The 57,671-nt window shown below is 55.6% G+C and carries 54 protein-coding genes and 1 pseudogene (1 of these 55 running past the window's edge); 35 read left to right on the forward strand and 20 right to left on the reverse strand.

The annotated features are described in order from the left end of the window. The 5 genes from AACY26_RS00005 to AACY26_RS00025 form a co-directional block, all read left to right on the forward strand. Positions 1 to 242, forward strand: a 242-nt coding sequence (locus tag AACY26_RS00005; protein WP_339509702.1) for a hypothetical protein, incomplete at its 5' end; no start/stop codon positions are given. Positions 243 to 750: 508 nt separating this feature from the next. Further along, positions 751 to 2,283: a TolC family protein gene (locus tag AACY26_RS00010; protein WP_339509704.1), complete on the forward strand. Its 1,533-nt coding sequence runs from the start codon at positions 751 to 753 to the stop codon at positions 2,281 to 2,283. Then, positions 2,264 to 3,037, forward strand: a complete 774-nt coding sequence (locus AACY26_RS00015) for an efflux RND transporter periplasmic adaptor subunit (protein WP_445261246.1) — start codon at positions 2,264 to 2,266, stop codon at positions 3,035 to 3,037. Before AACY26_RS00010 ends, AACY26_RS00015 begins: the two co-directional genes overlap by 20 nt. After that, complete coding sequence (locus AACY26_RS00020; protein ID WP_339509706.1) at positions 3,030 to 4,370, forward strand: efflux RND transporter periplasmic adaptor subunit; 1,341 nt, start codon at positions 3,030 to 3,032, stop codon at positions 4,368 to 4,370. Before AACY26_RS00015 ends, AACY26_RS00020 begins: the two co-directional genes overlap by 8 nt. Continuing rightward, complete coding sequence (locus AACY26_RS00025) at positions 4,370 to 6,466, forward strand: HlyD family efflux transporter periplasmic adaptor subunit (protein WP_339509708.1); 2,097 nt, start codon at positions 4,370 to 4,372, stop codon at positions 6,464 to 6,466. Before AACY26_RS00020 ends, AACY26_RS00025 begins: the two co-directional genes overlap by 1 nt. Before the next feature lie 612 nt (positions 6,467 to 7,078). Here AACY26_RS00025 and mtnC read toward each other — a convergent pair. From mtnC to aroC, 5 genes are all read right to left on the reverse strand, one after another. After that, positions 7,079 to 7,762 (reverse strand): acireductone synthase, encoded by a 684-nt coding sequence (mtnC, locus tag AACY26_RS00030; protein WP_339509710.1) that lies wholly within the window; start codon positions 7,760 to 7,762, stop codon positions 7,079 to 7,081. An 80-nt stretch (positions 7,763 to 7,842) separates the two neighbouring features. Continuing rightward, complete coding sequence (locus tag AACY26_RS00035) at positions 7,843 to 8,388, reverse strand: 1,2-dihydroxy-3-keto-5-methylthiopentene dioxygenase (protein WP_339509711.1); 546 nt, start codon at positions 8,386 to 8,388, stop codon at positions 7,843 to 7,845. 53 nt (positions 8,389 to 8,441) lie between these two features. After that, positions 8,442 to 9,056: a methylthioribulose 1-phosphate dehydratase gene (locus AACY26_RS00040; protein ID WP_339511646.1), complete on the reverse strand. Its 615-nt coding sequence runs from the start codon at positions 9,054 to 9,056 to the stop codon at positions 8,442 to 8,444. A gap of 44 nt (positions 9,057 to 9,100) precedes the next feature. Then, positions 9,101 to 10,252: an MFS transporter gene (locus AACY26_RS00045; RefSeq protein WP_339509712.1), complete on the reverse strand. Its 1,152-nt coding sequence runs from the start codon at positions 10,250 to 10,252 to the stop codon at positions 9,101 to 9,103. Between the two features lie 77 nt (positions 10,253 to 10,329). Next, positions 10,330 to 11,421, reverse strand: a complete 1,092-nt coding sequence (aroC, locus tag AACY26_RS00050) for a chorismate synthase (protein ID WP_339509714.1) — start codon at positions 11,419 to 11,421, stop codon at positions 10,330 to 10,332. Between the two features lie 279 nt (positions 11,422 to 11,700). On the opposite strand from aroC, the gene AACY26_RS00055 reads away from it, so the two are divergent. Both AACY26_RS00055 and AACY26_RS00060 read left to right on the forward strand, forming a co-directional pair. Next, on the forward strand, positions 11,701 to 12,657 hold the full coding sequence (locus tag AACY26_RS00055) for an alpha/beta hydrolase (RefSeq protein WP_339509716.1): 957 nt from the start codon (positions 11,701 to 11,703) through the stop codon (positions 12,655 to 12,657). 84 nt (positions 12,658 to 12,741) lie between these two features. Continuing rightward, a complete protein-coding gene (locus tag AACY26_RS00060; RefSeq protein ID WP_339509718.1) occupies positions 12,742 to 13,536 on the forward strand; it encodes a hypothetical protein in 795 nt (264 codons plus the stop codon). 21 nt (positions 13,537 to 13,557) lie between these two features. Here the strand turns inward: AACY26_RS00060 and prmB are convergent, their stop codons facing one another. Then, positions 13,558 to 14,487, reverse strand: a complete 930-nt coding sequence (gene prmB, locus AACY26_RS00065) for a 50S ribosomal protein L3 N(5)-glutamine methyltransferase (RefSeq protein WP_339509720.1) — start codon at positions 14,485 to 14,487, stop codon at positions 13,558 to 13,560. A gap of 459 nt (positions 14,488 to 14,946) precedes the next feature. Here prmB and AACY26_RS00070 point away from each other — a divergent pair, with 459 nt between their 5' ends. From AACY26_RS00070 to folE, 4 genes are all read left to right on the forward strand, one after another. Next, positions 14,947 to 15,546, forward strand: coding sequence for a cysteine hydrolase family protein (locus AACY26_RS00070; RefSeq protein ID WP_339509722.1), 600 nt, complete (start codon positions 14,947 to 14,949; stop codon positions 15,544 to 15,546). Positions 15,547 to 15,659: 113 nt separating this feature from the next. Then, entirely contained in the window at positions 15,660 to 15,980 is a 321-nt protein-coding gene (locus tag AACY26_RS00075; protein WP_339509723.1) for a hypothetical protein, read from the forward strand. Between the two features lie 99 nt (positions 15,981 to 16,079). Beyond that, the gene (locus AACY26_RS00080; protein WP_010488717.1) at positions 16,080 to 16,640 is read left to right on the forward strand and encodes a Smr/MutS family protein; all 561 of its coding nucleotides are present in this window, start codon (positions 16,080 to 16,082) and stop codon (positions 16,638 to 16,640) included. Positions 16,641 to 16,786: 146 nt separating this feature from the next. After that, positions 16,787 to 17,335, forward strand: coding sequence for a GTP cyclohydrolase I FolE (gene folE, locus AACY26_RS00085; protein ID WP_010488718.1), 549 nt, complete (start codon positions 16,787 to 16,789; stop codon positions 17,333 to 17,335). Positions 17,336 to 17,395: 60 nt separating this feature from the next. Here the strand turns inward: folE and AACY26_RS00090 are convergent, their stop codons facing one another. Continuing rightward, on the reverse strand, positions 17,396 to 18,163 hold the full coding sequence (locus AACY26_RS00090; protein ID WP_339509726.1) for a GntR family transcriptional regulator: 768 nt from the start codon (positions 18,161 to 18,163) through the stop codon (positions 17,396 to 17,398). A gap of 671 nt (positions 18,164 to 18,834) precedes the next feature. Here AACY26_RS00090 and AACY26_RS00095 point away from each other — a divergent pair. Both AACY26_RS00095 and AACY26_RS00100 read left to right on the forward strand, forming a co-directional pair. Continuing rightward, positions 18,835 to 20,184 carry an NCS2 family permease gene (locus AACY26_RS00095; protein WP_339509727.1) on the forward strand — a complete coding sequence of 450 codons (1,350 nt, stop codon included), beginning with the start codon at positions 18,835 to 18,837 and terminating at the stop codon, positions 20,182 to 20,184. 113 nt (positions 20,185 to 20,297) lie between these two features. Further along, the gene (locus AACY26_RS00100; RefSeq protein WP_339509729.1) at positions 20,298 to 20,924 is read left to right on the forward strand and encodes a LysE family translocator; all 627 of its coding nucleotides are present in this window, start codon (positions 20,298 to 20,300) and stop codon (positions 20,922 to 20,924) included. Between the two features lie 61 nt (positions 20,925 to 20,985). Here AACY26_RS00100 and AACY26_RS00105 read toward each other — a convergent pair whose 3' ends face one another. Beyond that, a complete protein-coding gene (locus tag AACY26_RS00105; protein ID WP_339509731.1) occupies positions 20,986 to 22,599 on the reverse strand; it encodes an ABC-F family ATP-binding cassette domain-containing protein in 1,614 nt (537 codons plus the stop codon). A 308-nt stretch (positions 22,600 to 22,907) separates the two neighbouring features. After that, positions 22,908 to 23,261 (reverse strand): hydroxyisourate hydrolase, encoded by a 354-nt coding sequence (gene uraH, locus AACY26_RS00110; protein WP_339509733.1) that lies wholly within the window; start codon positions 23,259 to 23,261, stop codon positions 22,908 to 22,910. 412 nt (positions 23,262 to 23,673) lie between these two features. On the opposite strand from uraH, the gene puuE reads away from it, so the two are divergent. From puuE to AACY26_RS00160, 10 genes are all read left to right on the forward strand, one after another. Then, complete coding sequence (puuE, locus tag AACY26_RS00115) at positions 23,674 to 24,603, forward strand: allantoinase PuuE (RefSeq protein ID WP_339509735.1); 930 nt, start codon at positions 23,674 to 23,676, stop codon at positions 24,601 to 24,603. Beyond that, on the forward strand, positions 24,603 to 25,118 hold the full coding sequence (uraD, locus tag AACY26_RS00120) for a 2-oxo-4-hydroxy-4-carboxy-5-ureidoimidazoline decarboxylase (protein ID WP_339509737.1): 516 nt from the start codon (positions 24,603 to 24,605) through the stop codon (positions 25,116 to 25,118). The genes puuE and uraD overlap by 1 nt, the downstream gene beginning before the upstream one ends. A gap of 69 nt (positions 25,119 to 25,187) precedes the next feature. Then, positions 25,188 to 26,183, forward strand: coding sequence for an allantoicase (gene alc, locus AACY26_RS00125; protein WP_339509739.1), 996 nt, complete (start codon positions 25,188 to 25,190; stop codon positions 26,181 to 26,183). Between the two features lie 120 nt (positions 26,184 to 26,303). Then, positions 26,304 to 26,807, forward strand: a complete 504-nt coding sequence (locus tag AACY26_RS00130) for an ureidoglycolate lyase (RefSeq protein ID WP_339509741.1) — start codon at positions 26,304 to 26,306, stop codon at positions 26,805 to 26,807. Between the two features lie 49 nt (positions 26,808 to 26,856). After that, positions 26,857 to 28,179: a urate hydroxylase PuuD gene (locus AACY26_RS00135; protein ID WP_339509743.1), complete on the forward strand. Its 1,323-nt coding sequence runs from the start codon at positions 26,857 to 26,859 to the stop codon at positions 28,177 to 28,179. Positions 28,180 to 28,334: 155 nt separating this feature from the next. Then, entirely contained in the window at positions 28,335 to 29,690 is a 1,356-nt protein-coding gene (locus AACY26_RS00140) for a nucleobase:cation symporter-2 family protein (protein WP_339509745.1), read from the forward strand. A gap of 427 nt (positions 29,691 to 30,117) precedes the next feature. Next, positions 30,118 to 30,978: an outer membrane protein OmpK gene (locus tag AACY26_RS00145; RefSeq protein WP_339509747.1), complete on the forward strand. Its 861-nt coding sequence runs from the start codon at positions 30,118 to 30,120 to the stop codon at positions 30,976 to 30,978. Between the two features lie 262 nt (positions 30,979 to 31,240). Further along, positions 31,241 to 31,618, forward strand: coding sequence for a DUF3302 domain-containing protein (locus AACY26_RS00150; RefSeq protein WP_339509749.1), 378 nt, complete (start codon positions 31,241 to 31,243; stop codon positions 31,616 to 31,618). Positions 31,619 to 31,620: 2 nt separating this feature from the next. Then, positions 31,621 to 32,580: an HlyD family secretion protein gene (locus AACY26_RS00155; protein ID WP_339509751.1), complete on the forward strand. Its 960-nt coding sequence runs from the start codon at positions 31,621 to 31,623 to the stop codon at positions 32,578 to 32,580. Positions 32,581 to 32,869: 289 nt separating this feature from the next. Then, entirely contained in the window at positions 32,870 to 34,333 is a 1,464-nt protein-coding gene (locus tag AACY26_RS00160) for an NCS1 family nucleobase:cation symporter-1 (RefSeq protein WP_339509753.1), read from the forward strand. Between the two features lie 84 nt (positions 34,334 to 34,417). On the opposite strand, the gene AACY26_RS00165 is transcribed toward AACY26_RS00160, so the two are convergent. Together AACY26_RS00165 and moaA are read right to left on the reverse strand one after the other, a co-directional pair. Next, entirely contained in the window at positions 34,418 to 35,239 is an 822-nt protein-coding gene (locus AACY26_RS00165) for a transporter substrate-binding domain-containing protein (protein WP_339509755.1), read from the reverse strand. Between the two features lie 62 nt (positions 35,240 to 35,301). Further along, positions 35,302 to 36,297 carry a GTP 3',8-cyclase MoaA gene (gene moaA / locus AACY26_RS00170; protein WP_339509757.1) on the reverse strand — a complete coding sequence of 332 codons (996 nt, stop codon included), beginning with the start codon at positions 36,295 to 36,297 and terminating at the stop codon, positions 35,302 to 35,304. A gap of 205 nt (positions 36,298 to 36,502) precedes the next feature. On the opposite strand from moaA, the gene AACY26_RS00175 reads away from it, so the two are divergent. Further along, positions 36,503 to 37,147, forward strand: coding sequence for a TetR/AcrR family transcriptional regulator (locus AACY26_RS00175; RefSeq protein WP_339509759.1), 645 nt, complete (start codon positions 36,503 to 36,505; stop codon positions 37,145 to 37,147). Between the two features lie 75 nt (positions 37,148 to 37,222). Here AACY26_RS00175 and AACY26_RS00180 read toward each other — a convergent pair. Continuing rightward, positions 37,223 to 38,933, reverse strand: a pseudogene (locus AACY26_RS00180) (DEAD/DEAH box helicase). Between the two features lie 343 nt (positions 38,934 to 39,276). On the opposite strand from AACY26_RS00180, the gene AACY26_RS00185 reads away from it, so the two are divergent. Further along, positions 39,277 to 40,068, forward strand: a complete 792-nt coding sequence (locus AACY26_RS00185) for a crotonase/enoyl-CoA hydratase family protein (RefSeq protein WP_339509761.1) — start codon at positions 39,277 to 39,279, stop codon at positions 40,066 to 40,068. A gap of 95 nt (positions 40,069 to 40,163) precedes the next feature. Here AACY26_RS00185 and AACY26_RS00190 read toward each other — a convergent pair whose 3' ends face one another. Beyond that, positions 40,164 to 40,937: a spermidine synthase gene (locus tag AACY26_RS00190; protein WP_339509763.1), complete on the reverse strand. Its 774-nt coding sequence runs from the start codon at positions 40,935 to 40,937 to the stop codon at positions 40,164 to 40,166. Positions 40,938 to 41,105: 168 nt separating this feature from the next. Between AACY26_RS00190 and AACY26_RS00195 the strand changes: the two genes are divergently transcribed. The 5 genes from AACY26_RS00195 to AACY26_RS00215 all read left to right on the forward strand — a co-directional run bounded on the left by AACY26_RS00195 (position 41,106) and on the right by AACY26_RS00215 (position 46,845). After that, positions 41,106 to 42,440, forward strand: a complete 1,335-nt coding sequence (locus tag AACY26_RS00195) for a flavin-containing monooxygenase (protein ID WP_339509765.1) — start codon at positions 41,106 to 41,108, stop codon at positions 42,438 to 42,440. Positions 42,441 to 42,449: 9 nt separating this feature from the next. Continuing rightward, entirely contained in the window at positions 42,450 to 43,382 is a 933-nt protein-coding gene (locus AACY26_RS00200) for a bile acid:sodium symporter family protein (RefSeq protein WP_339509767.1), read from the forward strand. A 2-nt stretch (positions 43,383 to 43,384) separates the two neighbouring features. After that, a complete protein-coding gene (locus tag AACY26_RS00205) occupies positions 43,385 to 44,167 on the forward strand; it encodes an SDR family NAD(P)-dependent oxidoreductase (protein ID WP_339509769.1) in 783 nt (260 codons plus the stop codon). A 126-nt stretch (positions 44,168 to 44,293) separates the two neighbouring features. Then, the gene (locus tag AACY26_RS00210; protein WP_339509771.1) at positions 44,294 to 45,022 is read left to right on the forward strand and encodes a sulfite exporter TauE/SafE family protein; all 729 of its coding nucleotides are present in this window, start codon (positions 44,294 to 44,296) and stop codon (positions 45,020 to 45,022) included. Positions 45,023 to 45,048: 26 nt separating this feature from the next. Further along, positions 45,049 to 46,845, forward strand: coding sequence for an N-acyl-D-amino-acid deacylase family protein (locus AACY26_RS00215; protein ID WP_339509773.1), 1,797 nt, complete (start codon positions 45,049 to 45,051; stop codon positions 46,843 to 46,845). A 45-nt stretch (positions 46,846 to 46,890) separates the two neighbouring features. Here the strand turns inward: AACY26_RS00215 and AACY26_RS00220 are convergent, their stop codons facing one another. From AACY26_RS00220 to AACY26_RS00230, 3 genes are all read right to left on the reverse strand, one after another. Continuing rightward, positions 46,891 to 47,535, reverse strand: coding sequence for a DsbA family protein (locus AACY26_RS00220; RefSeq protein WP_339509775.1), 645 nt, complete (start codon positions 47,533 to 47,535; stop codon positions 46,891 to 46,893). Then, positions 47,532 to 47,975, reverse strand: a complete 444-nt coding sequence (locus AACY26_RS00225; RefSeq protein WP_339509777.1) for a disulfide bond formation protein B — start codon at positions 47,973 to 47,975, stop codon at positions 47,532 to 47,534. The genes AACY26_RS00220 and AACY26_RS00225 overlap by 4 nt, the downstream gene beginning before the upstream one ends. Positions 47,976 to 48,103: 128 nt before the next feature. Further along, positions 48,104 to 48,466, reverse strand: coding sequence for a hypothetical protein (locus tag AACY26_RS00230; RefSeq protein ID WP_339509779.1), 363 nt, complete (start codon positions 48,464 to 48,466; stop codon positions 48,104 to 48,106). Positions 48,467 to 48,750: 284 nt separating this feature from the next. Here AACY26_RS00230 and AACY26_RS00235 point away from each other — a divergent pair, with 284 nt between their 5' ends. Continuing rightward, positions 48,751 to 50,097, forward strand: a complete 1,347-nt coding sequence (locus tag AACY26_RS00235; RefSeq protein WP_339509781.1) for a class II 3-deoxy-7-phosphoheptulonate synthase — start codon at positions 48,751 to 48,753, stop codon at positions 50,095 to 50,097. 50 nt (positions 50,098 to 50,147) lie between these two features. Here AACY26_RS00235 and AACY26_RS00240 read toward each other — a convergent pair whose 3' ends face one another. Together AACY26_RS00240 and AACY26_RS00245 are read right to left on the reverse strand one after the other, a co-directional pair. Continuing rightward, positions 50,148 to 51,071 (reverse strand): response regulator, encoded by a 924-nt coding sequence (locus AACY26_RS00240; protein ID WP_339509783.1) that lies wholly within the window; start codon positions 51,069 to 51,071, stop codon positions 50,148 to 50,150. Positions 51,072 to 51,073: 2 nt separating this feature from the next. Beyond that, complete coding sequence (locus AACY26_RS00245; protein WP_339509785.1) at positions 51,074 to 52,378, reverse strand: ATP-binding protein; 1,305 nt, start codon at positions 52,376 to 52,378, stop codon at positions 51,074 to 51,076. Between the two features lie 318 nt (positions 52,379 to 52,696). On the opposite strand from AACY26_RS00245, the gene AACY26_RS00250 reads away from it, so the two are divergent. Genes AACY26_RS00250 through AACY26_RS00260 form a run of 3 tightly spaced genes read left to right on the forward strand, consistent with a single transcriptional unit; the run spans position 52,697 to position 55,118 of the window. After that, on the forward strand, positions 52,697 to 54,091 hold the full coding sequence (locus AACY26_RS00250) for an ethanolamine ammonia-lyase subunit EutB (protein ID WP_339509787.1): 1,395 nt from the start codon (positions 52,697 to 52,699) through the stop codon (positions 54,089 to 54,091). A 10-nt stretch (positions 54,092 to 54,101) separates the two neighbouring features. Continuing rightward, on the forward strand, positions 54,102 to 54,917 hold the full coding sequence (gene eutC / locus AACY26_RS00255) for an ethanolamine ammonia-lyase subunit EutC (protein ID WP_339509789.1): 816 nt from the start codon (positions 54,102 to 54,104) through the stop codon (positions 54,915 to 54,917). Positions 54,918 to 54,950: 33 nt separating this feature from the next. Further along, positions 54,951 to 55,118 carry a DUF2897 family protein gene (locus AACY26_RS00260; RefSeq protein WP_339509791.1) on the forward strand — a complete coding sequence of 56 codons (168 nt, stop codon included), beginning with the start codon at positions 54,951 to 54,953 and terminating at the stop codon, positions 55,116 to 55,118. On the opposite strand, the gene AACY26_RS00265 is transcribed toward AACY26_RS00260, so the two are convergent. Both AACY26_RS00265 and AACY26_RS00270 read right to left on the reverse strand, forming a co-directional pair. Beyond that, positions 55,115 to 55,939, reverse strand: a complete 825-nt coding sequence (locus tag AACY26_RS00265) for a substrate-binding periplasmic protein (protein WP_339509793.1) — start codon at positions 55,937 to 55,939, stop codon at positions 55,115 to 55,117. The genes AACY26_RS00260 and AACY26_RS00265 overlap by 4 nt on opposite strands. Positions 55,940 to 56,093: 154 nt before the next feature. Then, the gene (locus AACY26_RS00270) at positions 56,094 to 56,714 is read right to left on the reverse strand and encodes a TetR/AcrR family transcriptional regulator (protein WP_339509795.1); all 621 of its coding nucleotides are present in this window, start codon (positions 56,712 to 56,714) and stop codon (positions 56,094 to 56,096) included. A 230-nt stretch (positions 56,715 to 56,944) separates the two neighbouring features. Here AACY26_RS00270 and AACY26_RS00275 point away from each other — a divergent pair, with 230 nt between their 5' ends. Further along, on the forward strand, positions 56,945 to 57,671 hold the beginning of the coding sequence (locus tag AACY26_RS00275; protein ID WP_339509797.1) for an acyclic terpene utilization AtuA family protein. 1,058 nt of this gene lie beyond the right edge of the window; the window shows 727 of its 1,785 coding nt (coding positions 1–727); it begins with the start codon at positions 56,945 to 56,947; the stop codon falls past the right edge of the window.

Below are 57,671 nucleotides of genomic sequence, written 5' to 3' on the forward strand. Positions count from 1 at the left end.
TGTTTTTCGAAGTTCTTTTCCGAAGAAAACCGTTTCTACTCAACCACTTGCGCTTCCGATCAAACCAGCTTCTCGTCAGCGGGAGGCGCATTCTACAGCGTTCAAAACCGCTGTCAACACCTCTTTTTCTACCGCTTCCGATCACCGAGGCGATCACTCTAAAGGCTATTCAAAACACCCTTCAGAGCCCGGCGCATTCTACACAGCTTTCGCTGTTTTGCAACCCCTCTTTTTTAAGCTAACTTCTTGTTTTACAAGAGGTTTCCCGAGAGGTCTACGCCGGAAGAGGTGCGCATTATAGGCACCTCAGATTTGCCGTCAAGGGTTTATTTGAGTCTGGGCCAAAAAACTATCATCACCCAAAGAATCCAGTCGAATGCTGCTCTATATAGGTCGCCTCGCCCAACAGGCGCAGTATCCATAACGCCCAGCACTCATCCTGACAGTGCAGACCGCTCAAGCATGGGCTTGCAGTCGAAACTATTCATTTCGCATTAAATGAAAAGAAGGGCTGGACAACCCCCTGAGATTACAACTATCTATATAGGATGAGATCACCAGCAAGACAATCGACGCTGTGATCCAACAACACAATAACTACAGTTAACCCCGGGGCTTAGCCAAAAGTGCGACAGAGCACTTACGCAAGGTTATAGGCCCTTTAGTGATTTTGGGTTGTAAGTTGGCACTGCGTTATCGCCAATCGATGCTTTACTTACCGTTAATGCCCCTGACAGAGCAAGGATCGCAATGCTAAATCGCCCAGCTAAATCCCTTAGTCTTGCCATCGCAGCAACCCTGCTAACTGCGTGCAATTCCATGGAGCCTCGCCCCTACACGGTAGAGGAGCAACAACAGCGGATCCTTGAAGATCAAGCGCGAATGTACGCGGACCAAGAACCCGTCACCCACCCTATTAGCTTTTATGAAGCGGTCGCTCGGGCGCTGAAATACAACCTCGACTACCGCCTCAAGCTCATGGAAAGCGCTTTAGCGGCTGACCTGCGCGACGTGTCCAGCCACGAGATGCTGCCGCGCCTGGTCGCATCCGCCGGTTACGCCGGACGCAACAATGACTCAGGCGGCACCTCGATTGGTATTGAAGATCGCCAACAGAGTTTGCGCGCATCCACTTCAGAAGAGCGTTATCGCGATATCGACAGTCTTGGCCTGAGTTGGAGCCTGTTGGATTTCGGTGTTGCCTATTACCGTACGCAGCAAAAAACCGACCAAATCATGATGGCCGAGGAGCGCCGCCGCAAAGTGGCGCAGAACGTACTCCAAGATGTGCGCAATGCCTACTGGCGCGCCCTCGCCGCTCAGCGCCTGATGCCGGAAGTCGACCAGCTCCTGGAGCGCACCCATAGCGCACTTACCGCTGCACGCTCGGCCGAAGACCGCGGCTTGCTACCACGCCAGGAAGCGCTCGCCTATCAACGAGCACTTATCGACTCGATTGACCTATTAAGTGTGCGTCGCCAAGACCTGGAGTTCGCGCAGGCCGAGTTGTCTGCGCTGATGTCACTCCCCCCTGGCTCAAAAATGGTGCTCAGTGATGAACCCGAGCCGCAAATGCCAGAGCTCAAAGCAGACATAGGCAACCTTGAGCAAGCAGCGCTGGAAAACCGCCCCGAGATCATGGAGGAATGGTATCGAAAGCGGGTCAATGCCAATGACTTGAAAATCGCCAAGGCCCAGTTGTGGCCCAACGTCAGCGTCAACTGGAGCTACCAATACGACTCCAACAAGTACCTGTACAACAACAGTTGGTCCGAAACGGGGCTTCAGGTATCGGTCAACCTGATCCGCATGCTGCAGCTACCGGCACTGAATAACGCGGAGGAGTCGCAAACCAAAACCGATGACACGCGCCGTCTGGCCTTGTCCATGGCGATCCTCACCCAGGTGCGTGTAGGCGCCCTGCGCTATCAGCTGTCCCATGAGCAACTTGAGTTCGCCAACGAAAGCCTGCGCGTCGATCAAAGCCTACTTAGCTATGCCCGCGCCGCCAAAAGCACAGCCGTTGGCTCGGAACTGGAGGTTATTCGTGCAGAAGGTCGCTACCTGCTCTCACGTTATCAACGTGAAGCGGCCTACTCCAACACCCAGGCGGCATGGGGTCGGCTCTATAACTCGATTGGTCTGGATATCATGCCCGAAGTGGTCAAGAGCTATGACGTCAAAACCCTTGCCGATGAGCTCAAGAGAAAAATGGATCAACAGGAACAAGACAAACTACTTCCTCTGACACAAGGAAGCACCAATGCTTCAACGCCGTCGTAATACCGCCGTGATCGCAGCACTTTTAGCAGGAATCATGGCGACCTCCGTCGTCGCCGAGACACCCGTCACCGCCCAGGAACTAGCAGACCCATCGGCCATTCGCGTACTACTCGCTGCCGATCTAGAAACCACGCTATCCAGCCAAATGAATGGCACCCTTGGCGAACTCAATGTGACGCTCGGCAAGCAAGTCAAAAAAGATGCCGTGCTGGCGCAACTTAACTGCCAGGAGGCACAAGCCCGAGCCAAAGTCGCTGCCGCAGAGCTGACCATGGCCAAGCAAAACCTCTCGGCCAAGCAAAACCTGCGTAAGCTGGATGCAGTTGGCGATTTGGAGGTAGCCATTGCCTCAACTGAAGTTCAGAAGGCTGACGGTGCTCGACTTATGGCTCAGGCGCAGAGTGGTTACTGTGTGGTCAAGGCGCCATTTGGCGGCCGCGTAGCCAAGATTCATGTCAAGGCCTACCAAACCGTCAGCGCCGGTGCTCCGCTGTTTGACTTGGTCAGTGATGGCGCATTGAAGGTTCGTTTGAATGTGCCTTCAACACGTTTGCCAACATTGCGCGAAGGCATGCCACTGGAAGTGAGCATCTATGAAACAGGCAAGACCTATACCGCCCATATCACAGCAATAAATGCGCGCGTAGACGCTGTCGCACAGACGGTTGAGCTTGAAGCCAAACTCGATGCCGAACATCCAGAATTGATTGTAGGAATGAGTGGAATTGCCCGTTTCCCAGCCGCAAATGAGTGATCAACTGCCTCACCCTCAACTATTACTGAGCCTTAACGTCCTTCGCGACCGTGCGTTACAAGCCGAGACCCTCAACGCTCTGGCCTTCTCAATGGCCAATGACCTTTATCCGCTGCTGAAGTATCGGCAAGCATTGGTCATGGCTCAGCGAGGTGAAAAGCTCGAACTGCTCTGCGTCTCAGGATTGGTAAAGCCAACAGAAGACTCGCCTTATTTGATCTGGCTGGGCCGTGCCAGCCGCTGGCTCAGCGAGCAAATGCCAGACAACTCTGCACAATGGCTTGCCCGCGAGGCACTCGAACCACCGGAAGACATTGCCCAAGGCTGGGCTGAATGGTGGCCAAGTGGAATATTCTGTGTGCCTATCGTGGATGCACAAGGACAACGTCTCGGGCTTGTCTTGTTTCTACTTGAACAACCACCCCAAGAGCCTCTGATACCGCTGCTCGACGGCCTCTGGAAAACCTGGTCGTACTGCTGGGCGGCATTGACCGTACAGCACAAGCTTCTCGGCTGGCGTCCAAGCAAGCGCCAGTTGCTAATCAGTGCACTGGTGCTGTGTGCCTTGTTGCTTATCCCGGTTCGCCAAACTGTACTCGCGCCTGCGGAAATAGTGTCACGCCAGGCTCAGGTCGTAAGCTCACCAATCGACGGCGTTATCTCGCAAATGCTGGTACGGCCCAATCAGCCGGTTGAGGCCGGTACGCTGCTGTTCACCCTGGACGAAACCACGCTGCGTAATCGCGCCGATGTGCTGACCAAGGAGGTCGCGGTGGCAGATGCTGAGTTGCTGGCCGCCAGTCAACGTGCATTCGATAATATCCAAAGTAAAAGCGAACTGACGCTGCTCAATGGTCGCGCCCAGCAACGCCGGGCCGAGCTGGATGCGGTGCTTTCACAACTGCAACGCACCCAAGTGACATCGCCAACAGCCGGCGTCGCGGTATTCAGTGATCCTAACGAGTGGCTCGGTAAACCGGTTGTCACCGGCGAGCGAATCCTCCAGGTTGCGAACCCGCAAACCCCGGCAATGCGCATCCAACTGCCGGTTGCCGATGCCATTGCCCTCGAACCTGGCGCGCCGGTGACCTTGTACCTGACCGCCTATCCGCTGAGCCCGGTACAGGGAGAGGTATTGGAAACCAGCTATAAAGCCAAGCCAACTGATGAAGGCGTGGTCGCGTACCGGCTCCTGGCTAGCGTTGACGGCGAATCCAAACATGCGCGCCTTGGCCTGCATGGCACCGCCAAGCTCTACGGTGACCGCGTGATGCTCGGTTATTACCTGCTGCGCCGTCCGCTGTCTGCTGTACGGGCCTGGACGGGCTGGTAATGATCGATCCAACCGAGCTGCCTCTGCCTCCGCTGCGCGAGGATCTGCGCTTGAGCGAGGCGGCGATTACCGAAAGCGGCGAACCCAGTTGGGTAATTGAAGACACCGTGATCAACCGCTATTACCAGATTGGCTGGCTGGAGTTTGAATGCCTGCTGCGCTGGGGCCAGACGCCGAAACAGATAAGTGCGCAAATAGCCGAGCAAACCGCGCTGCAACCTGATCCTGAACAGGTTGTGGAATTCAGCCAGTTTCTGGAGCAAAACCAACTACTACGCCCAAATATGCAAGCCACCGATCGCCTCAGCCAACGCAGCGAAGGTAACAGCGGCTTGAGCTGGAAGTGGTGGTTGCATCATTACCTGTTCTTTCGGATTCCGCTGCTTAGACCGCAGAAGCATTTAAGTGCGCTCAATCACGCAATCGGCTGGTTGTTCAACCGCAAGACCGGGCTACTGATCCTCATGCTCAGCCTGATGGGCATAGTGATGGTCATGCATCAGTGGGATACATTTACCCACGATGTCGTCGAGTCATTCTCGATGGAAGGCTTGCTCGGCTTCGCCATGGCCTTGATCGTCGGTAAAACCCTTCACGAACTGGGACATGCCTTGGTCGCGACCCGCCTGGGCTTGCGTGTTGCGCACATGGGCGTGGCATTCGTGGTGCTGTGGCCGATGCTCTACACCGACACCGGCGAAAGCTGGCGCCTGCCCAGGTCGAGTCAACGCCTGGCCATCGCCAGCGCGGGAATTATCACCGAACTGTCACTGGCAGGACTGGCAACACTGGGTTGGGCACTGTGTGATCCGGGGCCGCTGCGCAATGCCTTACTTTATCTTGCCACCACTGGCTGGATTCTCTCGTTGGCGCTCAATGCCAGCCCCTTTATGCGCTTTGATGGCTACTTCATCCTCTCGGATATTCTCGACTTTCCCAACCTGCATGAGCGCTCGTCGGCCCAGGCACGGATATTCCTGCGCCGCAGCTTGCTGGGTCTGGATGAACCCTGGCCAGAGGTATTCAGCCCTGGCAAACGTCGTGCACTGATTGTCTTTGCTTTTATTACCTGGCTGTACCGACTGGTACTGTTTCTGGGGATTGCCGTTGCGGTTTACTTGCTGTTCTTCAAATTGCTGGGCATCTTCCTATTCATCGTCGAACTTTCATGGTTCATTTTTATGCCGATCTGGCGAGAGTTAAAACACTGGTGGCAAAACCGTAGCGAAGTACGCAAAGGACGACGCTATATCTTCGTGACAATACTTGCAGCCATCATCCTGCTTCTGGCGCTACCTTGGCACTCCCAGATTCATATTCATGGTGTTGCGCGTGCAGAGCAACAGGTACAGGTGTTCTCGCCCTATCCCGCCCATATCCAGCGCATTCATCCCCAAGGCCAAGTCAGCGCAGGCGACAAACTGGCCATTCTTGACCAGCCAGATATAGTCTCCAAGCTGCGCCAAAGTGAAACCAGCATGCGCAATATCGAGTCTCAACTTACCGGCCTGCAAGCCGATAGCTCGGGATTGAGACTGCAAGCGGCAACCCGCCAACGGCTGTGGGTGGAGTTTGAACAGGCTCGCTCGGCCCAATCTGAAATCGATCGACTGGTCTTGAAGGCCCCTTTCGATGGCCAATGGCTGGATATCAATCCGGACTGGAAGGCCGGCCAGTGGATCAGCAACAAGGAGCCCATTGGCGTACTGATCGCGACGGATCGCTGGCAGGCAGATGGCTATGTGCAACAGGATGAAGTGCATCGATTGAGCATTGGTGATCCCGTACGCTTTTATGCCAAAGGCCAGCCGACACCGGTATCCGGCAAGGTTATCGCCATTGGCAGTACGCGCAGCAACCAGCTCGCCAATCCCATGCTCGCCTCGCGCTTTGGCGGCCCCTTACCCACCAAGCAAGACAGCAATGACCTGACGCCAACCGAATCACTGTTTCATGTGCTGATTCAACTGGACGAAGCCCCGTTTGGTCGACATGAAACCTTGGGCGATATCCAAATTGAAGGTGCCAGACGCAGCCTGCTGGGCGAAGCCGTCACCCACCTATTTGCAGTCTTGCTACGCGAAAGTGGTTTTTGACGGCGCCAAGATCAGGCTGTCAGCTTGTGTCCTGAGCCGGACGGCAAGTCCTAACGGCTGAACAAATCGCCAATACTGGCAACAGGCATCGTTTGCTCGGCCGAGTACCTGATTAATTTGTTATCAGCGGGGGTATGCGACAAATAGCCTATCGCCAGGACCATTGCCGGTATAAGCAGGATTACCAGATAACGAGGCATAACCATCTTCCTCTCACGTAACGGCAGCTTGGCTGCGCGCAATTATTGTTGTTATTACCTGACTACAACCTTGCCGTTAATCTATCCGTAATTTTTTGCAGATTGCGCCAAAAATAAGACAATCCGCGCCATGATCGATTCCGCCTGTCACCTCTTTCAAAATGGTTACAAGGCAATCCACCATTACCCTTCAGCATAGTCGAGACAGTTCTCCCAAGAGCGCTGCAGACACAAACCAACCCGCAGACACGCGCCCACAGCGGCCCATACCCACGCATAAATGCTGGTGATGACAGTAAAACGGAGAAAATGGAAAGAATGCGAGTATTGATCAACTCGCGATAGCCAGCGACGCTGGCTAGCTGAAACAACTCACTGGCGCCAGCTGGGAGCATGGCACCAGACGAGTCGATCAGAAACGGTCGAGGTCAATCACGGCGAAGCTGGCCACGGTTTCATGGCCGAGCAACTCACCGCCTGCCCGGGCCAGGCCAATGGTTTGCATGCCCGCTTGCTGCGCGGCATCCAGCTCTTCAACGATATCCGACAGGAAAACGATCTCCTGTGCTGGCAAGCCAATCGCCCTGGTAATGTTCTGGTATGAGCTGATCTCGCGCTTGAGCCCGGAGGTGGTGTCGAAGTAGCCACTGAACAGAGGTCGTAAGTCACCCGCCTCAGAGCAGCCAAAAATCAATTGCTGGGCTTGGATCGACCCCGAAGAGTAGACGTACAAGGCATAACCGGCCTGATGCCAACGGCGTAATGCTTCAACCGCATCTGGGTACACATGCCCCTTGAGCTGGCCACTGGCATAACCCTGCGCCCACACCATGCCTTGCAAGGCTTTTAATGGCGTGGCCTTGCGATCGGCAATAATCCACTCCAGCAGAATCTCGATCACCCGCCCCGTATCAGCGTCGTCCTCTCCCGCCTCAATCCGAACCGCCTGCAGCTGCTCGGCAACCGCAGGCTCATCGGCATGCTGCAATACAAAGTCCGGCAAATGCTCAGCGGCAAAAGGGAACAACACATCGAAGACAAAGCTAACAGCGCTGGTGGTGCCTTCGATGTCGGTGAGTACTGCTTTGATCGGCATATTGTCTCCAGATAGGTCAACACCACTGGCCTGTTGACTGAAATACCCTGGTTTACTGCAACCCTTGCGCTACAAGCGCTTTAGTCGTCCAAACCCGGGAAATTAGAGGCGATGTCGTCGCCGGTAAATTGCGCCACCCAACCTTCAGGGTTGTTGAACATGCGGATTGCCACAAAGTGCGGATTCTCACCCATATCAAACCAATGGCGCGTACCTGCAGGAACTGAGATCAGGTCATTCTTTTCGCAAAGCACGGCATAGACAAAATCATCGATGTGCAAGGTAAACAACCCCCGCCCGGCCACAAAGAAACGCACCTCATCTTCAGCGTGGCGATGCTCATCGAGAAACTTGGCGCGCAGCTCAGCCTTTTGCGGATGATCGGCTGTCAGGCTGACAACATCGACGGTGACATAACCGCGCTCGGTCATCAGTTGGTCAATCTGGCTCCGGTAGGCAGCCAATACTTCATCGGAGCCTGCGCCGGCGGCAATGGGCGCGTTTGCCTGCCAGCGTTCGAAGCGCACGCCTACGCTGTCGAGCGTGCTGGCGATATCTTCAAGGTGGGTCAGCACCTTGTTCGGCAATTCAGGTGACGACTCATGATAAACACTGAGCATACTCATAAGCTGAGTTCCTTCTACGTCTTCAGGGCAAGGTTATGGAGCCCTGTGATGGACTAATTCTTTTGCAGCGCACGCACACGTAACTCGCACTCGAACAAAAATTCGAATGCCTCGATTTGGCGTAATGCATCACTCATCTGCGCGCCCCAAGTATACAAACCATGGCCACGAATCAAGTAGCCGGCACAATCGGGGTGCGCCTCAAGCCAGGGCAGGACCTTGGACGCCAAACGCTCGATATCCTGGTCATTATCAAAAATTGGCACGGTCACCACCGACTGGTGGGTAACCACGCCACTGAAGGCTTTCTGCAGTTCGTAATCTTCGAACTGCAGGCTTTCGCCCTCGGTAAGGCGGGTAAGGACTGTGGCACCAACCGAATGGGTGTGCAGCACTGCACCGATTTCCTTGCGCCACTTATATAGCTGGGTGTGTAGCAGAGTCTCTGCCGATGGCTTCTTGCCCTCTTCCAGGCTGTTGCCTTCAAGATCGGTTGCCAGCACATCATTGAATCCCAGCTCGCCCTTGTGTCGTCCTGACACAGTCAACAACGCCTTGTCATCGGCAAGCCGTGCCGAATAATTACTGCTGGTGGCCGGCGACCAACCTTTTCCATAAAGGAAACGCCCAGCATCAATAATCTGTTGGGTCAGGTGCTCACGGCTCAAATAATGATGCTCGGGTTGCTGTTGCTCTGGTTGTAGATCAAGGCTCACGGCCGATCCTCCTGCAAACGAGTGGCAATAATGAGGGCAGCAACAAGCACTGCCAGGCTGGCGAGTGAAAAGGTCCACGCCGCGCCCAATGTATTCCAACTGTAGCCTGCGTAGAGTGCGCCCAATGCGCCACCGACCCCAGCCGTAGCCGCATAAAGCGACTGGCCCTGGCCTTGGTGACGATCTGCAAAGCTACGCTGCACAAAATGTATTGCAGCAGCATGAAAGCTGCCAAAAGTCGCCGCGTGCATCAACTGGGCTAACAGCAACAGCCACAGGTGATCAGCAAAGTTACCTAACAAGAGCCAGCGCACAGCGGTGATCAGAAAGCTGGCCAGCAACACTTTGCGCAGTGAGAATCGCACCAACAGCTTGGCCATGAACATAAACAACAGGATCTCAGCGAGCACACCCAGCGCCCACATCACACCGACCACGCCACGGCTATAACCTTGGTTTTCCAAGTGCAAACTTAGAAAAGTGTAATACGGGCCGTTGCTCAGCTGCATCAAGCAAACGCAAAGGTAAAACGCCGCAATCCCAGGGCGGCGCAGTTGCGCGATAAAGCCACCGTCAACAGGTAGGTGCGGGCGATTTTGCGGCTGTGCGTTGGGCACCCAGAAGCTGCTCACAGCGATGCCGGCCATGATCAGCATCAGCGCCCAGGGATAGGCATCAAGGCTGACCCACTCAAATAGCTGGCCAAGCCCCACTACCGCGACGATAAAACCAATACTGCCCCACAAGCGGATCTGGCTGTAGCGCGCAGTATGCTCACGCAGGTGCGCCAGGGTAATGACCTCGAACTGAGGCAGCACGGCATGCCAGAAAAACGCATGCAGCCCCATTACCAGCGCCAACCAGGCATAGCTTTTATCGAACACAATGGCACTGAAACAAAGCAAGGTCGCAACCGCGCCAAAGCGCACAATGGCAAGACGTTGCCCTGAATAATCCCCCAGCCACCCCCAGATATTTGGCGCAATGCAGCGCATCAGCATGGGGATCGCCACTAGCTCACCGATGCGCGCCGGAGCAAAGCCCAGGTGATCGAAATACAAAGCCAAGAACGGTGCAGTACCGCCCAGCAGCGAGAAATAGAAGAAGTAAAACCCGGACAACCGCCAATATGGCAATGCAGCCGACATTCAACGCTTAACCCAAACGCGCAGCCGACAACCAGAAGGCGTCAGGCGCTGCGCGCTGGACGGGCAAGCAAAACGCCTCACAGTTGCAGTAGCACCGGTGTTGCGACCTGAACATCAGCGTTTTGCGCACGATGGCGCAACAGGTGATCCATCAACACCAACGCCATCATCGCCTCGGCAATCGGCGTCGCCCTGATCCCAACACAAGGGTCGTGTCGGCCTTTGGTGATCATCTCGACGGCATTGCCATTGATATCAATCGAGCGACCAGGGGTGGTAATGCTCGACGTCGGTTTCAATGCCAGGTGCGCAATGATCGGTTGGCCTGAAGATATTCCACCGAGAATACCGCCAGCATTATTGCTGAGAAATCCTTCCGGGGTCAGTTCGTCACGGTGCTCAGTGCCGCGCTGGGCAACACTGTCAAAACCGGCGCCAATCTCAACCCCTTTGACGGCATTGATGCTCATCAATGCATGGGCGAGTTCAGCGTCCAAACGGTCGAAGATTGGCTCGCCCAAGCCTGGCATCACGCCTTCGGCAATAACGGTGATCTTTGCGCCAACCGAGTCTTGGTCACGGCGCAGCTGGTCCATATAGGCTTCCAGCTCAGGCACTTTGTCTGGATCGGGACAGAAAAATGCATTTTGCTCGACGCTGTCCCAGGTTTTGAAGGGAATCTGGATCGGCCCGAGCTGGCTCATGTAGCCCCGAATAACAATGCCCTGGGTCGCCAGGAACTTCTTGGCGATGGCCCCGGCGGCAACTCGCATGGCCGTCTCGCGTGCAGAGCTGCGCCCGCCGCCACGGTAATCTCGCAGGCCATACTTGTGGTGATAGCTGTAGTCAGCGTGCGCTGGCCGGAAGACATCCTTGATTGCCGAATAGTCCTTGGACTTCTGGTCGGTATTGCGAATCAACAAACCAATGGAACAGCCGGTGGTTTTACCTTCGAACACACCTGAAAGAATCTCAACCACATCGTCTTCCTGACGCTGGGTGGTATGGCGGCTGGTGCCAGGCTTGCGCCGATCAAGATCGCGCTGCATGTCTTCAAGCGACAATTCGAGCCCTGGAGGGCAACCATCAACAATGGCGACCAGCGCCGGACCATGGCTTTCGCCTGCGCTAGTGACGGTGAACAGCTTGCCGTAGGTATTGCCGGACATGTGCAAAACGCTCCGCGATATTAAAACCATGGGTATGATCGCCACAGGGCCAACATCGTGTTCAGGCCCCAGCGCCTACCATGGCAAACAAGACATTAAGGTAGCGCGCAAGTATACCTGCGGTGGTGCGACACTTCATCCTCGAACCTTATTGAACAATGCGCGTCGAATAGCTCGGTGATGCCAAGATGCCTTCAGTGATCTCGGTTACAACACTGGCATTTCAGGCCAATGCGCTAAACCCGTTTCATTACTTCAACCCTTAAGGCAGTGCCCAACATGCTGCGAGTAGTGCTTTTGATGCTTCCCCTGTTAGCCGGTCTTGCCCAGGCAGCGCCGACGCCAATCTCCCAACGTCCAGTCAGCCTGCAAACCAGCCAGGGCGAATTATTTGGCACCTTGGTCACCCCAAAAAGCAGTGAAGCAATTCCTGTTGCTCTGCTTATCGCAGGCTCAGGCCCCACGGATCGTAACGGCAACAACCCAGGCGGCGGCAATAATGACGGCTTGCGCAAACTGGCCTACGCGCTGGCCAAGCACGGTATTGCCAGCCTGCGCTACGACAAACGTGGCGTGGCCAAAAGCCAACCCGCCACACCCGATGAGCGTGACCTTAGCGTTGAACGCTATGTGGCAGACGCCGTGGGCTGGAGCCGCCAACTGAAAGCTGACAAGCGTTTTAGCAAGCTGGTGTTGATTGGCCACAGTGAAGGCGCATTGATTGCAACTCTGGCTGCGCCCCATGCCGAAGCAGATGCGTTGATCTCAATCGCTGGCAGCGCGCGGCCCATTGATCAGGTGCTGCGCGAGCAGCTCAGCCATCGCCTGCCACCCGAAAAGCTGGCTATCAGCATGCGTATTCTCGATACGCTCAAAGCAGGCAAGACCACCGACGATGTACCCGATGACATGCAGGTACTATTCCGACCGGCCGTACAGCCTTACCTGATCAGCCTGTTCCGCCAGGACCCCGCCCGCGCATTTGCCGAGCTGAAGATACCGGCACTGATTCTCCAAGGTAATCACGATATTCAAGTCGATGTCGCCGATGCTCTGATGCTCAAAGAGGCAAATCCTCAGGCCCAACTGGCCTTGATCGAGGGAATGAACCACATAATGCGCATCGTTGCCCTCGACCTAAAAGCGCAGCTGGCCTCGTACAACAACCCGAAATTGCCCTTGGCGCGCGGCTTAACTCAGCACATTACGGACTTTATTCAGAACTTTCGTACCTGATCGCCTCCAGTTTCCCCACCAACTGCCGACAACTCCTGTGCAAGCACACCACATGCATCACACCTGCGCACAGGATCGCCATTCATGAACACACCCCCAGCGCCCGCCACTGACGAGACCACCGCAGATCAACAAGCAGAGGCGACAAAGGTCCATCCCTGGTCGGAGCTGGGCGCTGAGCACTTTCGGCTGTTGCGGCTTGCAGCGCTGCCGATCGATCGCCATACAGGGGCGCGACCGCTGCGCTTTGTGCAACTGGGTCGCGTCGAGCGTCATAGTCCACAGCTGAGCATGCTGCGCCTGACAATCACCCTTCCAGAGCAAAGTGTGCGCAAACAGATCAACACCCTGGAAGTCTGGATTGATCACCGCTCACGGGAATTGCGCTTCGGCCCAGACAAAGGCCTGCACCTTGAACCGAGTAATCGTGGATTAGGCCGCTTCCTGCTGGCCCAAGGCATTGCCTGGGCGAAACAGCATTGCGCGCACTACCTGGTCGAAGGCGGTGCATTGCACGTTAAAGATGCGCCGACCGATGACGCTCGCGCGCGCCGTGACCACTTCCTGCAGACCCAGGGCTTCAGCATTGAATACCAGGACCCGCTCCAACTCAAAGCCAACTACAGCGCGGCGCGCGTCAGCGTCTTGCACACTGACTGGCACAGCGAAAAAGTGCAGATAGTCGAAACACTTGAAGCTGCCACCATGCTGCAACGCGCCGATCAAGCCCTCAATGAACAGGAAAACAAACTGCGCAAGCTCGAAGAGCGGACCGCGCAGTACAAACGTGAAGATGGCAGCTTGCGCTTTACCATCGCCTGCCTGGTGACCTTCAGCGTATTTCAGGCAGGCTTATTGATTTGGATCGCCACCCATTAGCCAACCGGCAGCAAGCTTTGGCTAATTGAGCCGCGAGCGAAACAACGCCTGATGCTCGCGGCAAAGCTTGGCAGGCAATAAAAACACGCCATGGCCGCCTTGCTGGAAATCAAGCCACGTGAAGTCAACTTCCGGATACAGGGCTTCGACGTGAACCTGGCTGTTGCCCACTTCAACAATCAGCACGCCGTTATCGTTCAAGTGGTCCGCCGCTTCAGCCAGCATGCGTCGCACCAGATCCAGTCCGTCTTCACCACAGGCAAGCCCCAGCGCAGGCTCGTGCTGATACTCTTCGGGCATGTCAGCAAAATCTTCTGCATCGACATAGGGTGGATTCGAGACGATCAGGTCGAAACGCTGGCCCGGCAAACCGGAAAACCCATCCCCCTGCACGGTGAAAACACGGTCCTCGATACCGTGGCGCTCGATGTTCTGATTAGCGACCTCAAGCGCATCGAACGACAGATCGCCAAGCACCACTTCAGCCTCAAGAAACTCGTAAGCGCAGGCAATACCAATACAGCCAGAGCCGGTGCACAGGTCGAGAATCCGCGCAGGCTCGGCAGCCAGCCAAGGCCGAAACCGGCTGTTGATCAATTCGGCAATAGGTGAACGCGGCACCAAGACACGCTCATCAACCAGGAAAGGCAAGCCGCAGAACCAGGCTTCGCCGAGCAAGTAGGCGGTGGGAACACGGTCATCGATGCGCCGTGCCAGCAAATCTTGCAGATGGGCATGTTCGTCATCTTCTAGGCGACAATCAAGATAGCTGTCAGCGATCTCATAAGGCAGGTGCAGAGCCCCGAGCACCAGCTGACGCGCCTCATCCCAAGCGTTGTCGGAACCATGGCCATAAAACAACTCGGCGGCCTGGAAACGAGTCACAGCCCGGCGGATGTAATCACGAATGGTTTGTAGACGAGTAGATCGGGCGGCGCCAACGTCAGTCACACAGGTTCTCCTTTTAAATTGATCCGGCAGTTTAACAGCACAAGGGAAAGCACTGCGAATACACCAGATAGTGCAACGGCGACAGAAATTCAGTATAAGAATCGCCCTGTACTCACAACAGCCGGATTTGATAGCTGCGCAGCACCAAGAATTCAGTTTTTCAATACTGCCGGCCAACAGTAGAAAACGGCTGGCACTGGCAATTCTGTGGGTTGGGCACTGGCTTTTTAGGATGGCTTACTGCCATTATCCACCCCCACACAGATTCCGCAGCCTGCTTAACACCAATGCAGCAACCTCATTACGAGCCTTAAACTGCTCGATATTTCCAATGTCTGAGTCTAGGCGGATGACTGAACTTTTCACCTGTATTGCATTGCGAGTGCAGTAATGGGTTCACAGCAGCGCCAGACAGGCAGACAATGAATAGCGTCGTCAGAGTCAACAAGGAGCCTTTGAATGTCACACCCCAAAACGCTACTGCAGTTAACTGGCCGTAGCCATGCACCTGCCACCTTGAAGACCGCGACTCTGTTGGTTATCGATACCCAGGAAGAGTACCGCAGCGGTGTACTGAAACTGCCGCAGGTCGAGCAAGCGGTGGCTGAAATCGCCAAGCTGCTCGACGCAGCACGGGCCATTGGCACACCTATTGTTCATGTTAAACATTTGGGCATCCCCGATGGCGTACTCGACCCACGAGGCCCGCGCGGCGAACATATCCCCGAGGTGGCTCCACTACCGGGTGAGTTGGTGATTGAAAAACGCCTGCCTAACGCATTCTCAGGCACCGACCTGCATGAGCGCCTGCAAGCGCTGGGGCGATTGGACTTGATTGTCTGCGGTTTCATGACCCACTCCAGCGTCAGCAGCACAGTGCGCGCGACCAAGGACTACGGCTACCGCTGCACCATGGTCAACGCCGCATGCGCCACTCGCGACCTGCCGACCTTGGATGGCCAGGTTATCAGCGGCGCCGAGATGCACCGGTTTGAAATGATTGCGCTGGCTGACAACTTTGCCGCCGTGGTTGCAGATGCCAGCAGCCTACTAAACTGATAGATACACCTTTGATGGCCAGCAATACGCAATAGCGACTTGATACAGCTTTGCAGCGAAGGAACCACTAGAACCTGAGCCTGTCACACGCCGATACCCAAAAGGAAATCGGAATGAAGCAATCCGATGGTTTTAATCCCCGCCGCTTGCGCCCTCGTGAGCCAGGCAACTGGCGCCTGCGCTTTACCGCAGTACTTGCCGCCTTGTTTGCGGCCGGCGGGGTACTCCTGGCCATGGCTGGAGCTGCAACACTGCTCGGCCGGCCATCAGCCCTGGGCAACCTGAACGACTCCCCGGCGGCCTCAGCAGTATTATTGGTTGTTGGTCTTCTCTTGCTCTGGCTTGGCATCGCCCTGTGGCGTATGTTCCGCCGCCGATTACGTCGCTCTGGCGACTTGAGCATGTCGCGCCACCTGATGAAAAAGCGCAAGTGATCCGCCCTCGCCGTACACTGATTATTTGATTATTCAACACAACAAGGCAGCAGAAACAGCGCTGCCTTGGTTACACTAGTGGCCAGTGTGGAGGCCATAATGCAAGACGATGATTTTTCTTTATTTCAAGCCCAACTCAAGGGCGTGAAGCCGATCAAGCACGATCGCGCCGATACCGGTAAACCCAAACTTGATAAAACCAAGCTGGCCACCTTGCGCCAGAACGCAACGGTGCGCGATAACAGCATCAAGGTTGATGGTTTGTCAGACCAGTTCGTAATTGACGTCGGCGCTGAAGACCCACTCTATTGGGCCGCCAACGGTATGCAGGAAAGCCAGATGCGCAAGCTCAAGCTTGGCCAGATTGCCTTCGATGGCAGCCTGGACCTGCATGGCATGAATGTAGAGAAAGCCCGGGATACCTTGTGGGAATTCCTGGCAGAGGCGTGCAAGCTCGAAGTACGCTGCGTACGTGTTACCCATGGCAAAGCCGCACGAATAGACGGGCGCAAACCCATGATCAAAAGCCACGTAAACACTTGGCTTCGTCAGCATCCACAAGTGCTCGGCTTCACCTCTTGCCAGCCCAAACATGGCGGCACGGGCGCGGTTTACATCATTCTCAAACGCACCATGATGGACGGGCGCGACGAAGATTAATACCGCACAACCTTTAGAATTGGTTAGCGTTAAACCTCATTGACGCAAAATCTGTATCAGCTTGGCGTACGCCGCGCTTGCCAGCCGGCAATCTGCACCCTACCCTGCGCGTCTGTGCATATTTGTTAGTCCCAACAGGAAGATCAATGTCCCTGGAACAGAACTACACCCAGATTCTTGGCCAACTTGGTGAAGATGTGTCCCGCGAAGGCCTGCTCGACACGCCAAAACGCGCGGCAAAAGCCATGCAGTATCTCTGCCGTGGCTACCAGCAAACGCTGGAAGAAGTCACCAATGGCGCGCTATTCAGCTCTGATGCCAGTGAAATGGTACTGGTCAAGAACATCGAGCTGTATTCGTTATGCGAACACCACCTGCTGCCCTTTATCGGCAAGGCCCATGTGGCCTACATCCCGAGCGGAAAAGTGTTGGGTTTGTCGAAAATCGCGCGGATCGTTGATATGTATGCACGCCGCTTGCAGATCCAGGAAAACCTCAGCCGACAAATTGCCGAAGCCATTCAGCAAGTTACCGGCGCGCTCGGTGTCGCGGTAGTCATCGAAGCCCAGCACATGTGCATGATGATGCGCGGTGTAGAGAAGCAAAACTCCTCAATGGTCACCTCAGTGATGCTCGGTGAGTTCCGCAAGAATGCGGCCACACGCAGCGAGTTTCTGAGCCTGATCAACAACTGACGCTCTGCCAGCGGTAGCCATCAAAGAGCACCTGCGAAGCTCTTTGATGGTGAAGCCAGATCAATTGTTGAGAATTGTCTTGCCCGGTTTTTTCTTGGTTTGCAGCAGGTGCGAAAACACTGCGTGCAAGTCATCCGAAGCACTGTCTTCGTCGAGGTTAAGCTTGCTGTCGATGTGATCCATGTGATGCATCATCAAGCTAACAGCGCGCTCGGCGTCACGCGCTTCGATTGCGTCAATCAATTGATTGTGTTCATCGTAAGAACAATGCGAACGGCTGCCACTTTCGTATTGGGCGATGATCAGCGAAGTCTGCGATACCAGGCTGCGCTGAAAGCTAACCAGCGGGGCATTCTTCGCCGCTTCGGCCAACTTCAGGTGGAACTCACCGGATAAGCGAATACCCGCGCCACGGTCGCCACGGGAGAAGCTGATCTGCTCATCTTCTACCATCTGACGCAGCTCATTGAGCTGATCAACTGTAGCGTATTGCACTGCCAGCTCAGTGATCGCCCGCTCAACCATGCGCCGGGCATAGAAAATCTGCCGGGCTTCTTCAACGCTGGGGCTGGCAACCACAGCGCCACGGTTGGGACGCAGCAACACAACTCCCTCATGCGCCAGACGCGACAAGGCACGACGGATGATGGTCCGGCTGACACCAAAAATCTCCCCCAAGGCCTCTTCACTCAACTTGGTGCCAGGAGCCAAGCGCTGCTCCAGAATGGCATCAAAAATATGTGCATAAACGACATCGTCCTGCGTCCCGGTGCGACTACTTTTAAGTGCGCGGGACTGCTTTTTCAGTGGCTGCAATTGTTCGTTCATTTGGGCTCGCGTTAGACAGGTTCAGCAATATAAATCAGGATCAGCGCATGGTCTGCAATTGCAGGCAACACAGGCGTTACCCCCAGGATCATCACTGTTGCTTTGCTCTTTATTGCGTAATCCCTGCTTACTGACAAGCAGCGCGCACAGATAAACACAAAAAAAACGCTTTCATTGTACACAATCCAGCCAATTCCCGCATTTTTTGCATAGATACAATCGGTCGCTAACAGGTCGATTCAGGGTTCTTGCTCAGCGTTAAATCAATCGATTGGCTTGTCCCTCTCAGACCGATGATACCTAGCGCTTATTTACTGACTAAAAAGTCAATAAATTTCCCTCTTTTAATAGTCCAATTACTAAAGTTACAGCTGTTCGACACATCCTCAGTTGGTTATTCATCTTGCTGTTTTTCAAGACTTTTATAGACACCCATTAACATCAACCCTATTCCTATAGCCGAGCGCAAAGATTGATAGCCTGCTTAGCAAGTAAAAACAGTATTTGCATTTTTTGTATACAACAGCATAATCGCGGTGTGTGACTTCCTGACCGCTCGGTCAACAACTTAGCCAGCAAGCACACTCAACCTGCCACCTGCCTCAGAGAGTTAACGTGCGCTTAGCGCCAGCTCTGGGTGGCACACAACAAGAGAGATGAGGAGTACCCGCGTGGAAAGCGTAAAATCAGAACAAATTGCTCAGCCAACCGCTGGGCTTGGTAAAAACGGATTACTTGATCGTTTTTTCAAGCTGACCGAGCACCGCACCACTGTCAGAACCGAGTTGCTTGCTGGCCTGACAACCTTTGTCACCATGGCCTACATCATTTTCGTCAACCCCAACATCATGGCTAATGCGGGGGTCGATCATGGCGCTGCCTTCGTTGCGACCTGCATTGGCGCGGCGCTTGGCTGCTTTCTTATGGGGCTTTACGCTAACTGGCCAGTCGGCTTGGCACCCGGCATGGGCCTCAATGCGTTCTTCACCTACACCGTTGTCGGCGAGATGGGATACAGCTGGGAGACCGCGTTAGGCGCGGTGTTTATTTCCGGCGTGCTATTTATGATCATGAGCCTTTCACGTATCCGTGAGTGGCTACTCAATAGCATTCCCATGAGCCTGCGCTTTGCCATGGGCGCAGGGGTCGGTTTATTCCTCGGTTTGATTGGCCTTAAAACTGCCGGCATTGTCGTCGACAGCCCAGCCACTTTAATCACCATGGGATCATTCGGCGAACCAACAGCCTTGCTGGCTGCCGTGTGCTTCCTGATGATCGCCGTGCTTAGCCACCGCAACGTATTTGGCGCTATCTTGCTCAGCATGTTGACGGTCACCGCAATTGGCTGGGGGATGGGCCTGGTCGAGTTTGGCGGCATAGTGTCAATGCCACCGAGCCTGGCCCCGACTTTCCTGGCGATGGACATCAAGGGCGCATTCAATATCTCGATGGTCAGCGTCATCTTGGCCTTCCTGTTCGTCAACATGTTCGACACCGCCGGCACGCTGATGGGCGTTGCCCACCGCGCCAAACTGGTGGATGAAAACGGTCAGATCCAGAACTTGTCCAAAGCCCTCAAGGCAGACAGTACTTCAAGCGTTATTGGCGCAATGGTTGGCTGCCCGCCAGTGACCAGCTACGTTGAAAGCGCTTCCGGTGTCGCCGCTGGTGGCCGTACCGGTCTGACAGCTGTCGCAGTTGGCATACTGTTTCTCTGCGCGATGTTCTTCGCGCCGCTGGCGGGGATGATCCCAGCTTATGCCACCGCAGGCGCACTGATCTACGTGGCAATGTTGATGATGAGCGGCATGGCCCACATCGACTGGGAAGACCTGACAGACACCATCCCGGCCATTGTCACAGTTGTGATGATGCCGCTGACCTTCTCAATCGCCAACGGTATTGCACTGGGTTTTCTGACCTACGCGACCCTGAAAATACTGACCGGGCAACGTAGCAAAGTATCTGTGTCTTTGTACGTGCTCTGTATTATCTTTATCGCTAAGTTTGCCTTCCTCTAAGCCGCTTCGCTGCAGGATCGTCAAGCCTGCAAAGCTGTTTGCGCTTGGCGAGAGTTAGGCTCTAAACCCCGACGCTGATGCGCCGGGGTTTTTCAACATCTGGAGTAAGTAACATGAGTCTGGAAACCTGGCTATTGTTCAGCAGCGCGGCCCTGGTTGTGATCCTGATCCCCGGCCCCCTGTCACTGTTGATGGTCAGCAACAGCCTGAACTATGGCCTGCGTCGCTCAATACCGGCATTTATCGGCGGTGTGTCAGCCTCTATCTGTCTGCTCAGCGCTTCAGCCCTGGGACTCGGCGCTCTACTGCTGGCGTCCGAGCGACTGTTCTCCGCGCTGAAACTCATAGGTGCGCTGTATCTGTTCTATCTCGCCTGGCAAAGCTGGCAAGCCTCGCGCCAAGCAGCCAAACCGGTCACTGCCGATGAGCAGCCCGTCAACCCCAGCTTCAACAGCATGTTTTGGAAAGCCTTTGGCTTGGGCGCGAGCAACCCGAAAGACATTCTGTTCTTCGCAGCCTTTCTACCGCAGTTTCTCTCTACCGATCACTCACTGGCCCAGCAACTACTGGTGATGATTGCCACCTGGGCAGTCCTCGATCTGGCGTGCAAACTGTTCTACGGCCTTAGCGCCCAAGGCGCAGCTCGCTATCTGCGCTCAGGCAAAGGCCAGGTCTGGTTCAATCGCATCAGCGCAGCTCTGTTTGGCGCGGCCGGAACGGCTTCGCTACTCAGTCGCTAGCCCTGCTGCAGCCGGGCTCTACCAGAGCCCGGCCATCAGGCTTGAGCGCTCACCCGCCCCGTTACCAAGGCTCTAGCGTCCAACCTGCAGAGGTTACGGCCAAGCGATTGGTTAATCGCAGTTGTTGAAGAAACACCTCATCGTGCGACACCACCATTAATGCGCCGCGATACTCGCAAAGGGTTTGCTCAAGGGCTTGCAGCGAGACCAGATCAAGGTGATTACTCGGCTCATCAAGCAACAATAGCTGTGCAGGAACATCCGCGTAGAGCGCACACGCCAAGGCAAGCTTCAGGCGCTCGCCTCCACTTAGGCGCCCGCTAGGCTGCGTCACCGCATCTGCATCGAGGCCTAGTTGAGCCAAACGCGTGCGTAACCCACTTTGATTGAGCCCGGTATTGACCGCTCGCAACTGCTCAAGCGCCGATTTTTCAGGACTAATGCCAAGCAACTGTTGATCCAGATAGGCAAAAGCACCGCTTACTTTGCATATCCCGGCCAAGGGCTGTTGCAGACCGGCCAAAACCTTGAGCAAGGTTGACTTACCGGAGCCATTGGGTCCGGTAATCGCCACCCGCTGGGTATTATTTAGCAGCAGGCTCAGTGTGCGCGCAGCAGGTCCGACAAAGGGCAACTCCAAGCAATCCAACTCGACCAATCGCCCGTGATGCCCCTGCCCCACGCCAGGCGCCTGCATACTGATCTCGACTGATTGCTCAACCTGTTGCGCCGCCTGTTTGACTCGCTGTGACAACTGCTCGCGCTGTATGCCTTGCAGTTTAAGCTGTTTGCCATTGCTGACCTCGCTGCGCTGCTTGGCACGCCCCAAGAGAATCTTCGCCTGATTGGCACTCCCCGCCTGCTTGCTCGCACGGGCATTCTGGCGCTGGGCTTGTTCCTGAACAGAGAGCTGCTTTTGCAGTTCGTGTTTGCGCTGGTGCTTGCATTGGGCCAGGTAGGCTTGCGCTTGCTCCTGCTCTTGCGCCTTGCATTGCTGATAGAAAGCCAAACCTCCGCCATAGCTGCGCAAGCCTAGTGAGGACAACTCAACCACCCGCTCCATACTGGCCAACAATTCGCGGTCATGACTGATTACCAGCAAGCCCCGAGGCCAGGCCCGCAACTGCTCTATCAATAACTGTCGAACGTTGCAGTCGAGGTGATTACTCGGCTCATCGAGCACTAAAAATTCGGCTTCAGCCAAATAAGCACCAACCAGAGCAACACGCATGGCTTCCCCACCACTCAAGCTGGCAACTGGCCGGTCTATTGCAATATGCGCCAAGCCATGGGCGCTAAGCTCGGTTTCAAGTTGCTGCTTTATGTTCCAATGCTCACCCACGGCATCAAAGTCGCGGGGATCAACACTGCCTGCCGTAATACGTTGCAGCGCATCGATAATGCCTTTAACACCCGCCAACTCGGCTACACAAGCATGTTTGGAAGCAGATATTTGCTGCGCCAGATAAAACACTCGCCCCGATCGAACACATCGACCTGAAGTCGCAGCAAGCTGCCCGGCAATAATCTTGCCCAGCAGGCTTTTACCCACGCCGTTGCGGCCAACCAAGGCAGTTTTGCGTTGGTCGAACTGCAGACTGAGATTACTGAAAATGGCTCGCCCATCGGGCAAGGTGTAAGAAACGCTGTCGAGCGTGAGATAGGTATGCGTCATATGCGCCCCCATTTATAGATGCCAAGAACTCCCCCGCTATGCCTAGCCGGGCTGGAAGTTGGCCGTCAAACAGACGGCGGCATCAATGGCGCATTGGACCAATACCTCTTGTAAGTCAGGCACGCAGTATAAAGCATCCGCCCACAAAACTCATTGACCTGAGTCTATGCTGAGCTAGCTCGCCGGTGATCAATAGAAGCGCTGGATTTCAGGCAAAAAAAAGCCCGCAGTGTGGTACGGGCAAGGACTCTTCTATTGAGTCTGAGGGTGACAAGCATTCGGGTAAATCATGACCAATAAATCGGGAGTTAGCTGCCGCGATAGGTCGAATAGCTGTAAGGCGAAATTAGCAGAGGGACGTGATAGTGCTCTTGCTCAGCATCGACACCGAAACGTAGAACAACGACATCAAGAAAAGCCTGGTTGGCCAGTTTGACGCCCCGGGCACGGTAATAGTCGCCAGCATGGAAATGCAGCTGATAAACGCCGGTGCGGTAATCATCGCCTTGCAGAACCGGTGCATCACAGCGGCCATCACTATTGGTTTGCACGGTCGTCAGCAACTCCAAGTGAGCCCCCTCAACACGAAACAATTCAACTTTCAGGTCACTACCAGGGCAGCCATGTGCAGCATCGAGTACGTGAGTTGTCAGTCTTCCCATTTGGCTAGGGTTTCCACACTGCTTCCTTAGGGATTACAGGTAAAAACCGCACCTCCTTTCTGATGATTATCGGCTGTAGAGCAAGGCGTGAACGCCTTGGGATGAGCTGAGAATAGCATGTAAAAATTTATTTGCGACACTTTTATCGAAAATTGTACACAATATTTTGAGTTTTAGCCTGACCCAACGCCCAGTGCAATATTTTTCCAAAAACAGCTTTTCGCCCAAAAGAATAACCTTTCAGCAGCACGACTTGACCAATCAGGCAAGTTTCTTGCTTTGGCGTATCGAGCAAAAATAGTGAAATTTTAGATTTACAAAATGCGATACACTTTGTATACAATTGCACAACCCGACCGCATTCCTGATATCTGCATGCAGCGGTCGCAACACATTAAGAAGGAAGACTGCAGTGAGCGCTGAATACCCACGCGACCTGATCGGTTACGCCAATAACCCACCGCATCCGCAGTGGCCGAATGATGCACGTATCGCTCTGTCCTTTGTCCTCAATTACGAGGAAGGTGGCGAACGCAACATTCTGCATGGCGACAAGGAATCTGAAGCTTTTCTATCGGAGATGGTTTCGGCTCAACCGCTGCAAGGCGAGCGCAACATGAGCATGGAGTCGCTATATGAGTACGGCAGCCGTGCCGGTGTATGGCGCTTGCTCAAGCTGTTCCAGAAGCACGACATCCCACTGACCATCTTTGCTGTGGCGATGGCCGCCGAGCGTCATCCCGATGTGATCAAGGCCATGGCTGCCGCAGGCCACGAGATCTGCAGCCACGGCTACCGCTGGATCGACTATCAATATATGGATGAGGCGCAAGAGCGCGAGCACATGCTCGAAGCCATCCGCATCCTCACCGAGATCACTGGCGAGCGCCCCTATGGCTGGTACACCGGCCGCACGGGCCCCAATACCCGTCGAATCGTCATGGAAGAAGGTAACTTCCTCTATGACTCCGACACTTACGACGATGACCTACCGTACTGGGACCCAGCCAGCACCGAGCAAAAGCCGCACTTGGTCATCCCGTACACGCTCGACACCAATGACATGCGCTTCACCCAGGTGCAGGGCTTCAACAAGGGCGACGACTTCTTCGAATACCTTAAAGATGCATTCGATGTGCTCTATGCCGAAGGCCTGGAAGGCGCACCTAAAATGCTCTCGATCGGCATGCATTGCCGCTTATTGGGGCGCCCAGCACGCTTGGCAGCACTGGCACGCTTTATTGAGTACGTTAAGAGCCACGATAAAGTCTGGATCACCCGCCGCGTAGACATAGCGCGCCACTGGCATGCCACTCATCCATTCAAGCAGGAGCACGCTTAATGAGCCGCTTTCAGACCCTGACCCCTTCACAGCTAAGCCGCGAAGCGTTCGTCAGTGCCTTCGCTGATATTTATGAGCACTCACCTTGGGTTGCCGAAAAAGCCTATGACCTCGGCGCCGATGAGACGCTGGATGACATTGACGCCTTGCAGCAGCGCATGGCCGACATTTTGCTCAGTGCCAGCCGCGATACTCAGTTGGCACTGATCAATGCTCACCCGGACCTTGCTGGTAAAGCTGCGGTTCAGGGCGAGCTAACCGCCTCCTCTACTTCTGAGCAGGCTGGAGCGGGCATTCAAGATTGTACCGCCGAAGAATTTGCCCGCTTTACCGAGTTGAATGACGCCTACAAGGCCAAGTTCGGCTTCATCTTCATCATGGCGGTAAAAGGCAGTAACCGTCACCAGATCCTGGCAGCCTTCGAGGAGCGATTGAATAACTCCCCGGAACAGGAATTTGCCCGTGCTCTGGCTGAAATCAACAAGATCGCGCTGTTCCGCTTGCAGCAGCTCTAGCTCCGACCGGAGAACTCTGCAAGCAGCAACGTGATTATTCTCCTACGCCCTCATACAAGGCAGACATCCATGAAAGCTTACGCCGTACCCTTCGAAAAATACGTCAACCTCGCCGACGCCCGCTTGGGAACCAAGGCTATCTCGGTAACCGATGACTGGTTCGCCGATGTAAACCGCCTGTTCCAACCGACCCCGGCTGTATGGAAGGAGGGTGTTTTCGATGATAACGGCAAGTGGATGGATGGCTGGGAATCACGTCGCAAGCGCTTTGAAGGCTACGACAGTGCAGTGATCCGCCTGGGCGTTCCGGGCTCGATCAAGGGTGTTGATATCGACACCAGCTTCTTCACTGGCAACTTCCCACCTTCCGCTTCGCTTGAAGCCTGCTTTGTAGCCGAAGGTGACCCGACCGAGAACACCGAGTGGACCGAAGTCCTTGGCGCCGTCGAGTTGCAAGGCAATAGCCACCACTACCACGAAATCAACAACGCGCAGGCGTTCACCCACCTGCGCTTCAACATCTACCCGGACGGCGGTGTTGCTCGCCTGCGTGTACACGGTATTCCGTTCCGCGACTGGAGCGCTGTCGGCGACAACGAAGAAGTGGACCTGGCAGCCGCACTGAATGGCGGTCGCGCACTGGCTTGCTCCGATGAACACTTTGGCCGCATGAGCAACATCCTCAACCCGGGCCGTGGCATCAATATGGGCGATGGCTGGGAAACCGCGCGTCGCCGTACGCCGGGTAACGACTGGGTTATCGTTGCGTTGGGCGCGCCAGGCGAGATCGAGCGCATTGTCGTCGACACCCTGCACTTCAAAGGCAACTACCCGGATAGCTGCTCGATCCAGGGCGCCTTCGTTAAAGGCGGCACCGACAGCCAGATCGAAACCCAGAGCCTGTTCTGGCGCGAACTGCTGCCAAGCCAAAAACTGGAAATGCACGCTGAACACGAGTTCAAAGAGCAGATCAAGGCGTTGGGCACCCTGACCCACGTGCGCGTGAACGTGTTCCCCGACGGTGGCATCAGCCGTCTGCGCCTGTTCGGCAAAGTGAGCAAGTAAGCTCGCGCAACATCATAGTTTGACCGGCAGGGCCGCACAGCCCTGCCCGCTCTAAGAATAATTATCGAGGAATCGCTGCAGCAAGCTGTACAGCGGCTCCCAGACAAGAGAATGACCGTCATGCGTAAACTGATCATCGAGCCTTTAAGCAAAGAAGCATTCGCCCCCTTTGGCGATGTCATCGAGACTGAAGGCAGTGAGTATTTCATGATCAATAACGGTTCAACTCGCCGCTATCACAAACTGGCCACAGTCGAGACCGCACAGCCAGAGGATAAGGCGATCATCAGTATTTTCAGCGCTGAAGCGCTACAAATGCCGTTGACCGTGTGCATGTTGGAGCGCCATCCGCAGGGCAGCCAAGCGTTTATACCGCTGCTCGGCAACCCCTTTCTGATCGTGGTCGCGCCAGTTGGCGATGCACCTGAATCAGAGCTTGTCCGTGCTTTCCGCAGTAACGGAAAACAGGGCATTAATTACCATCGCGGCGTTTGGCACCATCCGGTGCTTACGATCGAAAAGCGGGATGACTTCCTGGTGGTTGATCGCAGTGGTTCTGGTAACAACTGTGATGAGTACTTCTTTACTGAGGATGCCCAACTGCTCCTCGACCCCCACCAATAAGAGAAGCCCAGGGGACCCGCTACAGGGCACTGGGAAAGAGGTAAAGACTGTGGAAGCACATTTGATTGAATGGCTGAACCTGAGCGTGCGTTGGGTTCACATGATCGTTGGTATCGCCTGGATTGGCGCGTCTTTCTATTTCGTCTGGCTGGAAAACAACCTGAATCGCGTAAACCCCAAAGACGGCCTCGCAGGCGACTTGTGGGCGATTCACGGTGGTGGCATTTATCACCTGGAAAAATACAAGCTGGCGCCACCAAAAATGCCGGATAACCTGCATTGGTTTAAGTGGGAAGCCTACTGGACCTGGATGTCCGGCGTTACCTTGTTGATGATCGTTTACTACCTCAACCCATCGCTGTACCTGATCGCCCCTGGCAGCGACCTAACGCCTGCTGCAGCCATTGCTATTGGTATCGGCTCACTGGTTGCCGGCTGGTTCATCTACGACATCCTGTGTGACTCAGCCCTAGGCAAACAGCCGGCCCTGCTCGGCCTGGTGCTGTTTATCCTGCTGGTTGGCGCGGCATTCGGCCTGAGCCAGGTGTTCAGCGGCCGTGGCGCCTATATCCATGTCGGCGCGATTATCGGCACCATCATGGTCGGCAACGTGTTCCGTACCATCATGCCGGCGCAGCGTGCGCTGGTGAAAGCCATTGAAGAAGGCAGCACGCCAGACCCTGCATTGCCTGCAAAAGGCCTGTTGCGTTCGCGCCACAACAACTACTTCACCTTGCCAGTGCTGTTCATCATGATCAGCAACCACTTCCCGAGCACCTACGGCAGCAGCTACAACTGGCTGATCCTGGCGGGCATTGCGATCGCCGCAGTATTGATTCGTCATTACTTCAACACTCGTCACAACAGCAACAAGTTCGCCTGGGCACTGCCCGCCGGCGCATTGGCGATGGTCTGCCTGGCCTATGTAACAGGTCCGGCTTCGCAGCCGAGCAGCACTGTTGCCAGCAACCATGCCGCGATCAAATACGCACCGCTGCCAGGCACTGCCAAGCCCGGCCCAGGCGCTGATAAAAATGCACGCAACCAGCCCGAACAGGCCGCTGGCGAACCCGCTCAGGCCAGTGCTGATACAACTGGAGCCAGCGGGAGCGATAGTTTCGAACAGGTCGATAGTGTCATCCAGACCCGTTGCACCGTTTGCCACTCAGCCAAGCCGAGCAGCCCGATGTTCAGCGCAGCGCCGGCAGGTGTGATGTTTGATACACCGGCCCAGATCCAGCAAATGGCTGCACGTATCCAGGCACAAGCGGTCGCCACCCAAACCATGCCACTGGGCAACATCACACAGATGACCCAGCAAGAGCGTGACCTGATTGGTAAATGGATCGCCAGCGGCGCCCAGATCAACTAATCAACGCCAATGCCGCACCTTCAAGGGTGCGGCATTTTTGTATTCAGGGCCTGTGCTTTCAGCGCCCACCTTGCTTGCATAAAACTTAACAGCCATCGCTCGACGCGCATGACTGATCAGCGACTTACAAAAATAAAAGTGCCTGAGGTGTTTGCATGTCCCAGTCGAAGTCACCACTGCCAGCTGTTGCGGCAGTCGATCAACGCCTGCCCTTGCTGCAAATGATACTGGTGAGCCTACAACACGTGTTGTTGATGTACGGTGGCGCGGTTGCCGTGCCATTGATCATTGGCGAGGCGGTCGGTTTACCCCGTGAGCAAATTGCTTTTCTGATCAATGCAGACCTGCTTGTTGCTGGCATCGCAACCTTGGTCCAGTCACTGGGTATAGGGCCTGCAGGTATTCGTATGCCGGTGATGATGGGCGCCAGTTTTGCAGCTGTTGGCAGCATGGTCGCCATGGCGGGGACGCCCGGTATTGGCCTCACGGGCATATTTGGCGCCACGATCGCAGCGGGTTTCTTTGGCATGCTGATTGCCCCCTTTATGTCGCGCATCGTCAATTTTTTTCCTGCGTTGGTAACGGGCACGGTGATCACCTCAATTGGTCTGTCGCTATTCCCTGTCGCGGTAAACTGGGCTGGCGGAGGCAATGCAGCGTCACAATTTGGCAGTCTCGAATACCTTGCAGTTGCAGGCCTGGTTTTACTTTGCATCCTGCTGATCAACCGTTTCATGAGCGGTTTCTGGGTGAACGTGTCGGTACTGATCGGCATGCTCCTGGGCTACATCATCTCCGGCTGCTTAGGCATGGTTGACCTTGGCGGACTGGAGCAAAGCCCGTGGTTTCAAGTGGTTACGCCGCTGCACTTTGGCATGCCAGAGTTTCAATTGGCGCCAATCCTGTCGATGTGCCTGGTTGTGGTGATTATCTTTGTTGAATCAACCGGGATGTTCATCGCCCTGGGCAAGATCACCGATGTAGAAATCACCCCAAAACTGCTGCGGCGCGGCTTGCTGTGTGATTCTGGCGCCTCATTCATTGCCGGGTTCTTCAACACCTTCACCCACTCCTCATTCGCGCAGAATATAGGCCTTGTGCAAATGACGGGCGTTCGCAGCCGCTTTGTCACCGCTTCCGCCGGATTGATACTGCTGATACTCAGCCTGCTCCCCAAAGCGGCCTATCTGGTTGCCTCGATTCCACCGGCCGTTCTCGGCGGCGCCGGCCTTGCGATGTTTGGCATGGTCGCCGCCACCGGCATCAAGATTCTTCAGGAAGCGGATATCGCGGATCGGCGCAATCAACTGCTGGTCGCAGTCAGCATCGGCATGGGCCTGGCTCCAGTGGTGCGCCCCGAAATATTTGCGCAGCTGCCACAATGGATGGACTCGATCACTCACAGCGGAATAGCCATGGCCACCCTCAGTGCTGTATCGCTCAACATCCTGTTCAATGTACTCGGCGGCACGCAGCGCGCTTCAGGCAAGCGCCAGGCTACAGCTCACTAGCCTGCCTTCAGAGCTGGGCGGCCTGCCCAGCTCTACCCCAAAATACGCCTGTCCTCTGCTCCAAAGTCGAAATTCCCCGTCGTTTCAACTGGCGTGACCAGCGGTTCATTTCTTGTGCACAATAATTAAATAAATTGTTTTTCAGTTTGTGAACATATTGTTATAGTCCTTACATCTTGACCGAACAGACAGCTTTTTCGGTCGCCGGGGAACCATGGATACCCCATGGAACTATTGGCAGGCCCACGACTACAGCCATACACAACGCTGCCAGACGTGTGCCTGGGACCGCCCAGCGGGCCATGGGAGATCACTGTCTTCACCAGGTCGGCGCTGAGCCAATAGTCACAAACATATCCTGCTAAGGGCTGCGGCACGGCGCAGGTAGCAATGCGTTATTAAGTCCAAAAACAATAAGGAAAACTTGATGAACCTGAAGCACCTGCCTCACGGCCTAGCCCTAACAGCCGGCTTGATCGCCGGTCAAAACGCACTCGCTGATGACCTGCTGCTGTGGCAAAGCAATAGCCTCAGCTACCTCAATGGCAGTAACTTCCAGCGCATGAACTACAACGCGGAAGAACAACGCTCGCAGAGTACGTTTACCTTCGAACATGCCAGCGGCTGGGTCTGGGGCGATGTCTTCTATTTTCTCGACTACATCAATGCCGACAACACCCAGTCACGCGGCAGCTTCAGTAACAACACCTTCGAACAAAAAGAGCACAACACCTTCTACTACATGGAGTTTTCACCGCGTGTCAGCCTGAGTTGGTTGACCGGCCAAGACCTATCCGCTGGCCCGCTTAAAGACGTAAAAGCAGCCTTTACCTACGAAAAAGGCGAAGGTGGCCCTGGCACTGAAAACTACCTGTACGGTTTAGGCTTTGATTGGGATGTACCGGGTTTTGCCTTCTTCCAGACCAACCTGTATCAGGTGAAGATCAACAAGCAGGTGTTCTTTGCAGACAGCAACAGCAATGGCTACACCACCCAGCTGACGGTTGCAGGCGCTTACCCTTTCGCCCTTGGTGACCAAAGCTTCTTGATCGACGGCTACGTTGACTGGCGCGCGCCATCCGACGAGGCAGGAACCCAAACCTCGGTTGGCTCATCGATTCAAATCAAGTGGGATGCTGGCAAGGCACTGTTCAACCAGGAGCGCAAACTCTACGTCGGTACTGAACTGAACATGTGGCATAACAAGTACGGGGTTAAGCCGGTCGATGGCTCAGCCGATGGTTTCGACCAGACAGCCGTTCAGGCCCTGGTGAAGTACTACTTCTAAAGCTCAGTGTTCGATCAAAAGGCAATTACGCGACGGCGTAATTGCCTTTTTTATGGGCAAGACGAAATTACAGGGCCAAGCCCGGTCCATTTTTGATCTTGCTTAATGGCATAATAAAGCGCTTGGCAGCAACCCTGCTTTTTTGAGCAACTTTCACTTCCAGGCCGCTCTAGCTATTGCAGGCATTAACGACCTCAAGGCTAGGCCAGGGGGTTGGACTGCTCAGAGCACAACCTAATAACACTCATTACAGGGACGCAAAATGCTTGATTATGTCGCCTTGGGCCTGATTCTATTTGTAGGTGTGGTGCTGTTCTACGGCATTATCGCGCTGCACGATATCCCCTACGAGATTGCGGTCAGTCGCAACCATCCTCATCAAGATGCCATTCATGCCACGGGTTGGGTCAGCCTGTTTACCTTGCATGCACTTTGGCCATTCTTGTGGATCTGGGCCATGCTCTATCGCGAGGATCGTGGCTGGGGCCTATCGGATGGCCAGTCACCGAAAAACCATGTCGAACACCTTGAAGCCCAGGTTGCGGATTTGCAGCAGCGCTTGAGCGCACTTGAAACAGCCGCAACGCCAGTGTCAGCCCCTGAACAGCCCCCTGCTACTCATCAGAGCGAGGAGCGCTGATCATGGAAACATTAATGGTCCTGACCTATACCGCAATCTGCATCGCCATTTTCAAGGTATTCAAGATTCCGCTCAATAAGTGGACGGTTCCAACTGCCGTACTGGGCGGTATATTGCTGCTTGGCACGCTGATCTTTGCCATGAACTACAACCATCCCTACTCCGAAGCCACGCGCTCTTACTTTGTCTCTACCCCGATAAACCCGGCGGTTAGCGGCATAGTTGCCGAGGTACCGGTAAAACCTAATCAGCCGCTGAAAAAAGGCGATGTACTGTTCCGCATCGACTCAACGCCCTTCGAAGCCCGGCTTAACTCGCTGAAGGCCCAACTGGTTTCCGCCAGGGCCGACCTGAATCGCGCGGCTGAGCTCGTTAAGCGCAATGTAGGCAACCGCCGTAATCTCGATTTGGCCAGGGCCAGTGTGGAAGACCTCAACGCGCAAATTGTCGGCGCCCAGTACAACCTCGACCACACTACGGTTCGTGCGCCTGCTGACGGTTTTGTCACCCAGGTATCGCTACGCCCCGGCGTACGCGCTGCACGCTTTCCAATATCGCCGTCGATGATCTTTATCCCGGACGAACAGCGTTACTACACCGCCTGGATGCGCCAAAACAGCCAGTTGCGATTGGAAGTCGGTGATGACGCCGAAATCGCCTTTGATGGCATTCCGGGACAAGTCTTTTCCGGCAAGGTCAGCGCAATCTACAAGGTGATTGGCGAAGGCCAGGTCCGCCCAAGCGGCGATATGATCCGTTATTCCAACGCACCGCCACCCGGCCGGGTTCCGGTATTCATTGAGATTACCGATCCCAAGTTTGACCAGTATCGCGACCGCATGCCGGGCGGTGCTTATGCGCAGGCAGCCGTTTACAGCACGCATCTCGAGGATCTCGCAGTCATGCGCAAAATACTGCTGCGCATGTCATCCTGGCTCAATTACATCTTCCCATTCCATTAACAATCGTCATTGAAAAACGCCCCAATTGGGGCGTTTTTTTTGGCCGGCGCACAGCATCTGTGCTGCAAGCCACAATCCCTGACCTATAAAAAATCAACGGACCGACACCTGATTAGTGTGCAAAAAATATAAATTTTGTACGTAATTTTTCATGTTTTGTTGCCTCTAGTATCCATTCATGTGTACAACGATAGGCTTTCACCCATACGTTAACGGATAAAGCGGCACAATTAATGCTCATACAGGCCACACACCTAAGGTTATCGACCGAAGCATAAAGGACGTTCTAATGCCCGATGAAAATCTAAAAATAAAACACATCGAACCCAGCCTCTACAACGAGGATCTGGCTCCCCTGGAACGTCACAAGCGGACATGGGGTAGCTTCGAGATCTTCAATGTCTGGTCCAACGACATCCAGAGCCTTTTTGGCTATACCCTTGCGGCAACCTTGTTTATTTCATATGGCCTGAGCGGTTGGGCCGTACTGTCAGGCATCGTTCTTGCCGGTTTTATCGTGATGTTGCTGGTGCAGCTCACGGGCAAACCCAGTGTCAAGTACGGCATCCCCTTTCCGGTCATGGCGCGCGCCAGCATGGGCGTTCGTGGCGCGAATTTCCCTGCGGTGGTGCGCGGTATAGTCGCGATTTTCTGGTACGGGGTACAAACCTACTTCGCCTCAACCGCCGTGGCGCTGCTGCTCAATTCATTGTTTGCCACCGGCACAGAAAGCACCTTTCTGGGCATGACAGCATTGGGTTGGCTGTCATATGTGATTGTATGCATCTTCCAGGTTGCACTGTTTATCCGCGGTATCGACTGGATCACCAAATTTCTCAACTGGGCCGGTCCACTGGTCTATGCGGTCATGATCGCCCTGATGATCATGATCTGGTACAAGGCCGGTCCATCGCTGCTAAGCGAACTGAGCACTATTTTCCGTGGTACGGGTGAGTACAAAGCCGGGCCTGTTGCCGCCTTCGCCGCAGTGGTCGGCACCATGGTGGCTTATTTTGCCGCCGTGGTTATCAACTACGGTGACTTCGCCCGCTTCGTTAAAACTGAAAAGCAAATGACCCTCGGCAACTTCCTTGGCTTGCCGGTGAGCCTGGCTATTTTCTCGATGATTGCGCTGGTGATTACAGCCGGGACCGTTGTGGTCTTTGGTGAAACCCTGACCAATCCCACGGATATCATCGCCCGCGTCGATAACCTGACGCTGACGATCATCGCCGCCATTACCTTCTTTGCCGCCACGGTTGGCATCAACCTGGTCGCCAACTTCATTCCACCGGCCTACGACATCGCCAACCTGGCCCCCGACCGCATCAGCGCCCGCACCGGAGGCTTTATTACTGCCGCTATTGCGTTTTTTATTGGCGCCTTGTGGGTCTCGTTTATCAGCCAGGTCGGTATTGCCGGCTTCGTTGATACCCTGGGCGCGGTGCTTGCCCCGCTCTATGGCATTCTGGTTGCCGACTATTACCTGATTCGTAAACAAAAGCTCAATCTGCAGGATCTATTCAGCGCAGAGGAAGGTGCGAGCTATTACTACGATGGCGGCTGGAATCGCAAGGCGATGGTGGCGTTTGGGGTTGCCTCCATCTTCTCCATTGCCACAGTCTGGGTACCGAGCCTGCAAATCTTCAATGGCTACTCATGGCTGTTCGGCGCCCTGCTCGGTGCAGTGTTTCATTACCTGTTGATGCGCGGCCACTGCGCAAGCATCCGTGTAGTACAACCCGAGCAGTAGGCAAAACCCAAGGCGCCCGAATGGATTCGGGCGCCCGCTACAGGACTGAAAGCCTTTAGCACGCCATCTGCATCAGCAAGTGGATCATTCGCCCGCCGCGGCCTTGGCTTTTTGGCGCTTGAGGAAATCGACCTTCCATTGCTCCATCCCCATGAATTCAGAGTCCAGATAGGCCTCGACCTGATATTTGTCCTTCAGGGCCGTCACTTCAGCGCCGTGCTCGACCAGGAAACGGTCGAAGCGCTCAATTAACTCTGGATACTTGATACTCGATAGATGATAACTGCCGCGTGTGTGCGGCAGCTTTGGGTCAAAGACCAAAGCCCCCGGGCGCGCACGAATGTTATCGAGATAATGCGTGGCCACCACAACATTGAAATACGCACCGTCGGTGTCTTTCTTCAGTGCTTGCTGGATCATTTTGCGCAAGTCGGCGTTATAACTGAGCTTGATCTGCTGGTTTTCGACTTGCTGCTCATAGGCCCAAGGTGTCCAACCCTCGACAATCGATAACCGCTTTAACCCCGCCAATGGCTGGCCGACCCGTGCAGGCGCGACCAATACTCCGTCAACGTAATCAACCACCGGCTGGCTGTAGCTCAATGCCTTGCCTGCTTTGTACGCTTGCGCCCAGAGATTGCTGTCTGGGTATTTAAAATCCACCTGCCCTTCAAGCAACGCCGGCAACAATTGATTAACCGGCAATGGGCGGTACTCCAGCTCAATACCGCTGCTGGCGGCGAACACGTCCAGCAGTTCGCGGGCAAAACCTTGGTAATGACCCTGTTTATCAAGGCTGTAATGCGGGGCAAAGGATAAGGCTTCGACCCCAACCACATAGCGTTGCGCAGCAACAGGGGCAGACACGAGTAAAATCGACAAGCAGCAGAGGTGACGGTGCTTCACAGCAACCCTCCTGGTTATTGTTGTTGGTTTGGGTGGTGCCACAGGGCATTCGCTCTAGGCGATCAGCCGCCAGTCATACTCATAAACCTGACGACCTGGACCTGTTCATCGGTCGCGAAGTGGTGGCGCTCAGGTTTTAGCTTGAGCGCGTCTTGCAAGGTATCGCGCAGCAGTTGGCTATCGCCGGGGTTGTTGCGCATCAACTGTTTTAAATCCAGGGCTCCCTCATTACCCAGGCACAGCACCAACTTGCCTTCGGCAGTGACTCTTACCCGGTTGCATGCGCCACAGAAGTTATGGCTGTGTGGAGAAATAAAGCCGACCTGCGTCTGAGTACCGTCAACCTGCCAGTAGCGCGACGGCCCGCCCGTGACCTTGGCGCTGCGGGTCAGGTTAAAGCGCGAGGACAAACGCTGGCGCACCTCATCACTTGAGCAGAACGTCAGTTGGCGTTGATGGCTGGTGATAGCGCCCAGCGGCATCTCTTCGATAAAGCTGATATCCAGCCCGCGCGCGACCGCAAACTCGACAAGATCAACCACTTCATCATCATTACGCCCAGTCTGTACCACGCAGTTGAGCTTGATCTTGTGGAAGCCTTGCGCACTTGCGGCATCAATTCCGGCGATCACTTGCTCGAGCCGATCTCGCCGGGTGAATTCGGCAAAGCGTTCGTGTTTTAACGAGTCGAGGCTGACGTTAAGCCGATTGACCCCGGCCGCCCGTAGCTGCGGCGCAAGTTCAGCCAGTTGCGAACCATTGGTGGTAATTGCCAGATCCTCAAGCTCCGTGCGATCGCCCAAACGCTGCAACAGGCTCAGCAGGTTCTTGCGCACCAGCGGCTCACCCCCGGTGATACGGATACGCTTGACGCCCAAGCCAATAAAGGCATCAGCAACCGCATACAACTCTTCAAGACTGAGAATTTGCGAGCGCGGCGCAAACACCATGTCTTCGCTCATGCAATAGGTGCAGCGAAAATCGCAACGGTCGGTAACCGAAAGCCGTAAATAAGTGATGCGCCGACCAAAGGGGTCGACCAGTTGGGCGTTTTGCACAGCAAGTCTCCAAAAGCCCTGAAAGCGGAACGCGCTAAAGATGAATCGACGATACAAGCAGATAATCCGGGCATTGTACAGAATTACCTGACTTTAAAGTCAGAATATATCGATTCGGCCCGCCAACTTGAGCCAGCCGCAGGGCCGGTGCTAACATGCCCGACCGCCGCCCGAGGCCGGGCGTCACATGGACATTTAGAGGCTTATGACCAGTATCCGCGAGCGCAACAAAGAGCTGATTCTGCGAGCTGCCAGCGAAGAATTCGCCGAAAAAGGCTTTGCGGCGACCAAAACCAGTGATATTGCCGCCAAGGCAGGCTTACCAAAGCCGAACGTCTACTACTACTTCAAATCCAAAGAGAACCTCTACCGCGAGGTGCTCGAAAGCATTATCGAGCCACTGCTGGCGGCCTCTGCCCCCTTCAATCAGCCAGGCCAACCGGCTGAAGTGCTGACCGGTTATATTCGCTCGAAAATCCGCATCTCACGCGACTTTGCCTTTGCCTCTAAAGTCTTTGCCAGCGAGATCATGCACGGCGCGCCACACTTGAGCAGCGACCAGACCGAACAGCTCAATGCCCAAGCCAAGCACAATATTTCCTGCATTCAGCGCTGGATTGATCAAGGCTTGATGGCCAAGGTCGATCCCAACCACCTGCTGTTCAGCATCTGGGCTGCCACCCAGACCTATGCAGATTTCGACTGGCAGATTTCTACCGTGACCGGCAAGGCCAAGCTCGAAGACGCCGATTACGATGCTGCCGTCGAGACCATCACTCGCCTGGTACTCAAAGGCTGCGAAATCAAGCAGCACACCGCTGACGCATCGGAACAAGTCACCAGCAACTGACCTGCCAGGTGATGTTGCGGAGAATTGCACAAATAAAAAAACCCGCACTTGGCGGGTTTTTTTATTTGTCGAGGATTAATCCTCGCGATAACGACGCAGCTTGAGCGGCTTGCCACCAACGCGGGTGTCTTTCAGCTTGCCGAGCAAGCGATCAAGGCCCTCTTCCGGCAGCTCGACCAGACTGAAGCTTTCGCGAATCTGGATACGACCGATTGCTTCACGCGCCAGGCCACCCTCATTGAGGATTGCACCAAGCAGGTTCTTCGCGGCGATGCCATCACGCGCACCAAGCGCGGTACGGCAACGGGCACGACCTTCGCCCAATGGCATTGGCGCACGACGCTCACGATCACCACGAGCTGGACGCTCGCCACGATCAGGACGATCACCACGATCGCGTGGACCACTGCTTGGAACCAAAGGCTGCTCTTTCTCAACGTCGGCCAAGGTCAGCGCCTGGCCGTTAGTCGCCTTGCGCAACAGAGCGGCTGCCAGCGCACGCGGGCTGCAACCGATATCTGCAGTCAGGCGATCAAGCAATTCGCCATGGCTTGCTTCGGCATCAGCAACCAGCGGAGCCAGGCTCGTGGTCAACTTCTTGATGCGTGCATCAAGTACCTGCTGGGCGTTTGGCAGCTTGACTTCACCAACCTTCTGCCCGGTTACGCGCTCAATCACTTGCAGCATACGGCGCTCGCGCGGCGTTACCAGCAGGAGTGCGCGACCTTCGCGACCGGCACGACCAGTACGGCCGATACGGTGCACATAGGACTCCGGGTCGTACGGCATATCGACGTTGAATACGTGAGTGATGCGCGGAACGTCCAGACCACGGGCAGCAACGTCAGTGGCCACAACGATATCCAGGCGACCATCCTTGAGCGAGTCGATAACGCGCTCACGTTGGTTCTGGGCGATATCGCCGTTCAGTGCAGCGGCTTTATAACCTTTGGCTTCCAACGCACTGGCCAGGTCCAGAGTTGCCTGCTTGGTACGCACGAAGGCGATCAAGGCATCAAACTCTTCAACTTCGAGCAAGCGCAATACTGCGTTTACTTTCTGGTCGGCGTGGATCAACAGGTGAGCCTGTTCGATACGGGCAACGGTCTGGGTCTTGGCAGCAATCTTGATGTGCTGTGGCGACTTCAGGTGCTTTTCAGCAATGGCGCGGATCGAGTGTGGCAGGGTTGCCGAGAACAATACTGTCTGGCGGCTTTCCGGCATGGCCTGGAAAATCACTTCCAGGTCATCCATAAAGCCCAGCTTAAGCATTTCGTCCGCTTCGTCGAGCACCAGGTGCTGAATAGTCGAAAGCACTTTTTCATCGCGACGCAGGTGGTCAACCAGACGACCTGGCGTTGCAACGATAACCTGCGCACCCTGACGGATTGCTTTAAGCTGCGGACCCATTGGCGCGCCACCGTAAACGGCAACGACATTCAGGCCAGGCATCTGCTTGGAATAAGTTTCGAATGCGGTAGCAACCTGCAAAGCCAGCTCACGGGTCGGCGCGAGAATCAGCGCTTGTGGCTCACGCTTGGCTGGGTCGATGAGGCTCAGTAATGGCAGCGCGAATGCTGCGGTTTTACCGGTACCGGTTTGTGCCTGGCCGATCATGTCGTGGCCGGCGAGAATTACAGGGATGGCTTGCTGCTGGATCGGAGAAGGTTCTTCGTAGCCAACTGCGGTCAGGGCTGCGAGAATATTTTGGGTAAGTCCGAGCGCGGCGAAGCCGCCGATTTCCTGGGTCATGGGTCTGCCTCTAAGTGCATCCGCAAAGACCCATGCTCCAAAGCTGCGCATGCCGTGTAAGACCCGAAGGTCACCCTGGCAGCCGTGTCGGCGGGGATTTGCGAAAACGTAATGATAATTGAATCGTCAAGGATAGCCCGTTATACGGACTGGCTGCCGAGGAAAGCCCCCCAGCGAGTTGCACTACCTGAACGCGGCCAAGAATTGACCGGCGCGCACTATACCGGAAAAGCTGACAAATGTGACGGTTTTCCGTTAATTAAACTCAAACACTGCCAAACGGTCATATTTTCAAGCCTTGTATTAACGTCTTGGACAAGCCCATGCCGGGCAGCTATACCCCTGTAAACGCTGAATATCTGGAAGGATCTGTTGTTATGAGCGAAAGCAACGCCGGGAAAGTCAGTCGCGAAAAGCGCGGCCACGTGATGCTGATTGGCCTTGATCGATGCGCCAAACGTAATGCTTTTGACCTCGATATGCTCAACGACCTGTGCCTGGCTTACGGTGAGTTTGAACGTGATGATGATGCTCGCGTAGCCTTGATATTCGCCCATGGTGAGCACTTCACTGCTGGACTTGACCTGGCCAGTATCGGGCCGGAATTCACCTCTGGCTGGCAGGTTCCTGCGGGCGGTTGCGATCCATGGGGCGTATTTGGTGGTCCACGGGTAAGCAAACCGGTAATCGTTGCCGCCAAGGGGTATTGCTACACCATTGGTATCGAATTGATGCTCGCCTCGGATATCAACCTGTGCGCGAGCAATACCCGCTTTGCGCAAATGGAAGTGCAACGTGGCATCTTTCCTTTCGGTGGCGCCACCTTGCGCATGCCCCACATAACCGGCTGGGGCAATGCCATGCGCTGGCTCCTGACCGGCGATGAATTTGATGCCCATGAAGCCTATCGCTTGAGCCTGGTCCAGGAAGTCCTCGCCAGTGAAGAACTGATGCCACAGGCCTTGTGGTTGGCAGAGCGAATTGCCGCACAAGCGCCGCAGGCAGTCCGCGCGACATTGGCCTCTGCACGGCAGACGGTTCGTGAAGGTGAAGCAGCCGCTGCGGCCAACCTGCACCCAACCCTGATGAAGCTGATGAAAACCGAAGATGCCAAAGAAGGCCTCAAGGCCATGCTCGAACGCCGACCGGGTGACTTCAAGGGCTGCTGAAACCCGGCTAGCCAAGCTTCAATTGGATAAGTGTCGATGATCCGGTGGACAAGCTGCGCTTGTCGCACCCTACCAGCGCAGAAACGCCAGTCTGGCTAACTGGCGGGACGCAACGCACTGATCAAGGGCTGCAGCGAATAGCCAAGCGCTGGCGCCAAGCGCTCGGCCCGCGCCTGCAAGCCAGGCATGTCCAACGGCTGGTCAAGCTCGGCGGGAACCAGCAACATCACATTGCCCTCTTTTACCGGACATTCCCAATAATGGCGGTTGAACAGCCCGCGCAGCAAAGCCGCGCCTAGCGGTTTGCCATCATCTGTGGCCCATTGGTTGATGATCAGCCAGCCACCGGGGTTGAGCTTGCGCTGGCAATGCTCAAGAAAGCGCCATGCCAGATGGGCAACTCCCGGGCCGTGATCGGTATACAGGTCAACGAAAATCAGGTCTGCGGTTTCAGCACTGGGCAGCAGGTCCATGGCATCGCCGATACGCACGGTTAACCGCGGGTCATCATCAAGCCCAAGGAACTCCATGGCCAGGCGCGGGACATCGGCGCGTAGCTCTATGGTTTCAACATCATCAAGCGGCAAGAACTTCAGGCACGCTTGGGTCAGGTTACCAGCGCCCAATCCGAGAAACAGCGCGGTTTCCGGGGACTCATGGGCCAGCGCCCCCAGAAACATCGCCCGCGTGTAGTCGTACTCAAGCCAACTGGGGTCAGCGCTAAACACGCAGCTCTGCTCGATCGCATCGCCGAACTCAAGAAACCGGTATTCGCCGATTTCAACCACACGAATCACACCGAACGCGTCATGCACTTCAGCCAGCAAGCGTTCGTCTTGCAACTCATCTTCCGGAGGTAATCCAGGCATCACCCGCTCTCTACCGTGACATCCCTGACCAGGATATGTCAGGGAAAGGCGCCGATTGTCATTGAAGTAGGCCCCTGCGGTCACGCAATAATTAACCCAGTTATCAAGCATTGCTTAACGTGCTCGCACTATCGGCCTTAACAACAATAACAACGCCAGAGGTTTTTTATGTACGCCATTATCGGCGCAGGTCCAATGGGCTTGTGCACTGCACGCCAACTGAAAAAGTATGGCATCGACTTTATTGGCTTCGAGCTTAATGGCGATGTGGGCGGTTTGTGGGATATCGACAACCCGCACAGCACCATGTACGAGTCGGCTCACTTGATCTCATCAAAGGGCACGACCCAGTTCAACGAGTTTCCAATGGGCGATGATGTGGCGCCCTACCCGCATCACAGCCAAATGCGTCGTTACTTTCGTGACTATGCGGAGCATTTCGACCTGCGCCCGCATTACCACTTCAACACACGTGTCGTTGACGTCCAGCGCCTGGATAAAGGCTGGAAGCTGATCAGCGAGCATGACGGCGAGCAACGTAGCTGGCAGTTCGACGGCGTATTGATCGCCAACGGCACCCTGCACAAACCCAATATGCCAAAGCTGCCGGGCAACTTTAGCGGTGAGCTGATGCACTCCAGCGACTACTCGAGCCCCGAGATTTTCAGCGGCAAACGGGTGTTGATTGTCGGTTGCGGCAACTCGGCCTGCGACATTGCCGTCGACGCGGTGCACCGCGCAGCCTCGGTTGATCTATCGGTGCGGCGCGGCTATTACTTCTTGCCCAAGTTTATCCTGGGCAAACCGACGGACACCTTCGGCGGCGCAGTCAAGCTACCGCGCCCGATGAAGCAGTTTATCGATGGATTGATGATCCGCGCACTGGTTGGCAAACCCTCCAACTACGGCCTGCCCGATCCCGACTACAAACTCTATGAATCGCACCCGGTGATGAATTCGCTGGTCTTGCATCACCTTGGGCATGGCGACATCAAGGCGCGGCGTGACATCATCAAAATTGATGGCCAACAAGTGACCTTCAGCGACGGCGAAACGGCCGAGTACGACCTGATCCTGCAAGGCACCGGCTACAAGCTGGATTACCCCTTTATCGGCCGTGAACACCTCAACTGGCCAGCCCAGGTCGGCGCGCCTCAGTTGTACCTGAACGTGTTTCATCCCGAGTACGATGACCTGTTCATGATGGGCATGGTCGAGGCCTCTGGCCTTGGCTGGCAAGGCCGTGATGAGCAGGCAGAATTGGTGGCCTTGTATATCCATCAATTGCAGCAAGGCAGCGCGGCGGCCAAGGCATTTCAGACAATCAAGCGTGAGCGCGCGAGCATTCGCCTCGACGGCGGCTATAACTATCTTGAGCTAGAACGCATGGCCTACTACGTCCACAAAGACACTTACCGGCAAAGCATCGCCAAGCATAGTGCCGAGCTGAAGTCTGGACTGGCCAACCAGCCAGCATCGCTTATGACCAATAGCGCACTGTAAGGACGACTTGTGGAAAGCGTAGCTATTCAATTCGACCCATCGAGTCTGATCCTGATCAACATCATCCTGGCGGTGATGATGTTTGGTGTTTCGCTGGATCTCAAGACCGATGACTTCAAGCGCATCGCCCGTGAGCCCAAGGCGCCAGCCATCGGCTTGGTTGCACAATTCATTCTGCTTCCGGCATTGACCTGCCTGGCCTGCTGGGCATTCAAGATTGAACCCATGCTGGCAATGGGCATGGCGCTCGTCGCCGCCTGCCCAGGTGGCAGCTTCTCCAACATCATGACCTGGATGGCGCGCGGCAATGTGGCGGTATCGGTGAGCATGACAGCGGTATCCAGTGTGGCAGCCAGTGTTTTAACCCCGCTCAACTTCGGCCTGTACGCCTGGTTAAACCCTTACACACGCCCGCTGCTGACCGAGATCTCGATTGATCCGCTGAATTTACTGTTGATGGTGTTGCTGGTGCTGGGCTTGCCGCTGGTGCTTGGCATGTGGGTTGGCAAACGCTTCGCTGGCCTGTCGAAACGTATCGAAAAGCCCCTGCGTATCTTTGCATTGCTGGTCATGCTGGCATTTGTCGGGATCGCCTTTAGCAAGAACTTCGAGCAATTCCTCAGCAACTTCCATTTGTTCTTCTGGTTGGTGGTCGCACATAACGCCCTGGCGCTGTCGACTGGCTATATCAGCGCCCGCTTGAGTGGCTTGCCCGCAGCTGATCGCCGTGCAATCACCCTTGAGGTTGGCATCCAGAACTCGGCGCTGGGGCTGGTGATCATCTTCACATTCTTCCCCCAGGCCAGCGGTATGTTGCTGATCGCCGCATTCTGGGGCTGCTGGCATTTGGTCACAGGCATGAGCCTGGCTTATTTCTGGTCTCGCAGGCCACCTGCTGACACTGCACCCTCCCTCAAATTGACGCCAGTCGGAGAAAAATAGCCATGAAAGTCGTCCTTATCACCGGCGCCGCCAGCGGCCTCGGCTGGGAGCTTGCACGCGTCTGCCATGCGCGCGGCCATGCCCTGCTGCTGACCGATATCGATGCTGCCGGCCTGGCTAAGCGCATTGAACAACTCGGCGGCGAACAGGTGCTAGGCATTGCTGGCGATATTACTGACCCAGCGATTCACAGCCAGTTGCTGCAGGCCTGCAGCGACAAGTTTGGCCGCCTCGATCTGTTGATCAACAACGCGGGCATCACCCATCGCTCGCCAACCATCAAGACTCAAGCAGCGGTATTTCACAAGGTGATGGCCGTCGACTATCACGCACCACTGGAGCTCACCTTGAGCGCCCTGCCCTTGTTGCGCGAAAGCGCGGGCCAGGTAGCAGCAATTGGCTCAATGGCTGGTTGGATGCCGGTGCTGGGCCGGGCCGGTTATTGCGCGGCGAAAAGCGCTCTGAGCCAGAGTTTCGAGGTGCTGCGAGCAGAAATCGCGCAACAAGGCATCGGCCTGTTGATGGTCTACCCAAGCTTTCTCGACACGCCCATTGACCGTAATGCACTGGGCGCCGATGGCAAACCCGCCGGGCATGCGCGCTCGACCATCGGCCAGATTCGCGGCGCAGACTGGATGGCCGAACAAATATTGATCGCCCTGGAGCAGCGCCGCGAACGCTTGTTTCCTGATCGTGGCAGTTGGTTTGCCAGTCTGTTGTGGCGAGTTGCCCCGGCCTATTACTACAAGAAAATGAGCCAACGGTTTGCCGCAGAAATGAATTAAACCCATCAACCAGCATCAGCCAGACATTCCATGCAGCATGGCCACCGCCCCTCAGCCATCAAGCAATGGTCGAGTGAACTGGATAACTCGCGCTGGACATCAATACCCGTTTAGAAGAGAGACCTAATGGAACTGGCTTGGATTGCCTTGGGCATATTCATATTGCTCGCCTATACGCTTGAAGCCGTCACCGGCTTTGGCAGTATCGTGATTGCCTTGTCGCTTGGGGCGTTACTGCTGCCAATCGAGTTGCTGTTGCCGATTCTAGTGCCGCTCAATATCTGCATGACCGGATACTTGAGCTGGCGCTACCGCAAGCTGATCGACCGGAAATTACTGCTTGGCATGATCCTGCCCGGCATGGCTGTCGGCACCATTATTGGTTATGCGTTGCTGCCGATAATTGATGCCCAGCTGGCCAAGCGCGCACTCGGTGTGCTGATTCTGGTATTCGCCGGGCGCGAGTTGCTGCGCCTGCGCACGTCCAGCGTCAGCCGGGCAAGACCCCTTTGGCAAAACCGGATGATCACAGTCGCAGCAGGCATCAGCCACGGCCTGTTTGCCTCTGGTGGCCCCTTGCTGGTCCATGCGCTGGCTGGCAACACCCTGGATAAAAGCCGGTTTCGCGCCACTCTGGTTTGCGTCTGGTTCAGCCTCAACTCGTTACTGACACTGGCCTTCATCCTCGACGGCAGGATCTATCCGGCGCTGCCTCAGGTCGCGCTCTATGCGCCGCTTTTACTTATTGGTGTGTGGCTTGGTGAACGCCTGCACCGGCACGTCAATGAGCAGTATTTCCGCATCGCCATTTACAGCCTGCTGCTGGTCACCGGCTGTTTGCTGCTATCGCACTAAGCAATCTCTGAGTCCCTGGAGCCTTTATGAACTACGACATAATTATAAAAAACGGTTTGTACTTCGACGGTAGCGGCCAACCTGGCCAGGTTCGTCACCTCGGTATTCGTGACAAACGCATCGATGCCGTCAGCCTCAGCGCATTGGATGAAACCGGCTGTGCGCAGGTAATCGACGCCAGCGGAAAGTGGATCACGCCCGGATTCATCGAGATTCACTCGCACTACGATGCCGAGGTCATTGCTGCACCCGCACTCAAAGAATCAGTGCGCCACGGCGTGACGACCGTCACCGTCGGCTCCTGCTCGATCAGTATGGTGCTGGCGGATGCCGAAGATTGCTCGGACCTCTTTACACGGGTTGAGGCCGTGCCGCGCGAATACGTGCTGCCTATTCTGCAGCAGAACAAGACCTGGCGTGATGCGGCCGGTTATCGCCACTTTTACAACCAGCACCCACTGGGCCCAAACCTGTGCTCGTTTCTCGGCCATTCCGAGCTGCGGGTTGCGGTAATGGGACTGGAACGCGCGACAAGCAAGGTCAAGCCCAGCGAAGCCGAACTGCAACGCATGGAGCAATTGCTTGAAGAGGCCCTAGATGCCGGTTGCCTTGGCCTGTCGGTGATGACCACTCGCCTCGACAAAATGGACGGTGATCGCGCCTGGTCAAGCCCGCTACCATCCACCTTCGCCAACTGGCATGAGTTTTCGCGCCTGTTCGCCATCCTGCGACGGCGCAACGCGCTGATGCAGGGTGCGCCCGATGCAGTCACCAAGATCAACGTATTCGCCTTTCTCTGGCAAGCCCATGGCTGGTTCAGACGCCCGCTGAAAAGCACCATGCTCACTGCGCTGGATCTCAAGTCCCAACCCATGCTGCACCGTTTCACTCGCTTTTCGGGCTGGGTAGCGAATAAATTGCTGCGCGGCAATTTCCGCTGGCAAACCCTGCCTGCGCCGTTCATCCTGAGCTTGGAAGGGCTTAATGTGAACGCATTCGAGGAGTTTGGTGCAGGCGAGATACTGCGCAATCTCAAGGAGCCGGATGAGATCTACGCCAAGGTCAATGATCCCGAATTTCGCGCCCTGTTCAAAAAACACGTCAAGGCCATTTTCACCATTGGTCTGTGGCACCGTGACTTCTCCGACTGCTGGGTAACCGACTGCCCGGATGCCTCGATGATTGGTAAAAATTTCGAGCAACTGGGCCGTGAGCGTGGAGTTGATGCAGTCGATGCCTACTTTGACATCGCCACGCAGTACCGTGACCAACTCAAGTGGCAAACCTGTTACGGCAACCATCGGCCAGAGGTCATGCACAAGTTGCTCGCCAGTGACTGGACCCAGCCAGGCTTTGCCGACTCCGGCGCGCATTTGCGTTCTATCGCCCAATACAACTTTGCGTTGCGCCTGCTCAAGTATGTGCGCGACGCTGAAATGGCGGGTAATGCCTTTATGGATACAGGGCGAGCGGTTCATCGGGTCAGCGGCGAACTTGCCGATTTTATCGGGATTGATGCGGGCTACATTCGTGTTGGCGATCGCGCTGACGTGGTCATTATCAACCCCGAAGGCTTGACTGACGCCTTGGACAGGATTTGTGATGCCCCGATGGAGGTGCTGGGCTTGCAGCGTGTGGTCAAGCGCAATGATGAGGCGGTTGAATACACCCTGATTAATGGCCGGATCGCCTATCAACGCGGCCGTGAATTCGCCGATGAACTAGGCAAACAACAGGGCTTTGGCCAGTTCCTTGACGGTCGTGATGTGCTCGCACGGCAGCCTGCTGCGCAACAGGCAGGCCTTGAGCCGGCTGTGATTTAGCCGTAACCCGCTGCCAGACAGAAAAGTCTGGCAGCGGGGCTCGGTTTATTTAGCTTGGGCAACCTCGTCTTCGACCAAGTTAATCAGTTGCTGAGAACCAAAGCTCGGTAGCGATTTACCGTTTACGAAAAAGGTTGGCGTTTGCCTGATGCCCACCGCTTTTGCATCGGCTGCGTCTTTTTCCAGGGTCGATGTTATCTCCGCGCTCATCAGCTCTGCCTTGGCTTTATCAACATCCAGGCCCGCCTGTTCGGCAGCCGCCCAGGCCATTGTGACTTGCGGATCATCATGCCATTGCGGCTGCGAGGCCATCACAGCTTCCAGCACCTGCGGATAAACCCCTTGCTTGCGTGCAGTTTCGAGAATGCGCGCAGCGGTTTCCGAGCCTTCGTGAAACAGCACGTAACGCAATACCAGGCGCACATCATTGGGGTTGTCCGCCAGCAGTTTCTTGACTAACGGAAAGAAGGCGCGACAAGCCTCACAGGAAGGGTCAAAAAATTCGACAATGGTTACTGGCGCGCTGGCAGAGCCGATCACCGGCGAGTGAAAGCGCACCAACGAACTGGCCGCCGCAGGCGGCGTTGAAGCCTGCTCCGGAGGTTGCTCCGACTTGAACCACAGGGCGCTCGCAGCGAAAGCAATGACCAACACGCTGGCAATCACCAGCACAGTTAAACGTCTGTTCATTGGGTGGATCTCCGGGAAATCATCAAAAGAAGCATGCAGATAAGGCTGAATACGATCAGCGACAGCGCAGGCAGCGCAATGCCGCCCAAAATCGTCATATTGCTGCTGGTGCAAGAACCACCCGCCCCACAGGGCTGGATGCTGTCTCCGAATGCGCCGAAATACAGCAGGCTGTGGTAAAGCGCGACTAACCAGCCAACGCCGGCAACCGGCAAGGCGTAACGCCACACGGCGATATCGGAGCGGTAACAGGCAATGCCTAGCACTATCACCAGCGGAAACATGAATACCCGCTGAAACCAGCAAAGATTGCAGGGCGCTTGCCCCATCACCTCACCAATAAACAGCGCACTCAAGGTGGCCACCAGCGCCAGCCCCCACGCGTAGAGCAGCAAGTGCCAGGCGCTGAACAGTTGGGCCTTGTTGGATAGAGCGGTCATACCCGCCACCTGCTGGCAACAGGTAAAACACACAGCTGCGCGAACCGCACAGCACGGCCGTGAAGAAAAGGAAATTGCATAAATTGATCCCAAATTGCAGGTATCTGGAGCCGCAGTGCGGCGGTTAATCAGATCAGCAAGAAGGATCGTGGTGGGCGTTCAATCGGTTCGATAAAGCCTATGGGCTGGCGGTGCAGGATGTGGGTGTTTGGCACGTCACCGCGCGGCGAGACAGCGATCAGGTAAGCCGCAGTCAATGAAGGCGGCTCATGGGCATGATCGGCAGTTGAAGAAGATTGATTATCGGCCGTGCACAACACGCAGGAGCTGGATGTCGCCAGGCTTTTGCTCGCATCAAGGCTTGCCACGCTGCTTACCGTGGCTGGCGCCTCAATCCCCGTTAACAGGGCACTGGTCTGCCAAAGCCAGACCATCAAGAAAGTCAGGCTCAGCGTGCGAAGCATTCTCAGGCTGAAAGTGCGGCGAGGCATTGAGTCATCCATGGGTACAAGGCGAGCGCAGCTGGCAAATCAACAGGCAATAAAACCGACTCACTCAATTGTCAGCATTCGAGCATAGCCTTGGATTATCCGGCAAGCGCTTGCTGCCTGTCCTTGCTGGCAATTGATTACCGATTGCTACGAACAGCGCCAACGCCAGCCGGACCGATGCCAGCAGCAATCGATAAACCCCGGCTATCACAGTGATATTTTTGAAGCGCTCAGCCAATCGGTTACCATGCAGGCCTGCCTAACCTATTGAATTGAGAACTGCGATGTCACAACCTTGGAGTCCCGACAGCTGGAGAGCCTGCCCAATCCAGCAACAACCGCAATACCCAGACGCAGCCCACTTGGCTAAAGTCGAGCAAACCCTGGCCGGTTATCCGCCCCTGGTTTTTGCAGGCGAAGCCCGAGAGTTGCGTCGTCAGTTTGCGGAAGTGACTCAAGGCCGTGCATTTTTGCTGCAAGGCGGTGACTGCGCCGAAAGCTTTGCCGAATTCAGCGCTGCCAAGATCCGCGACACCTTCAAGGTGTTGCTGCAAATGGCGATTGTGATGACCTTCGCCGCCGGTTGTCCGGTGGTAAAAGTCGGCCGCATGGCCGGTCAGTTTGCCAAGCCGCGTTCAGCCAATGATGAAACCATCGACGGCATCACCCTGCCCGCCTACCGTGGCGATATAGTCAACGGCATCGGTTTTGACAGCGCCAGTCGCGTACCGGACCCGGAGCGTCTGCTTCAGGCTTATCACCAGTCCACAGCATCACTGAACCTGCTGCGTGCATTTGCCCAGGGCGGCTTTGCCGACCTGCATCAGGTTCATCAGTGGAACCTCGACTTTATTGCCAACTCGGACCTGGCCGAGAAATACAGCGCCCTTGCCGACCGCATTGATGAAACCCTGGCCTTTATGCGCGCCTGCGGCATGGATGCTTCGGCGCAGGTACGTGAAACCAGTTTCTTCACCGCCCACGAAGCCCTGTTGCTGGGTTATGAGCAAGCCTTTGTGCGCAAGGACAGCCTCACCGGGCGCTTCTATGATTGCTCCGCCCATATGCTCTGGATTGGTGATCGCACCCGCCAGCTCGATGGCGCGCACGTTGAGTTCCTGCGCGGCGTGGAAAACCCGATCGGGGTCAAAGTCGGACCAAGTATGGGCAGCGAAGACCTGATCCGCTTGATCGACATTCTCAACCCCGAGAATGACCCGGGCCGCCTCAACCTGATAGTGCGTATGGGCGCCGACAAGGTCGAGGCCGGTCTGCCACGCCTGATTCAAACCGTGCAGCGCGAAGGCCGTAACGTGCTCTGGAGTTCCGACCCCATGCATGGCAACACCATCAAGGCTTCAAGCGGCTACAAGACCCGTGACTTTGCCCAGATACTTGCCGAAGTTAAGCAGTTCTTCGCCGTGCACCAGGCTGAAGGCACCTACGCAGGCGGCATCCACATCGAGATGACCGGACAAAATGTCACCGAGTGCATCGGCGGTTCACGTCCCATCACCGAAGACGGATTGTCTGATCGTTACCACACTCACTGCGACCCACGGATGAATGCTGATCAGTCCTTGGAATTGGCATTCCTGATTGCCGAAACCCTAAAGCAGGTTCGCCGCTAAGCACCACTGCTGCTGTGATCAACAATCCCCACAGCAGCAACCTCGCCTGACTAGGCGCTGAGCCGCTCACGCAAGCGGCCCAGCATGCCGAACAAACTGCCTACCCGCTCGCGCTCGGGCTCATTGGTCGGCACCTGCGCCAAGCGCATCACCACCTGATCAGGTTGCGCTCGCCAGATAATGGCTTGTTCAACCGCGGCGCTCAGGCCTTTTTCAAACATTCCGCGCCGTATCGGCTTGGGCAGATAACGGAAAATCTGCGCCTCGTTGATCAGCTTGAGCAGCGCCTGGGTGTCGCAAAACGGCGTGACGACAATGCTCAACAAGCGCGGATGAGCCTGTGCCAGGGTTTTCAACAATGGTGCGGTGTCGTCCCCGGCCAGCTTCAAATCACTGACCAGCAGCTCAACCGGCTCGCTGTTGAGAATGTGCATTGCTTCGGCGATATTGCGTACGCGCAACAAACGATGACCTCCCTGTTGGCAAAACCCATCAACCAGGGCCAAGGTCTCGGCGTCATTATCAAGCAGCAACACATTGAGCCGGGCGCTCATGGCTCTGATCGACGCCAACTCAACAGGTTGGCTAACCGCCGGTTGGTGCATGGCAATTTCAGCTGCCTGGCGCAAGGTGAATGCCATTTCTTGCGGGTCCCAGGGCTTGGTGAGGTAGCGAAAGATACCGCCGTTATTCAGCGCATCAACGGCGGCATCCAGGTCTGAATAACCGGTCAAGAGTATGCGCAAGGTGTTGGGCGCCAATTCACGCGCCTGGGCAAGCAATTCCGCGCCGCTCATGTGCGGCATGCGTTGGTCGCTGACCAGAATATGCACCGGTTGGTCCTCCAGCCGCTGCAAGGCGCGGTGCGGGTCACTTTCGGTCAAGACCTCGTACTGGCGGCGAAACTGCACCGCTAGGCTGCGCAATATGCGTTCTTCGTCATCGACAAACATGATACGTGGCAAATGGCTCATATTCAGGCACTCCGTTGAAGTTGAGCCGCCTGTGGTCGCGGCAAGCGAATCAAAAAGCGCGTACCGCGCCCCGGCTCAGAAGCCACACGGATCAACCCGCCGTGGTCCTGAACAATCTTGAAGCAGATAGACAAACCCAAGCCGGTGCCCTGGCCAACCGGTTTGGTGGTGAAGAAAGGATCAAATATTCGCGCCACCACATGCGCTTCCATGCCCTTGCCGCTGTCCTGCAGGGAAATAAACACAGCGTCCTCATCGGCCCAGCTCTTGATGACAACCTGGCCAAAGCCCTCAATCGCTTGTGCCGCGTTGTTGAGCAAGTTGAGCAGCACTTGGTTGATTTGCGACGGGGCACAGGAGATCAGCGGTAGCTGGCCAAGGTGCAGGCTGATTTCAGCTTTGTCCTTGGTGTTATTACGGGCAATCAACAAGGCGCTGCGAATACAGTCGTTGATATCAACCTCTTCGCTCATCGCCCGGTCAAGCCTGGCGAAATCCTTGAGCCCGACCACCAACTCGGCAATTTGCTCCAGGCCATACATGGTGTCGGCAAACAATTGCTGCATATCAGCACTGAGCAACTCAGGTGCTGCAGCGTCACGGGCGTTTGCCGCGAGTGCAAAGGCATCAGCAAGCTGCTCTTCGGTGGTATCGGGATTGGCCACGCAGTCTGCCAAGCGCGCTTGCGAGTCGGTCAACTCAAACAATGCTGCGGCCAGCTCATTCATCAGTTGGACATTGTTTTTGACATAACCCAGTGGCGTGTTCAGCTCGTGGGCAACTCCGGCCACCATTTGCCCCAGCGATGCCATCTTCTCCGACTGGATCAGCTGCGCCTGCGACTCCTTGAGGTCATGGAGCGCCTTGCGCAGCACAGTGTTGCGTTGGGCGATGCGCGACTCCATGGCCTTGAGCAAGTCGAGCACAGTACCCAGCCCCTGATAGTTGCCCGCTTCATCAACCAACACAAAATCTTCGGTAATCGGGTATTGCAGTTGTCCGGTGATCTGCCTGGCAGCTTCTTCCAGACTGGTTTCAAGACTGACCACCAACGGCTGGGCATTCATCACCTCGGCAACCGGATGGCGGCCGCGCAAGTCACGGCCAAAACGCTGCATGAAGATATCTTGCAAGGTGGTACGGCTCACCAGCCCCAGCGGCTTGCCGGCGCTATCGACTATCGGCAGTGAAAGAAAAGCTTTGTGCTTGGGTGTCAGTAACCGATCGGCGACGTCAGCAATACTCATGTCCGGCGCAAGTGGCTCAACCGGTTTGAGCAACTGCGTAAGTGCGCTGGCAGTGGGCATCAGGCAACTCCTTGCTGGGTTAGGCCTGTCATTTAAACAGCGTCAAGTTGCCATCATGTGACACCGATCCCACCTCGGCAGACTGCAACAGCCCTGTCATCACCCAGTCATATTGGCCTAGACCAGTGCAACGCCTACCACTCATGCACCAGCATGACTCAAACCTTGGCATGGCCATAACCGCAGATGGCTTGTCCAGGTCCCTCAGGCGTTGACTCACAGGCGCTCAAGCCCCCTGGCACGGCCACTGCAAAGGCAACTCAAAGCAAGGTTTTGCAGCGTTTGCACTATTACCGGCACTAGACTGGGGCCAATCAATTGCCTTACCAAACCTCAATAGGCGTCCTGCGCTACCGTTTTGATGACCTTAAAAGCCTGCTCGGCAAAGCCAGCCCGGCGCGCTCCGGTGATTATCTGGCCGGCCTTGCAGCCGCGACCTACGAAGAGCGCATGGCCGCGAAAATGGTCCTGGCCGAGTTGCCACTCAAGCAGTTTCTCAATGAAGCACTGATTCCCTATGAACAGGATGAAGTCACCCGCTTGATCATTGATCGTCATGACACGCAGGCTTTTGCGCCCATCAGCCATCTCACCGTTGGCGGCCTGCGCGACTGGCTGCTGCTCGACAGCACCGACAGCCAGGTGCTGGCCGCCGTTGCGCCCGGCATAACCCCGGAGATGGCCGCCGCTGTGAGCAAATTGATGCGCAACCAGGACTTGATCCTGATTGCGCGCAAATGCCGCGTAGTCACAGCGTTTCGTACCACCATCGGCCTGCCTGGGCGGTTGTCTGTGCGCCTGCAACCCAATCACCCGACCGACGATGTCCGCGCGATAGCGGCCAGCATGCTTGATGGCTTGCTGTATGGCTCAGGGGACGCCACGGTTGGGATAAACCCGGCCAGCGACTCACTGTCGACGCTGATGCGCCTGTGGCAGATGATGGATGAAGTTCGCCAGTATTTTGATATTCCCATGCAGAGTTGCGTGCTGACTCATGCCACTACGCAAATTCAGGCCATCGAGGCCGGCGCGCCAATCGACCTGGTCTTTCAATCGATTGCAGGCACCGAGAAAACCAACAGCAGCTTTGGCATCAACCTGAACCTACTGCGCGAAGCGCAGCAAGCCGCGCAGTCGCTAAAGCGCGGCACTGTTGGCGACAACCTGATGTACTTTGAAACCGGCCAGGGCAGCGCCTTGTCCGCAGGCGGCCACCACCAGGTTGACCAACAAACCTGTGAAGCACGCGCCTATGCCGTCGCCCGCGAATTCAAGCCACTGCTGGTCAATACCGTGGTTGGCTTTATCGGCCCCGAATACCTGTACGACGGTAAGCAAATCATTCGTGCGGGCCTGGAAGATCACTTCTGCGGCAAATTGCTTGGCCTGCCGATGGGCTGTGATGTGTGCTACACCAACCATGCCGAAGCCGATCAAGATGATATGGACACCTTGCTGACACTGTTCGGCGCCGCCGGGATCAATTTCATCATGGGCATTCCGGGCGCCGATGACATCATGCTCAATTACCAGAGCACCTCATTTCACGACGCGCTCTATCTGCGCAGTGTCATGGGTTTGCAACGTGCGCCTGAATTTGACGCCTGGCTGACCCGCATGGCCATCACCGAGACCAATGGCAAACTGCGCGATATCGGCCGCGGCCACCACCTGCTGCAGCAACTGCAGCGTATCTCTGGCGCCGCCTGAGGCATTGACGATGACCGATGAGCTGATTCAGACCAATCCATGGGAGCAATTGCGTGCTCACACCTCGGCGCGTATTGCCTTGGGCCGGGTGGGCTCGAGCTTACCAACCCGTGAAGTGCTCGCCTTTGGACTGGCCCACGCCCAAGCCCGTGATGCCGTGCATCGGCCGCTGGATATCAACGATCTCAAGCATCAGTTGAAGGCCCAAGGCTTTCGTACCTTGCAGGTTCATAGCAACGCCGAAGACCGGCACAGCTATCTGCTGCGCCCGGACTATGGACGCCACTTGCACGATGACAGCCGGGTTTATCTAGAGCATGAACTGGCCGCCCCGGAACTTGCGATTGTGATAGCCGATGGCCTGTCAGCGATTGCTGCGCAGTGTCACGCATTACCGCTACTGATGGCATTTCGCGAACAGTTCGACACTGACTGGGCCAATACGCCGGTGGTGCTTGCAGAACAAGGCCGCGTAGCTATTGGCGATGGTATCGCCGTGGCATTGCGAGCATCCATGGTGGTTGTGATGATTGGTGAACGCCCCGGCTTGAGTTCACCGGATAGCCTGGGCGTATACCTGACCTATCAACCCAGGCTCGACAGCATGGACAGCCAGCGCAACTGTATTTCCAATGTGCGCCCGCAAGGTCTGGCTTATGCCCAGGCAGCGGCCAAGCTCAACTACCTTGCCCGTGAGTCATTGCGCCTGCGGCTTTCCGGGGTGGCCTTGAAGGATGACAGCAGCCTGGGCATCGCGCCCAATCAAGCAACCGCTCAAGTACCGAGCACGCAGCCACCGAATGACAGCCTGCACATCCCAGAGTAAGCTAGCTGTTCACCCCCTGATTGGGAGCCGAGCATGCCTTGGTATATCTGGTTATTGATTATTGTCGTTTTAGGTTCCATCGTTGGCGGCCTGATGATGCTCCGCGACACTGCAAAACCGTTGAACCTGACCGATGAGCAGCTTAAGCGCATCCACAAACGCAATATTGAGCAAGACGCCAAGGATGCGCAGAACTCTTAGTCCTCAATAGGCCCGACCTGCTCAGTAAGACTCTGGGCAGGTTGTATGGCTATTTTATCCGGGCGCACGACCTTGATATTGTAGGGCGCAAAAATCGCGTCCAACTGCCCTGCCTGGCGCAACCCTTCAAGCAACTGACTAAATCGCTGTGCGGTGATGGGCGCGTTTTGGCGCAAGAGCGCATGATGCTTATAAACCTGGTCGACCCGCTCGGAGATCAACAGGATGTTCGCGTATTTAGGGTAAGTCTCGAAAAAAACCTTCAAGTACGAGCGCGTAACCAGGGCAATGTCAGCTCGCCGATGAACCACCATCATGATGTTACCGTCAATGGATCGACTGACGATGGCATTATGGGTTTTAGCCAGATAGTCGGGATCAGTGTTAAAACCTGCAAACCCATAGTGATAACCGCTGAACAAAGCTAGGCGTTTGCCCAGGATCTTGTCGAAATAGGCCTGTTGGCGGCCTTGCGCGGTGCGCGCGACAAACACCTCGGCGTCTTCAAGCCCCATATCGACGCTCTGGTTGGGAATGCCCTGCCACCCCCAGCGAGGATTCTCGAATAAGCTGATATCAACTCGGCCACTGTTCAGGTCAGCGTAACGGCGCTGCAAAGAAGTCGGGACAATGATGAATTCAAACTCGGACTGCTGGCTATTCAGCGCACTGATTAACTCGGGCAGCAAGCCACGGCTTGTCACCTCGCTGGCACCAAACGCATAGGGCGGAAAGTACACGCCGCTGACATTAACAACTTGGCCGGCCAGCGAAGGACTCGAAAAGACTATCAATACAGCAGCTATTAACGGCTTGAACATAGACTTGCCTGTTACCCGAACATCCATATTGGCAAATAGCCACTAGCGTAAACTCTACCCTAGTTAACGAAGCTGCATAATGCGCAAAGTAGCCACTTGGCTGAAAGTGACGGTTTTGCGCCAGGTTTTGTCCCTTTTCAAGAAATTTCGTCAATCAGTCTTTCAACACCAGCGATAACGCCTCTTCGGCTAACTGATCAAGGCTCATTGGCCCCTCGGAACGGAACCAGGTTGTAGTCCAGCTCAACGCCCCAGTCAGAAAGCGCCGGATGATAAATGGATCGGCCTTGAAGTAGCCTTCAGCCTTGGCTTGCGCCAGGACTTCCAGCCAGATTTGCTCATAGGTTTCACGCAGCGCCAGGATATGCGCACGGCCTTCATCAGACAAAGAACGCCACTCATAGACCAGCACGGCCATCGCCTCCCCTGTGCCGCCCATGATCGACTGCAATTCACAGCGAATAAGCGCCAGCACTCGCTCACGCAACGTGGTTGCCTCATCGAGCGCGGCTTGCATCATTGCGGTGTTGTAGCGAACCGTTTCCTCCATCACCGAGCGCAGAATTTCATCCTTGCTCTTGAAGTGGTGAAAGATGCTGCCCGACTGGATGCCAACAGCGCTGGCGAGGTCACGCACTGTAGTGCGCTCATAGCCTTTGCTGCGAAACAGGTGCGCAGCCATTTGCAGTAATTTCCCACGAGCGCTGTCCGGGTCTGTCACCAAGCCATTGGCAACCAGTTCCTGCATGACAGCCTGGGCCTTCAAATCATCCAAACCTTAACTCCTGGAATATCTGCCTGCGACTTGCCGGAAACCATCGAGCCACATCTAAAGAGGCCGACAAGTGCATGTTGGAGAATTAACGAAATCTATGCTTACACGGTAAACCAAGCAAGCGCTTGGCACTAGCTCAGTGTAGAAATATCACAGCAAGGGCTTTTCAACCAAGCGCTTGCTTGGTAGTGTTGATCACAACCTATCAGCATGTGGCGGGCTTGACTCTAATGACTAAAACCGTACGTATCGGTTGCGCTAGCGCATTCTGGGGCGACACCTCCACCGCCGCAGCCCAGCTTGTCAACGGAACCGAGCTCGACTATCTGGTTTTTGATTATCTGGCCGAGATCACCATGTCGATCATGGCCGGGGCGAAAATGAAAAACCCGGATGCCGGCTATGCCAGCGATTTCGTCGAGACCCTACAGCCGCTGCTCAATACCATCGCCACCCGCAAGATCCGCGTTATCAGCAACGCCGGCGGAGTCAATCCTCAAGCCTGCGCGGCAGCACTTGCTGCGGCCTGCGAAAAAGCCGGAGTCAGCTTGAAAATCGCCGTGGTGCATGGCGACAACCTACAAGCCAAAGCCAGCGAGCTGGCCAAAGCAGGCACGGTGGAGATGTTCAGCGGTGCAGCCATGCCGCCCTTCTGCGTCTCGGTCAACGCCTACCTGGGCGCTCCGGCGATTACTGCCGCACTTGAGCTTGGCGCTGATATCGTGATTACCGGGCGAGTAGTCGACAGCGCGGTCGTCAGCGGCGCCCTGGTCCATGAGTTCGGCTGGTCCTGGAGTGATTACGACAAACTCGCCCAAGCGGCGCTTGCCGGACATATCATCGAATGCGGCGCGCAATGCACCGGCGGCAACTTCACTGACTGGCAAGAGGTTCCCGATTACGAGCACATTGGCTTCCCCGTTATAGAGGTTGAGGCTGACGCTGGCTTCACCGTCA

This window comes from Pseudomonas sp. RL_15y_Pfl2_60 (genome assembly GCF_963970595.1).
Classification (GTDB): domain Bacteria; phylum Pseudomonadota; class Gammaproteobacteria; order Pseudomonadales; family Pseudomonadaceae; genus Aquipseudomonas.

Coding starts and splice junctions, on each gene's coding strand:
- AACY26_RS00205 (WP_339509769.1), top strand. CDS start 43,385: ATGAAAGTCGTCCTTATCACCGGCGCCGCCAGCGGCCTCGGCTGGGAG.
- AACY26_RS00070 (WP_339509722.1), top strand. CDS start 14,947: ATGTCACACCCCAAAACGCTACTGCAGTTAACTGGCCGTAGCCATGCA.
- AACY26_RS00220 (WP_339509775.1), bottom strand. CDS start 47,535: ATGAACAGACGTTTAACTGTGCTGGTGATTGCCAGCGTGTTGGTCATT.
- AACY26_RS00105 (WP_339509731.1), bottom strand. CDS start 22,599: ATGACGCATACCTATCTCACGCTCGACAGCGTTTCTTACACCTTGCCC.
- AACY26_RS00175 (WP_339509759.1), top strand. CDS start 36,503: ATGACCAGTATCCGCGAGCGCAACAAAGAGCTGATTCTGCGAGCTGCC.
- AACY26_RS00160 (WP_339509753.1), top strand. CDS start 32,870: ATGCCCGATGAAAATCTAAAAATAAAACACATCGAACCCAGCCTCTAC.
- AACY26_RS00260 (WP_339509791.1), top strand. CDS start 54,951: ATGCCTTGGTATATCTGGTTATTGATTATTGTCGTTTTAGGTTCCATC.
- AACY26_RS00055 (WP_339509716.1), top strand. CDS start 11,701: ATGCTGCGAGTAGTGCTTTTGATGCTTCCCCTGTTAGCCGGTCTTGCC.
- AACY26_RS00075 (WP_339509723.1), top strand. CDS start 15,660: ATGAAGCAATCCGATGGTTTTAATCCCCGCCGCTTGCGCCCTCGTGAG.
- AACY26_RS00145 (WP_339509747.1), top strand. CDS start 30,118: ATGAACCTGAAGCACCTGCCTCACGGCCTAGCCCTAACAGCCGGCTTG.
- AACY26_RS00245 (WP_339509785.1), bottom strand. CDS start 52,378: ATGCCCACTGCCAGCGCACTTACGCAGTTGCTCAAACCGGTTGAGCCA.
- uraD (WP_339509737.1), top strand. CDS start 24,603: ATGAGCCGCTTTCAGACCCTGACCCCTTCACAGCTAAGCCGCGAAGCG.
- AACY26_RS00190 (WP_339509763.1), bottom strand. CDS start 40,937: ATGCCTGGATTACCTCCGGAAGATGAGTTGCAAGACGAACGCTTGCTG.
- AACY26_RS00215 (WP_339509773.1), top strand. CDS start 45,049: ATGAACTACGACATAATTATAAAAAACGGTTTGTACTTCGACGGTAGC.
- folE (WP_010488718.1), top strand. CDS start 16,787: ATGTCCCTGGAACAGAACTACACCCAGATTCTTGGCCAACTTGGTGAA.
- eutC (WP_339509789.1), top strand. CDS start 54,102: ATGACCGATGAGCTGATTCAGACCAATCCATGGGAGCAATTGCGTGCT.
- AACY26_RS00130 (WP_339509741.1), top strand. CDS start 26,304: ATGCGTAAACTGATCATCGAGCCTTTAAGCAAAGAAGCATTCGCCCCC.
- AACY26_RS00230 (WP_339509779.1), bottom strand. CDS start 48,466: ATGCCTCGCCGCACTTTCAGCCTGAGAATGCTTCGCACGCTGAGCCTG.
- AACY26_RS00035 (WP_339509711.1), bottom strand. CDS start 8,388: ATGAGTATGCTCAGTGTTTATCATGAGTCGTCACCTGAATTGCCGAAC.
- uraH (WP_339509733.1), bottom strand. CDS start 23,261: ATGGGAAGACTGACAACTCACGTACTCGATGCTGCACATGGCTGCCCT.
- AACY26_RS00265 (WP_339509793.1), bottom strand. CDS start 55,939: ATGTTCAAGCCGTTAATAGCTGCTGTATTGATAGTCTTTTCGAGTCCT.
- AACY26_RS00210 (WP_339509771.1), top strand. CDS start 44,294: ATGGAACTGGCTTGGATTGCCTTGGGCATATTCATATTGCTCGCCTAT.
- AACY26_RS00015 (WP_445261246.1), top strand. CDS start 2,264: ATGCTTCAACGCCGTCGTAATACCGCCGTGATCGCAGCACTTTTAGCA.
- AACY26_RS00150 (WP_339509749.1), top strand. CDS start 31,241: ATGCTTGATTATGTCGCCTTGGGCCTGATTCTATTTGTAGGTGTGGTG.
- AACY26_RS00140 (WP_339509745.1), top strand. CDS start 28,335: ATGTCCCAGTCGAAGTCACCACTGCCAGCTGTTGCGGCAGTCGATCAA.
- AACY26_RS00060 (WP_339509718.1), top strand. CDS start 12,742: ATGAACACACCCCCAGCGCCCGCCACTGACGAGACCACCGCAGATCAA.
- AACY26_RS00020 (WP_339509706.1), top strand. CDS start 3,030: ATGAGTGATCAACTGCCTCACCCTCAACTATTACTGAGCCTTAACGTC.
- AACY26_RS00155 (WP_339509751.1), top strand. CDS start 31,621: ATGGAAACATTAATGGTCCTGACCTATACCGCAATCTGCATCGCCATT.
- mtnC (WP_339509710.1), bottom strand. CDS start 7,762: ATGCCGATCAAAGCAGTACTCACCGACATCGAAGGCACCACCAGCGCT.
- AACY26_RS00025 (WP_339509708.1), top strand. CDS start 4,370: ATGATCGATCCAACCGAGCTGCCTCTGCCTCCGCTGCGCGAGGATCTG.
- AACY26_RS00195 (WP_339509765.1), top strand. CDS start 41,106: ATGTACGCCATTATCGGCGCAGGTCCAATGGGCTTGTGCACTGCACGC.
- AACY26_RS00225 (WP_339509777.1), bottom strand. CDS start 47,975: ATGACCGCTCTATCCAACAAGGCCCAACTGTTCAGCGCCTGGCACTTG.
- AACY26_RS00080 (WP_010488717.1), top strand. CDS start 16,080: ATGCAAGACGATGATTTTTCTTTATTTCAAGCCCAACTCAAGGGCGTG.
- AACY26_RS00100 (WP_339509729.1), top strand. CDS start 20,298: ATGAGTCTGGAAACCTGGCTATTGTTCAGCAGCGCGGCCCTGGTTGTG.
- AACY26_RS00185 (WP_339509761.1), top strand. CDS start 39,277: ATGAGCGAAAGCAACGCCGGGAAAGTCAGTCGCGAAAAGCGCGGCCAC.
- AACY26_RS00240 (WP_339509783.1), bottom strand. CDS start 51,071: ATGAGCCATTTGCCACGTATCATGTTTGTCGATGACGAAGAACGCATA.
- aroC (WP_339509714.1), bottom strand. CDS start 11,421: ATGTCCGGCAATACCTACGGCAAGCTGTTCACCGTCACTAGCGCAGGC.
- AACY26_RS00010 (WP_339509704.1), top strand. CDS start 751: ATGCTAAATCGCCCAGCTAAATCCCTTAGTCTTGCCATCGCAGCAACC.
- alc (WP_339509739.1), top strand. CDS start 25,188: ATGAAAGCTTACGCCGTACCCTTCGAAAAATACGTCAACCTCGCCGAC.
- AACY26_RS00090 (WP_339509726.1), bottom strand. CDS start 18,163: ATGAACGAACAATTGCAGCCACTGAAAAAGCAGTCCCGCGCACTTAAA.
- AACY26_RS00235 (WP_339509781.1), top strand. CDS start 48,751: ATGTCACAACCTTGGAGTCCCGACAGCTGGAGAGCCTGCCCAATCCAG.
- AACY26_RS00045 (WP_339509712.1), bottom strand. CDS start 10,252: ATGTCGGCTGCATTGCCATATTGGCGGTTGTCCGGGTTTTACTTCTTC.